This is a genomic window from Vibrio gazogenes (assembly GCF_002196515.1).
Lineage (GTDB): Bacteria > Pseudomonadota > Gammaproteobacteria > Enterobacterales > Vibrionaceae > Vibrio > Vibrio gazogenes_A.
Genome location: NZ_CP018836.1, coordinates 1,095,759 through 1,153,429, shown reverse-complemented (window position 1 = coordinate 1,153,429; position 57,671 = coordinate 1,095,759). Strand labels below are relative to the sequence as shown.

Sequence of the window (57,671 nt, the reverse complement as noted above, 5' to 3'; positions counted from 1 at the left end):
CGCCCAATGGCGCACTCTTGCAGCTCACCACAAGACTCAAATCCTTGCAAAGGCTGGTCATAGATAAGCGTGTCTGTCCCCGTAAGAGAGAGAACGTGTTCAATCTGGGCAGGACTAAAAAATTTAGGCAGTGGCACACAAGGAATTTGTGCATACATTGCAGCTAAATCGGCAATCAGCCAGGACAAGCTGTTCTCTGCATAGATAGCGACACAACGTGACTGTAAGTCGCTGAATACACCAGCATAATGGCACACTTGTTCAGACAGTTGTTGAAACGTCAGTGTCTCTGGTTCACCAAGCGTATTCTGACCGATAAATGCAATGGCATCCGGACGCTGGGTCGCATGGGAAAATAATGCAGATAATATGGTTCCACTCATTGATAATGCCTCACTCTATACCGATACCTTTAGTCAACCAATAACGCTTCAGATGGGCCAGACTTTGTTGCAGATCGCCAGCGACAATCCGGGGACGAAGCTGGTAATAGCGCCCCCACTGCGCTGCATTATTGACTCGTTGAGCATCCGCTTGAGCAATCACGACAGGGTTAAGTCCTAAGCGCTTCATCAGTGCATACAGCGGATCCGTGACCGTACAGATACACCACTGGTATCCCATCTCAACCAAGCGTTGTGCGATCAGATAAAAATGAAATGGTGATATCCCTTTGGAAAATGAAGCCAGTTGTCCGAATTCAATCAGCGTCGTACGCTCAATCGGCTGGGCAAAAGCCTCAGAAACTGCCTTTTCAGCGGCCAAGTCCAGATATTGCTCCAGAAATAACGGGGCTTCAGAGGCGGCTCGATAACCACAAATGGACTGAATATCCTCTCCCAGTAACAATGCTAAAAACAGTGGCATGAATTGCTCAATATTGGCATCAAATGCATATGAATATCTTTCGGCTATATACCGTTCAACCTGATGACGCATTGGATGCGTCTCGCTAATCATCTCTAATTTCATTGAAGAATTGCGTAGTGCTGCCTGCATCATTCAACCCTCTTGAAGACCTGAAATCAGCATAAAATAGAAAACTTAAGAAAGGCTTAAGGAGAGAAAAGTGAAGTAAAAGGAGGCATAAAAAAACAGCGCATCAATGGCGCTGTTTTCTAAAACGAATCTTGAAATGACAATTGAAACGTGTCGAGTTGTCACAATCAATTATTTAACCGCAACTCCCATCATAACAGACATGACGCCGCGTGCAGTTTTAACCTTAAAGACCTGAGTAACGTTCACCTGAGCAAAACCCGCCTGAATTAACTCATCCTGCATTTCAACCATACCTAAGCCTGATGTACGGTCCTCATCATCAATGATCCAGTCCCAGTGAATAAATGTACTCCCCTGATTAAGCAGCGAATAAATAATCTCTAAAGATTCCGCCAAATGAGGTAAAAATTCACACACAGAGACGGCAACCACCAAATCAAACTGTTTACGAAAAGCTGGATGCTGAGCAACGAGCCCTCTCGTCAAAGCGTCAACAACAGGCTCAACATTTGTCAGTTCTTTTTTATCGAGCTCTTCGATCATGGCCTCTGATGAATCCAATGCAACAACCGAACGAGCTTGTGGCGACATCAACTCACTTAACAAGCCAGTTCCACATCCGAAATCCAGAATGTGTTTGCCTTCCAAATGAATATTCTTTGTTAATTCAGCAAATACTTTTTCTGTCAGCTCTCTATTGACCTGATCAGATTCCCAAGCCGTAGCGAGTTCATCCCAATCCTTCGCCATCGTGACCTCCATCCAACTCCGATTCAGGGCTTAGGATAACCAAAACGACCTGCGCTTCATAGCGTTACCTATTCATCACCATACAGATTTGTCACCTACGTCCCAACTCGCTATCGTCAAAATAGAAAATTGGTTATTAGGCCAGCAGTTCGCTGCGGTGCCTGTCCTCTGAATTGGTCCTCTCAATTGATCGATTCATCCGTCTGACTCATAGTCATCGAGATCTTGCCCATACAATACGTAGCCCGTTTCTCCCAGATCCAGATTCATTGTTTCTGTTTTGAGCTGACCGACAACATAAACAATATCCCATAACTGCCGGATCGGCGCCCCATGCTCAAATTTGACATAAATAATCTGATTCGGAGGCGGTGGCGGCACATGAATACATGCACCGAGAAATGGGACCAACAGAAACTCGGTCACTGTTTTATCGTCTCCCTCCAGTGGAATGACAAATCCCGGGATTCTCACTCTTTTTCCATCCAAGTCGTGCCGGACACCCCCTATTTTCAACTGGGGTGGCGTATCATTGTCATGGTCAATGGGTGTCGCACGGACCGGTGGATCAGGATGCTGTTCTCCCTCGGGAATCAAGTCTTCCCATGATAATGTCATGACTGATTGTTGCCGAGTCTGCGCACTGACACTATCAGACAATAAACCTAACCCAACCAAGAAAAACAAAAACCAAATCGTATTTCTTTCAATCATAGATTCATCCAAAACTGTATTTTAAGGGCTGATTTCTCTTGCTCCTCAATATACTGAATCAGTCGATAAAGAATATAGCCACACAAAAGTTTCATGATTTATTCACAAATGATTCATGTTTTTCCGTATTAATAGAGGACGAATCTCAATGTGGTATCAGTGGATATTATAAAAAAGAAAACACGGAGAATTTTTGTGAAAAATAACCATCTTTTATTAGCCAGTGGACTGATGGCGTCACTGGTCGGTTGTACTTCAACCGATCAAACGTCTCAAATGAATACACCGCAAAAGAACGATGCTTGGTTTGTTCAAGCTCAGCAACAAATTGCTAAAGCAAAAGCAAATAAGCCCATCGCTAAACCAGCTAAGAATGTCATTCTATTCGTTGGCGACGGCATGAGTGTCGGCACGATCACCGCCGCTCGAATCTATGAGGGACAACGGCGCGGTATGCAGGGCGAAGAGTATCAGCTCGCAATGGAGCAGTTACCTTACGTCGCACTCTCTAAAACTTACAATACTGATGCCCAAACACCTGATTCAGCAGGTACTGCAAGTGCAATGGTCACTGGGGTTAAAACCAAACAAGGCATTATCAGTGTTGATGACAACGTTCAAAGAGGCTTTTGTAATACCCAAATCGGCCACGAAGCCAAAACGGCTTGGGAAATGGCAGCAGAGAAAGGATTGTCCGTGGGTGTAGTTTCAACGGCACGCATTACCCATGCAACACCAGCAACCACTTACGCTCATTCAGCCGATCGTAACTGGGAAAATGACTCAAAACTCCCAAACATTGCTAAAAACCAAGGTTGTATTGATATCGCACAGCAACTGATCAATTTCAACGGTGGTAAAGGCATGGATGTGGTTTTTGGTGGTGGGCGTCGCGAGTTCTTACCAGCCACAATGGTTGACCCAGAAGGTAAGAAAGGTAAGCGCAAAGATGGCCGTAACCTGATTTCAGAATGGCAGGCAAAACACCCAGATGCCAAATACGTTTATGACAAAACAGGGTTTGATGCGCTGAATGATCATACCAAACAAGCCTTTGGCCTGTTTGAAAGCAGCCATATGAAGTATGAAGCTGACCGTAGAGACGGTGAACCATCCGTTGCAGAAATGACCGCGAAAGCGATTGATATTCTGTCCAAAAATAAAGAAGGCTATCTGCTGATGGTTGAAGCCGGACGTATCGATCACGCCCATCACGCTGGCAATGCAGCCCGGGCCCTGATTGATACCGTTGCTTATGATGATGCAATCAAAGCAGCATTAGACAAAACCAACCCTGAAGACACACTTATCATTGTGACCGCAGACCATGCACACACTTTAATTTCAAATGGTTATGCTGATCGCGGCAACCCGATTCTTGGTCTGTCAAAAAGAAACGGTCAGTACAACGTTGATGATTACGGTAAACGTTATACCACGCTGTCATACGGCAATGGGCCGGGAGCTGTCAAAGGTGCTCGTTCTAACCCCACAGAAAAAGAAGTATTAGATCTAGACTACCGGCAGCAATCGCTGGTGAGACTGTCCTCTGAAACCCACTCTGGGGAAGATGTAGCGATTTTCGCTCGCGGTCCTGAAGCTTATCTTTTTCAGGGTGCTGTAGAACAAAACTATATCTTCCATGTGATGAATGAAGCGTTGAGTTTAACCAAGTAATCGGATTGTGATTGTCATATCGTATCCGTATGGATGATGTGAGAATGAAATAAAGGCGAAAGCGACAATCAATTACAACGAAAAACCATGCTGAGGGAATCCATATCTTTCAGCGTGGTTTTTTATTGAGGTGACTTGTTCCAAATAGAAATAAAGGACAGAAACTCTGATATGACGTGGATTGTTCTTTTTACCAAATATAATTGACGTTTTACCGGATATAATTGCGCTTTTCCCAATCCAGAGACCATGCGCTCGTTCCAGTCGAGCGCATCAATTGAGGCTCTCTTTTTTCTGTCCAAGAGATAATCGCATCACAATTTCAGACTGATGAGGCCCCATATGACCGATTTCCTCCTCTCGTATCTGTCGCTCAATCCAACGCCTGTCGGCAAGGTAAGCGCTATACGATTCAAGCCTATTTATCGAATACCGACCACACTTAGCATTTAGTAAAAATATCCCTAGTTAAATAGGGGATTCTCTTTACATTATATCAAAAAAAATATAACAATTAGTCGAATAGCTGCTTTCAAGTTTCCATCAAGCAACAAGATAATACCCTATTTGAATAAAAGCTAAACACAATAGGCATCGTATTAAGCTATCAATTTGACAGGAGTAATCAAATGCAAACGCAAGACGTCGAACTTTTTAATTTTAATTTCGGAGAGTCTGTCCATAATGATGAGCCAGAAGATGACACCTATAAAATGTCAGAATATATCGGCTTTATGAAGTCGGTAGAAGCAGACAATTCATCTTTAGAAAATGACACAAACCTGATGTTAACCAAATTTAGAAAAATTTATTATAATTCATTTGGTTGGAATAAGATTCTCATCCCCGAAACAGCAGACATCACGCCTTTCCCTGCCAGTGATTACACTCAAAAAATGCGACATAGTCATGAGACTGTGCTGTCAAATAACGATCTATACGATGTCGCACATATCTTTGCCATTTTAGACGCTAACAACCATAACGGCCCACTCACACCAGTACCAGAAAGCATTATTGAAAACCCCAAAATCTGGGATAAGATAAAAGATATTGTCCCTGTTGTTGAAGATCGATTGATGGCATCAGGATGGCTTGGTGACTTATCAGAAATCACCGGGGAATTTTTACTACAACATCAAATAACGGATCATCTTCTCCCAAAAACCAAACAACATGAGAAAAAACAGAACATCATTGATCAATTTGGTGCTTATTATAAAAATTTAGCCAATGTCGATGGGATGATTATGGCAGGTAATGCCAGCAGTAATAAATATAATGGAAAAGACGTCTCTGAAATATTTGAAGATTTTTACGGTAATGGCACTCAATCTGGAGAGCGGGAACAATTAAAATCATCCATTTATTTACGTTTTGGTGAATCAATTGGACTCGATGGGTGGGATGGCAGCACATTCAAAAACAGTGCAGCTTGGCTAGAAAAACAAACAAAGAACCTACAAACCTGTACCGCTTTCTATTTTATAAAAATGAAAGGATTGAGTTTAGACATTCCTGCCATCACTCAAGAAAAATTGAAATCCGACCTGACAACGTTTGTGGAAAATTTAAAAGAAGACGATATCAGACAGGATTTCGCTCTCTATGGTTTAAATATACTAAAAGACGAAAGCAAGACTTTAGAACAAGATTTAAAAACGTTAATCACTTGCTTTTTAATCTGGAATGGCTGGTACAAAAATATTTTATCAATCGATTTGGTACTCACCTCTTATCTAAACGGACTATCTCAAGCGATTATTGAAACACAAACAAAGTAACCTGATTGTTTCTATACCCAAGTAACCTCAAGATGCAGGATTCAGAGTGTCTTAAGAACCAAAAAACCATGCCGGATATAAAATCTACAGCATGGTTTTTTATTTTATGTGGGCACGCAGTTTATTTCATGCAAATACATACTCTATTTCATACGAATACACACTTCAAATCAGCAAACGAAAGTGCCTGTCCCCGTAATTAAGCCGTCGATGGCTCTGTTACTTCACTCGTTACCCGTTCACGACGTTTAACATTCACCAATTGAACGCTAATCGCCGCAAAAACGACCAGCCCCATCCCACATAAACTCAGCCAGTCCGCTTGTGCTGGCTCTATCACGTCTGTCCACCATCCCATGGCAACACATAACTCTGTCAGTAAGAAAGCCATGACGGGAGTCACTGCAATCACAGAACTCACTTGTACCGTCTTCCAATATGTCAGCGATTTGGCAAACGCCCCATAAGCCACGACCGTATTCAGGCAACAAAACAGGGCAATCAACCACTCTTCCAACGACATTTTCAGCAAATCTGCTGGGGATGTCAGAGGCAACATGACAACCATCGCCATGAGATAAATCCCCAACAATATATTGGATGAATCAAGGTGTTTAAAGAGAGATTTTTGAACCAGCGCATACAGGCTCCATGCCAGCGCAGACACAAAAATAATGCTCAGCCCCGTCAGTAAAACAGCGGTTTCAGTCTCACTGCCACTGCGTAGAACCGGATGGAAAAAGATCAACAGCCCCGCAAACAACAAAGCAAAACATCCCCATTGCTGCCACGAAATGTATTCTTTAAAGAAAACCGCGCCCCCAACCGCCAAAAACAAAGGCGCCATTTGCATACTTAATTGAGAAGAGCCCGGTGTGAGATAAACCAAACTCCATGCATAACAGGTGTAATTAATCATTAATAACACCCCGGCTAGCCCTAATCGCAGCCATTGTGAACGTTTTAATTGCCGATACTGAACTAAACGATTGTTCCGTTTTTGCCATAACCAAACGATGACACCCGCGACCGTAAAACGCAGCCATGTGAGTGTTACCGGATCCGCAAAATCATTCGATAATTTCAATGCTATCGCAATCATTCCCCACGCAATCATGGTTGTACCGCTCAATAACAGCCCATATATAAAGTTACGTGACATGTTCACCACTCATCCCCTTGCAAAAAAAATCGTCCTGCCTACATCATGCGGTTCTCTTGCCAAACAATCCAATGCATAATGTTTCTAACAATTATGCGAAAAGTGGGATAAACAGATGTTATCGTCAGAATTACAGCATGTAGATATGAAATCATTAATGGGATTACTCTATCTACTGGAAGAACGAAACGTCAGTAAAGCAGCCAATCGCCTGTTTTTAAGTCAGTCTGCCATGAGCCGCCTGTTACAACGTTTGCGTGACGCATTTGACGATCCGTTGTTCATCAGGACTTCAAAAGGCATGGTTCCGACAGCAAAAGCCGCAGCGCTAGAATACCCAATTCGCCATATGATCGAGCAAATGGCAGGCCTCAACTCCATCCGAACTTTTTCTCCGGACCAAAGTGAGCGCTCATTTCGCTTACAGACAACCCATTATCAGGCCCAAGCTTATGTGCCTTATATCGCGTCTCAGTTCTACCAAAGTGCTCCACATGCCTCGCTCGAAACCAGTACAATTACCGAAACCAGTTTGATCCACTCAACAGAACATCATGTTGATGTCGTGCTAGTTAGTAATTACATTCAGGTTCCTAACTCATTTGAACGATGCTTACTTGGACGAGAGAAATTCGGCTGTATTATGTCAAGAAATCATCCGTTAGCGAGTAAAACTCACATTACGTTGGATGACTATATAGCGCATAACCATATTCTGGTCAGTATGGGCGGAACATCTAGAAACTTCATCAATGACGCACTTAAAGAGCAGGTCAAAGAGCGACGATTCTCTTTCCGAACCCCTTATTTTCTTGCCGCATTGGCAACCGTAGGACAGACCGATCTGCTACTCAGTTCTAGTCGTCTGCTGGCCGAACGATTCCAAGATCAATTTGGTCTGACGATTCGAGATCTCCCTTTTTCCTTTCCTGACCCCAAATATTATCTTTGCTGGCCCAAAGCACTGACAGATGACCCGGGTAGCCAGTGGTTTCGTTCACTTTGTCGCGGGGTGATACAGAATATGATTCCCTATCCAGAGAAAGATGTTAGCTCTGAATAAACTGATGATCATTCACCGTTCATCTTTCGGTGAATCCATCACCACCATGGTAGTAATCGTATTCACTTGAGCACATTCACCCAATACTTCGGAATGAAACCGCTTATAAGCCAGCAAGTCTTTTGTCTCAACACGAAGTAAGTACTCATTATCACCGGTGATGTTATGACACTCCGTCACCTCAGGTGCAAACTGTACATGCGCTTCAAATGCCAATTGAGCATTTTTACTGTGATCCGACAACCCAATAGAAACATAAGCAACGAAACCAATCTCTAGCTTATGTTTATCAATAACCGCTCGATAGCCTTTAATTGTGCCGTTACGCTCCAGCTCCTGAACTCTTCTTAACGTTGCCGAAGGCGATAACCCAACCCGCTCAGCAAGTTCAACATTCGAGATTCGTCCGAAGCGAACCAACTCTTGTAATATTTTTTCGTCAAATCGATCCATCTTTAACTCATTGTGTTTAAGAGCCGCGTCCAAGCTATAGTAACGGTGGCGGTCGTAATGTAAACCCGTTTCTTTATCGCTATTCCCTGAAAAGGACAGTCCCCTAACAAACCCATCATGAATTTTTCTCATAATCCTAGTGAATCAAAATGAATTTTAATCAACTCAGAAACCAAGTATAAAAATAGACAGGGCTTCACATTAGATAAACGACCGTCGGATTGAATCAGGCGACTCTGGAAAATAGCAAAAAACCGTGAAGAAACGATTGGGAAACTAAAAACATAACGCTCCCATCGAAAAGTAGGGAATAAGTTCAGCTTTTCAAGGAAATAGGATACCACTCACCATGAACGACAATTTCACATTTGCGATCAAGAGCATTTGTTTTGATGACAATTATCAACCATCAGACAATACACGTATCACCACCAACTTCGCCAATTTGGCCCGGGGTGACAATCGGCAAGAGAATCTGCGCAATACACTAAGGATGATCAACAATCGTTTCAACGCGTTAGCACATTGGGATAACCCAAAAGGTGACCGCTATTCAGTCGAGCTTGAAATCATCTCCATTGATATGGATATCCAAGGCAATGGTGAATCCTTTCCATCCATTGAAGTTCTGAAAACCAATATTGTTGATCACAAAACCAACCAACGTATTGACGGTATCGTCGGGAATAACTTTTCTTCTTATGTGCGAGATTACGATTTTAGCGTTCTCCTGTTAGATCATAACAAGAATAAACCTCAGTTTAGTATTCCGGAGGGCTTTGGCGATCTGCATGGCAAGCTGTTTCAGTCTGTCGTGAATTCAGACGTATATCAGCAATATTTCAAAAAACGACCCGTGATATGTTTGAGTGTCTCAGATAGTAAAATCTATCATCGCACAGGCAATCATCATCCCCTTTTAGGTTTTGAATATCAGCCGAATGAGTCATCTTTGACGGAGCAATACTTCAAAAAGATGGGCTTGCAGGTTCGCTATTTCATGCCGCCGAATAGCGTTGCTCCATTGGCATTCTACTTCTTTGGCGACCTGTTAAATGATTACTCTAATCTTGAGCTCATCAGTACGATTAGCACTATGGAAACATTCCAAAAAATTTACCGGCCTGAAATCTATAATGCCAACGCCGTTGCAGGCGAGTCTTACCAACCGAACCTGAAGAACCGCGATCATTCATTGACTCGAATCGTTTATGACCGCGAAGAACGTAGTCAACTCGCGATTGAACAGGGGAAATTTGCTGAAGAGCACTTCATCAAACCCTATCAGGCGATACTTGAACAATGGACAGCAGCTTACGCTTAATCAATCACGAGAACGAATGGCAGAATTAACGATGAAAAAATTATTACCGACTTCAACAGCAGGCAGCCTGCCGAAACCGTCTTGGCTGGCGCAACCGGAAACACTTTGGTCACCTTGGAAACTACAGGGTGACGAACTCACTGACGGTAAACAGGATGCATTACGTCTGTCCTTACACGAACAGCAACTGGCAGGGGTTGATATTGTCAGCGATGGAGAACAAACCCGCCAACACTTTGTCACCACCTTCATTGAGCACCTTGATGGTGTTGATTTCAACACTCGTAAGACGGTGACAATTCGCAATCGCTATGAGGCAAGCGTCCCAACGGTTATCGGCCCAGTGAGCCGCTCAAAACCAGTCTTTGTTGAAGATGCGAAATTTTTACGCCAGCAAACGAATCAACCGATCAAATGGGCGCTACCCGGCCCGATGACCATGATCGATACACTGTATGATGACCATTATAAAAGCCGAGAAAAACTCGCTTGGGAATTCGCCAAAATTCTCAATCAAGAAGCGAAGGAATTAGAAGCCGCAGGTGTCGATATTATCCAATTTGATGAGCCGGCCTTTAATGTCTTCTTTGATGACGTCAACGAATGGGGGATCGCTTGTTTAGAAAAAGCAATCGAAGGGCTCAAGTGTGAGACCGCCGTACATATTTGCTATGGTTATGGCATCAAAGCCAATACCGATTGGAAAAAAACGTTAGGCTCCGAGTGGCGCCAGTACGAAGAAATATTCCCTAAACTACAGCAATCGAATATCGATATCATCTCACTTGAGTGTCATAACTCTCACGTACCGATTGAGTTGCTTGAACTGATTCGGGGTAAGAAAGTGATGGTCGGCGCAATTGATGTCGCAACCAACACCATTGAAACGCCAGAAGAAGTCGCCAAAACACTGCGGGAAGCGCTGCGGTATGTTGATGCAGACAAACTCTACCCTTGCACCAACTGTGGTATGGCACCGCTACCTCGTGAAGTTTCTACAGCAAAAATGAACGCCCTCAGCGCAGGTGCAGCGATTATCCGGGCAGAACTCGCTGCGGAGGAGAGTCACTAACCCACCGATACCTCGAAAAGCATGAGGTTCATCTCATCCAAACCACCACATCCCAACGACCAAAAACAAGCGGTTGCACTCATGTAACCGCGACTACATCGCCATTTGAACGACATCATAGCGAATCTCTCGCATATCTTATCAACAGTTAAGCCATCCATTTGTATGCATTTCATGGACATACACTGTTGCCACCCACAGCGATGAGGCGATTATCCCCGTGATTCACTTTTTCGCCATACCTATAACACACCACACGACTCATCAGCCCAAACATCCCGTATTTCAGGCCACCCCCACACATTGATATCGACATCTTTGAGCACACCTTCAAATCGTAATGTCTGTAAATGGTGAAACATGGGGATGAGATAATGTGAGGTAATCATTGACGATATGATCGGCTCGAGTTCCTGCATGTATGAGGAAGCAGGTAAACGACTTCTGACATCGTACAACAGGTTATCCAGCCACTCCCGGTTTGGTTGACTCATACTTTGCTGTAAGACTGGATTTGATAGCATCCAGCAAAATGCTGATACAGGGCGGTTGTCGTCGAGACTGAGACTGGTAAGAATGATGTCTTCGTTGAGTGTCTGACTGTTTGCTTTCGCGTAAAACTCATCAAATGAGTAAATATTGATTCTACAATGTACGTCAACCTGACTTAATAACACTGTAATCGCTTCTGCACATTCCTTTAGGGCGTGATGTTCGAATATTGCAATCGTCAAAATATCAGGCAATGGTTGTGGCGGTATGGCTGTAGCGATCATCTTCAGCCATCCGGGAAACAAGTTATATGCCGGAACCGCCTTAACCCGACTCTTTTTCAAGCTACCAATCTGTTTTAGCACCTCATCAGTGCGAATCAGCTCACTCAGGTACGAACGTTGCGAGAGAGAGAACCGAGTTCTATGGTTGATGATCGCAAGCAGGCACCCCTCTTCAATTCTATTTTTTTGGTCTTTGTCGGAAGATTCATTCGTTGATTGGGGATTGAAACCATCAACAAACTGGGTGTCGATGTATAAAGAATTGAACTGATTCGTGGTTCCGACTTGCGGTAAAACCTCATCGTGCGCATTGCAACTTTGTGGCGGGAGCTGCCAAATGGTCACGGTATCAGTGAGCGCACGAAGACCATGATAATCTCGATAAGCTTGGAGAGTTAGACGTTGTTTGCTGTGCTCCACGACCTGAAATATGCCACTACCAATAATGATGGAATGGGTACCCAAGAGTTGGCTTGGCGGTTGAATCGAGTATTTTAGGCCCGATAGCAGCCCTGCAAAATCGGCATCCGGTTTTGAAAGCGTAAACGCAATGCAAAGTTCATTCTCCTCAGAAATACTTTCAACATGGGCCAGCTCTTTCGTATACAACGGGGAGTCCCGTAGTTGCCTGAATAGCGTAACCACCTCATTCGCGGTGATATCACTGCCATCATGAAATCTAAGCAGAGGACGGAGAAAAAACTTCCAATGTAACTTGCTCTCATCACTTGTCCAGTGATGGGCAAGATCAGGTCGTATCTCCCCGCTTTCAGTACAATGCGTAAGGCAGCTATATACTTGACGTAATAGAAAACGTTCACTGTTTCTCAATGCAGTATGAGGCAGGAGCGGTAAAAATATCCGGTCATAGGTCAGTTGAACATGTAGCCTGCCTTGGCGTATTTGCGTGCCAGAGGTACATCTAAGGAGTTGAGCAAATAGCATTTGGTCATGGTCAATCAAATCGAGTGCTTTTTCGTATTTGCCAATCGAAATTAGCTTCTGAGCGAGCATCGCTTTCAGTTCTTGAAGGCTGTAAATCAGGTAAAGGCGAGAACGTTGATTACGACCAACTTTGGGCTCCCATTCAATCCAGCCACTATCGCGCATCTGATTGAGCAATGTCCGACAATGCCGGGGGCTTGTGAACAAGCGCTCGGCAATCTCAGGAAGGGTTGTAAAAATAGCGGTGTTCACACCTAGCTTGGCTAAACGGGAAAAGTACAAGATTTGTCGATTCACATTCAAAATAGGACCCCTTCCCTTTCACTTGTTCATATTTTTCTGCCAAAACTTACATAAAGCCGATTTTTACTCGATATCACGCTCATATTAGGAACAAGATCATTATATTCCGTCTGTTTTTATCTTCCCCTTTTTGCATCACACTTTACTTCGTTAGAGAGAGAAACTGGCGAAGCACGAAGCAGGACCATGAACAAGACAAATAGATTTATAGCCTTGTCTGGTTGACGGCTCATTGACCTTAATGTCGCAGCAAAGCCTGTTAGTCGATCATCATCGGTAGGAGGTAACGTTATGATTTCATTTAAGAGCTTATCGCGGGAGCTAAAATCTGACTCACTCGCACAGTATTATCAACGGCGCCTTGAGCAAACCAGCCAAGCGCTTGAGCAAGCGGCTATTCAAAATATGTTGTCTCTGCTCTCCCTTAATCACTCGGATGGAGAAGAGAAAAATGACAAAGATGAGAAATAAAAGTGATGCTTGATCACATTGGCATTGGGTGTAAAAACCGCACTGACGTGACTGTCCCTTTAAAACCTAAAGTGACTGTCCCGCTAACGAAAGCTGGTTGAAAACTCTCTATCGGTCTTCAACCAGCTTGGTATTCACGGATAATGTACCAAGTATTATTCCTTCTCAGTGATCCACACCCGCATCTCACCTTCACCCCGGTTTGCCCAGGTAAAATAAGGAATGAGCGTCAATGGCTGTGAAACCCATTGTGGTTTAGATGATCGATAACGATAAAGTGATGCTTCACCGCTTTGAGGACAAAGTTTTTTCACCGCTTGTGTTTTAAGTAGTGTTTTTCCTTCAAACAATCCCTCTCCCTGTATGACCGTAAATTCTGCATCACTGTCGAGACGTAGGTTATACAGTTCACTCCCATTGTCGGCTTCTTCAATACAGTAAACCAGCGGGCCACGTTGGACCGAAATTTTACCGGCACTGTGGCGCAGTTTTTCATGTCCTCTGATAATCAATGTTTCCATTGGCAGGGTTAAGGTCATGGTATCGCCACTTTGCCAAACTCGGTTGATCAAGGCGTAACCGTTCTCCACGGCGTTCTCAAGTGAATATGGATTGCCATTGACCATCATACTTGGCTGGCGGCACCAGTCTGGAATCCGAAACCCTAACGAGATAGCCTGATCAGGCGCCTCATCAATACAGAGTGTGATGGTCTCCTTCCATGGATAGTCGCCCCGTTGGGTCATCGTTAAATTGCCATATTCAGTCGCAAGCGTGGATGTAGAACCTATATATAAATTAGTTAACACCGTGTCTTGTTTAACGGTATACAAGTAATTCCCCAATGAACCGATAATTCGTGCAATATTGGGTGGGCAACACGCGCAACCGAACCAACGTTGACGGACCGGTTTCACATGATCATAAATATGATTATGTGGGATACTGCTTGGATGAACTTCCAGCGGATTGACATAGAAGAAGTGTTTTCCATCCATCGCCATCCCGGCCAACACTGTATTGTAGAGCGCTCGCTCCATAACATCAGAATAATGACTATTGGTATCGAGTTGTAGCATCCGGTTCGCAAACATCATGAGTCCGATCGACGCGCAGGTTTCTGTATAAGCGGTATCATTGGGCAAGTCATATTCGCAACTGAATGATTCGCCTTCACTCTGCGAACCAATTCCTCCTGTGATATACATCTGTTTATTGACCATGTCTTGCCACAGCGTCTTGCATATGGCGACTTTTTCTTGATCGCCACTTAAGCGCGCAAGGTGAGCGACTCCCGTCAGTAGATAAACGAACCGGACAGCATGACCAACCGCAACTTTTTGCTCAGTGAGAGGTAAGTGCGCCTGACTATAGGCCTTGTCTTTCACCATCCATGCGGGCCCGTGGACATGCCAATACGAGGTTTGTCCGCGACGTTGATATTCCTCATCATAGTAATGTGGGCTTTGCCCACGCTGCTCAATAAAGAAATTACAGAGGTCTAAATAACGGGGGTGTTCCGTCACTTCATATAAACGCATCAGTGCAAGCTCAACTTCAGGATGTCCCGGATAGCCAAGCAGTTGATCTGGTTTATGACCGAAAACCTGATCAATATGGTCTGCAAACCGGCACGCAATATTGAGTAAGGCATCTTTACCGGTAGTTTGGTAATAGGCAACTGCCGCTTCAATGAGATGTCCGGCACAGTATAGCTCGTGGCATTCACACAAGTTATGCCACTTGGCATCCGGCTCTTTGACTGAGAAATAAGTATTGATGTAGCCATTGTCACATTGCACTTTGCCAATGAGTTGAATGACATCATCAGCGAGATTTTCTAGAGACGGGTCAGGCTTGTTTGCCAAAGAGTAAGCAACCGCTTCCAGCCATTTAGTGACATCACTGTCCTGAAATACCATGCCATAAAACTCGCCATCAAGTTCACCTGCTGCAATCTTAAAGTTTTCTATGGCGTGGCTTGGTTCTGTATCTGGCAGATTATCGTTCAGTGCATCCCATTGATAAGGGATCACCACATCATTAATTAATGTCTGATAATTCTTCCAGAATTTGTCGGTAATGTTAACGCGTGTGTATTGTGATTCATTATTGTAAGTCATGAGGAGTCTCTCTTACGCCATTTGTTTCTTTAGATCTGCGCTAATACGTGCCATTAGTTGGTTATCTAGCTTGGTTTTGGCAATCATGAACGCTAACGCGAAGTGAATAATTGCAGGAATAATACTTTCTAGCGATGTAATACCCGATACAGAGGCTTCAGTTTGGTTTTCTATTCCCGGCTGATAGGCAACCCAAACAAGAATCGCGCTGATAATGATGGCACTCGATGCCCACGCCAGTTTTATACAGAATAAGTTGAAGGCGAAATTCAACCCAGAAGAACGAACCCCGGTTTTCCACTGCCCATAATCGTCAGCAAATGCCATTAATGAGAAGTGTAAAGGCAGCGTAAAACCAAGCAGGACGCTGTAGCACAAAATGATGCCCAACCATAGGTTCTGGGTTGTATCATTCGCAGGGATGTAAAACATGACCAAAGAGTAAAGACCAAGAAATACATTGGTGTATAAATACAGTTTTTTAGGATCAATGTGCTTCGTTAGGTAGTTCACCAATATCGGTCCAATCACTAAACCCGCAGTAACCATGGCAAAAAATAGCGATGTATAGCTGGAAGTGCCACCCATGACGTAGTTGATAAAGTACATGTACGCACCACCCCGAGTGTTAAAAATAGTGATGAGCAAAAATGACATGATGAGCATCAACATGAGTTGATCGTTTTGCTTGATACTTTTTAAGTGCTCTTTGAGGGAAACCTTTCCCAGAGATTCAATTGGTGTTCGCTCTCTAACGGTCGCAAAACACCACAAGAACATCACGATAGCAATTACGCACAAAATGCTAACGCCATATTGATAACCCAAAGCTTGTTGGTTTGAATCAAACTGGCCGACAAACCATGGCAGACCCACCGAGACGAGTACACCGGCACCGCCAGTGAGAACAAATCTCCAGCTCTGACATGAAATGACTTCTTTGTGATCGGTGGTCATCGTATTGATAAGTGCGCAATAGGGGACGTTAATTGCGGTATAACAAATTGATAACAGCATATAGGTAACGAAAGCGTACATCACCTTAAGGTTGTAGCTAATTTCCGGCACGGTAAAGGTAAGAATTCCGACGATCCCGATGGGGAGAGCGATCCATAGCTGCCAAGGTCTAAAGCGCCCGTATTTACTATGTGTTTTATCGGCCACAATCCCCATCAAAGGATCGGTGACGGCATCAAAAATACGGAGTGTCATAAAAAGGATACCCACAATCGCGGGCGTTAATCCAAAAATATCGGTGTAGAAAAAAGTTAAAAAATTTCCGATTAAGCCTGTAATAATCGTGCCTCCGGCATCACCCAGACCATATCCGAATTTTTCACTGGTGGTTATTTTTTCTGCTTGAGGTGTGTTGATTATATTGTTGTTCAACACTTGGGTACTTGTCTCATTCATGGTTGTTTCATCCATATTGAATTCATTATTGTCGTTATTTTTATGTATCCATCGTAGCGAGAGCGGAGTACCAACAATAGGTGATAATTTTGTATAAAAAGAGGACACATCCGACTTTATGAGAGGAAGTGTGATAATGATCTTTTGGCTATGTTTCAACCTCAAATAAGATATATCCAAACCACGAAGGGCTCAGAAATGGCAAATATATATCACGATGTTCCTGTAGAGATAGAGAATGGCGGATTGTTCATTTCAAATGGGAGTGGCAGGCATCCAAGAAGAATTATTGACTCTTTTGAACTTATTTTTGTGCAACGTGGGACACTATCGATTCAAGAAAATGATCAGCAGTACCAGCTTGGTGCGGGTCAATGTTTACTGCTTTATCCGCACTGTGAACATATGGGGATTGAGGATTACCCAGATGATTTAAAGTTTTACTGGGTTCACTTTCGTCTGTCCCGCCATAGTAAAGATTCGGCCTCTCAGCATTTCATTCACTTACCAAAATTGGGGCGAGTTGACGATGAATCAAAAGTGACCTCATTGTTTAATTTGTTATTAAACGAACAAGAACTGGTAGACGACAGACTGTCATTAAACCTGCTGCTGATGATGATTATTGGTAAAATAAGCAATAAGAATGCAAATGAATCTGAGCCCAAGCCCGTCAATCTGGCGTACAACGCACGTTCGATTATCAAACAGTTCTATCGAGAACCGATTACCCCATCATGGGTGGCTCAGCGCTTGCGATGTAATGTGGATTATTTAGGCCGGGTCTATAAACAGACTTTTGGAACCACGTTGACAGAAGCCATCCAGACACAAAAGATTCATGCTGCAAAACAAGCGTTAACGGATGCAACCCACCCTATCCAGTTTATCGCTCGCGGCGTCGGCTACCAAGATGTTGGCTACTTTAGACGCGTTTTTCTTAAGTATGTTGGCATGACCCCTTCAAATTTCCGCAAACTACACACGATTCGATCGGTGAATTCTGAGTAGTTTGAGCAACATTGTTTAAAAATGAATGCGGTAAAAATTAAACTCGTTGTATATTTAGCGCCCAAAAGCCCGCGCATACGCGCTAATAAAATGTAATGTTCTAGGGAGAAATCAAGTGGTTGAACGGGTTACTTACGAAAACTTGCCTCAAATTGCCGGGCCTTATGTTCATGCAACGAAGCACAACAAAACGCTTTATATATCAGGGCTTACAGCTTATGGCACAGACGCCCAAACCTTAGGTCTGACAGCGCAGACTAAAGAGATTCTGGAACAAATCTCAGAAATCCTTAGGCTAGAGAAACGCTTAAAAAGTGATCTGGTGAAGCTAACAATTTTTGTTCGTGACATGTCTGCGTTAAGCAGCATCCGAGAGCTATTATTTAATTTCTATGAAGGCAATTTACCAGCATGCTCGTTGGTTGAAGTTTCCAAGCTCATTCATGCAGATTTGCAGATAGAAATTGAAGCTGTCGTAGCGCTGTAAGTTCGAACATAACGCGATGTGATAGCGCACTCAAAAATTCGGAGTGTGGTGTGATGGGGCATCATACACCGATGTAAACCCGCCCTTAGTTGATAACACTTATCATTTCAATAGGTTTAAACGATTAGATTTTAAACAGCCATTTAACCGAATATAAGATCATTAACCAAGGTTAACTTATATGAGGTAAGTTAAATGTTGCAGGCAATTTCGAATAATTCTGTCCAGTATCAGGCGACAAACATACTGCGAGGAAAAGCGAAAGGTTTTAGCTGGATGGTTATGTTCGGTCCTGCTTTGATCGCTGCCGTTGCATATGTTGACCCTGGTAATTTTGCGACAAATATTGAGGCCGGAGCGAAATATGGTTATGCACTGCTATGGGTTGTGCTGGCCGCGAATCTGATGGCAATGTTGATTCAGGGTATGTCTGCCAGATTAGGCGTGGCAACCGGCAAGAATTTAGCCGAAATAATACGAGATCGTTACCCGAAACCTGTCGTCTGGTTTTACTGGATACAGGCGGAGGTTGTTGCTATTGCCACCGATTTAGCCGAGTTTCTGGGTGCCGCTCTGGCATTTAAACTGCTGTTTGATATTCCGATGATCTATGGTGCACTTTTGACCGGTGTTATCACATATTTAGCGCTGCTGACCCAACGGCTTGGATTCCGTTTAATGGAAATTGTTATCGGTGCAATGATTCTGGCGATTGCGAGTGGGTTTGCGACGGAGCTTCTGTTAAGCCGCCCTGATATGGTCAGTTTAACCAAAGGGATGTTTATTCCTGATTTCCCGGATAGTTACGCGGTTTATCTGGCATCGGGTATTCTGGGCGCAACCATCATGCCTCATGTGATTTATCTGCACTCCGCGTTAGCAACAGACCGGATCAAAGCATCAAATAATCAGGAGAAAAAAACCATTGCCAGATTTTATCGTATGGATGTGATTGTCGGGATGGCACTCGCCGGGATTGTCAACATGGCATTACTCGCATTAGCAGCCTCGGCATTCTACGCTAACGGTTACCACGATGTGGCGACAATATCGGAAAGCTATCAGCTACTTGCGCCATTAATGGGCAGTAAAATATCCAGTATCGTATTTGGTGTCGGGCTGTTACTGGCGGGATTATCTTCATCGATTGTGGGGACGATGTCCGGGCAAGTATTAATGCAGGGGTTTGTCCGCTTTACCATTCCGATTGGTGTCCGTCGTCTGATTACGATGATTCCGGCTCTGGCTGTCATTATGCTGGGCGTTGATGAGCAAAAAGCATTGGTCGCGAGTCAAGTCGTACTGAGTTTCGGTATCCCGTTTGCTCTGATTCCGTTAGTTATTTTCACTGCACGTCGTACCATCATGGGTGATATGGCAAACAGTAAACCGGTAACCTGGATAGGTAGCCTCATTTGTAGCTTGATCATAGGATTAAATATCTATGTCATTTATTACACGATCGTATCTTAACGTTATGCCTCAAGTGAAACAGAGCAGTGCCTTCAGTAAAGTTAAAGAAGACCATCAGGCTGAATTGGTTGAAGATTATGTAGAAGAAATTGCGGATTTGTTCGAATCCCGGGGAGAAGTCCGCAGTGCTGATTTGGCGAAACGGTTTGGTGTCAGTCCGGCGGCGGTGTCTAAGTTTATTTCTCGTTTGAGAAGTGCCGGGCTGGTTGAATCTGAACCATACCGTGGCGTGTTTTTAACACCGGAAGGAAAACAGTTAGCAGAAAAGGTGGCCAGAAGACATCACATTGTTTATGAAACGCTGATCAAAATGGGCGTTCCGGAGTCCAGCGCAAAAGCAGATGCGGAAGGCATTGAGCATCATTGCAGCGAAGATACCGTGAAAGCAATGCAGCGCTATCTGATGCTTTCGGAGGAATAAACCAGAGGTGAAACAACATCCCATAACATGATGAAAATTTGATGTTTTCTCATTCATACAGGAATAAGTATCTTTCTATCACATCTAAATCATGAGTTTGGCAATAGCCTGACGATCGAGAGATCATTCAAGTCATCGCTTCCAAGAGACAACTGTTAACCCACCCCCAAAATCTCATACTTTTTTCATACTTTTATTTTCCCAAAAACAGATAACCTACGCTCTGCACTGGCAAAATCCGGTGCCGGGCGTAGGAACTCGTAACAACTCACAACATATATGATTGCTAACTTCATGTTGGTTTTTTATTATGTACGGCTTCAGCACATCTGAATTATGGTGGGCTGGACAAGGCAGCTTCTGCTGGCCGTATCGTGAGTGCGGTATTCCTACACCTTGTTTCAGTTCACCACTCAGAGCGTAGGAACTTTGTGTGGTGGTAAAAAATGACTCACGGAGTATCACCTATGTACGAAACCATCCCTTACGATCACCAATTCGCCCAAAAAGCCCGCGAATACCTGCGTCAGCTAGAAGAAATATTTGAAGCCGAACAGCGGCACAATAGTCAAGAGCTGCGCAATGTGCTGCTGTATCTGAATAATCTGATTACCACCCATTACGTGCGCTATCATGAAGAGCCGGATGAATCAGATTTGGTGTGATGATTGATTGGTTGATTTAGTTTTCGAGCCGCAGTTGCGGCTCGTTTTACAAGTAAACAAAGTAAATGAATAAAATATAAATTCCCGTCAATTTTCTTAAAAAATTATTCATATACAACATCTACAGGTAATTTTTAAATTTATTCATCTTATGTTTTATTCTGAATATGTAATTATTACAACCTTATAACTCTTTCGATGATGAGTAAAAATTAAACACTCATGCGGTCACCCTGAGTGTGGAGCCTGCTTTAAATTGCTCGCCGGTTTTAAACTGACTAACGCCTAACCAAAACATTGCTCTGGCATTGCCTTGCTTTGCTTTGCCAACGGCTCAAATACAGCCTGAGCTTGCTTATATTCCTTCTGGTTAAACAGAGCGACGCCTTCATCAACCGATGTTGCAAAGGCATTCACAGAAATAATCAAACACAGACTAGTTATTATTATTCGGATCATCTTTCGTATATCTTATTAAGGATTAAGCAAAGCATTCATGTTAGAGGATTCATCGAGAAATAAGTTAGGTTTGACTTTTTTCAAAAAATCCTTTGCTCTTTCCTCTATTTTATTTTCCTCATCAGAAGAAATTAATTTGACAACTTTATTCTCATTATTTTTAGTCCTTATTAGAACCTGCAAATTAAAATCATCTTTATACCCAAGACCTTGAGAAACAAGAGAATAAAAGTATAGTTCTTTTAATTTGTTATAGTCCTCAGCAGTTAAATTTTGGATATCAACATATGTATTAATCTTGTGATATATAGGATATAGGTAATGAAATAGGCCCGCTGCTCCACTGTCATAACCTAGCTTCATCGCATCATGCAAAAAATGAGCACTATTTTTCATTTTATACTTACCTTTTTCATCAAGGTAATACAAAGCAACCATTGCGGGAGCATAATGATGCTGTGCAGCATATTGAAGTAGCTCAACTCGCTTCTTAATATCCATCGGGATGCCACAACTCGCCATCCGATACCAGCCATCCTTCACGCCTTTTTCTGCCAGTTCTCCGCCCCTTTTCTTATTGAGAATGGGCACATAAGTCCACCATGGTTTCCCTTTTCTATACAAAAGCGTACAGATAGCGTTACCATTACCTTGATCGGCTAGCACTTGTAAAGTCGAAAAGGCTTTATCTCTCCAACTTGGGTCGCACGGCCAACCCAGATAATCACAATAACCATTATCTTTTGGCGACATCATCAACATTGCCCAAGGGTTTCCTGCCTCTGCCGACTTCAGCAATGTATGCCCTGCTTTAAATTGCTCTCCCGTTCGAAATTGAGTGACACCTAGCCAAAACATCGCCCGGGCATTCCCTTGCTTTACCAACGGCTCAAATACAGCCTGAGCCTGCTTATACTGCATCTGGTTAAACTGAGTAATACCGTCATCAACTGTTGCAGCGAAGCTTTCATATGAAAATACTGTCACATATATTAGTAGTGATTTTATTATTTGATTCATTTTATAATCTTTTTGTAATTTATCTATTAGATTTTCACTATAATAAATAACAATTACCAAATAATTCGTGTGAGAGAATCAATGCTCTACCAATAATCATCGAGCAATAAGTTCACTGACTGTTGAATCATCTAAAAACATATTTATAGAAATATTCCTGGTAAATTCTTGCACTTTCGATTCCACTTCTTTCATCTCATTTTCCGATAATACATTCATCAGAACTTTTTCCCCTTTATTATTTATAACCATTTTTCTGATAAGAGATACTCTATCTTCTCCACTAAAATTCTTTTCAATCAATGAATAATAATAAGCATTCTTATAATTTTCCTTCATGTCATTGGATAAATGTTGAATATCAGACTCAGTTTCTATACTTGGTAGTTTATCTCTAAAATGAAAATAAAGAACGAATGCACCAGTGCTATAACCAAGGGATAATGCTCGCTTTGCTAACTGAAAACTATTATTAATAGTGATTTTTTTTGAATCGTTAAGATAGTACAAATAAATCATTGCAGGTGCATAACCTTGACTAACCTCATACTTCAGTAACTCAATATTTTTTTTCATATCTATTGGTATATACATATTGTAACTAACGGCATTATACCCACCGGCTTTGACTGCTTTCTCAACCAACTCGCCATATCTTTTCTGTTTTAAAACTGGTACATAAGCCCACCATGGTTTCTCACCCCAACGCAGCAAAGCATACATCGCCTTCCCGTCACCTTGATCGGCTCGTTTTTTCCACTCCACTATAGCTTTATCCATCCAATCTTCATCACACGGCCAACCCAGATAACCACAATGACCATTATAGCTTGGCACCATCAGATGCATCGCCCAAGGATTTCCTGCCTCTGCGGCTTGAAGTAGTGTGGAGCCTGCTTTAAATTGCTCGCCGGTTTTAAACTGACTAACGCCTAACCAAAACATTGCTCTGGCATTGCCTTGCTTTGCCAAAGGCTCAAATACAGCCTGAGCTTGCTTATATTCCTTCTGGTTAAACAGAGTGATCCCATCATCAACCGAGGTTGCGAAGGCATTCACAGAAATAATCAAACACAAGCTAGTTATAGCTAGTCGAAGCATCTCTCGTATATCTCATTAAGGATTTAGTAAAGTATTGATATCAGAAGATTCATCTAAAAATAAATTTGGCTTAAATTTTCTCAAAAATAGTTTTGCTTTCTTTTTTATTTCTTTTTCTTCATAAGAAGAAATCAGTGTAATAGTAACCCTTTCATCTTTCTCATCTTTAACCCATTGCCATGTAAGATAGTCTTTCTTACTCCCATAACCGCTAGCAATCAAAGAATAATAATACACTTTTTTAAATAAATCTTTTTCATCACTAGTCAACTGATTAAAATCTGACACCGATTCTAAGTCTGGTATTTTCTCTTGGTAATAATAATAAAAAGCTAATGCTCCTCCTCTGTAACCTAATTTTACAGCCTGATGAAGTAGATTCTCACTACCTTTTGCTTTATCAGTATTCTTCTCGTTAAGAGAATATAATTCAATCATAGCTGGTGCATAATTTTGATTTGCTGCATATCGAAGTAATTCAACTTGCTTCTCAATATTCATTGGGATGCCGCAGTTTGCCATCCGATACCAGCCATTCTTCACACCCTTTTCTGCCAGTTCGCCGCCTCTTTGCTTGTTAAGAATGGGCACATAAGTCCACCACGGTTTCCCTTTTCTATACAGAAGTGTACAGATAGCGTTACCATTGCCTTGATCGGCTAGCTTTTCTAATACAGAGAAGGCTTTATCTCTCCAGCTTTGGTCGCACGGCCAGCCCAGATAGCCACAATAACCGTTATCTTCTGGCGACATCATCAACATTGCCCAAGGGTTTCCTGCCTCTGCCGACTTCAGCAATGTATGCCCTGCTTTAAATTGCTCTCCCGTTCTAAACTGGCTGACGCCTAACCAAAACATCGCTCTGGCATCACCTTGCTTTGCCAAAGGCTCAAATACAGCCTGAGCCTGCTTATAATGCATCTGGTTAAACAGAGTAACGCCTTCATCAACCGATGTTGCAAAGGCATTCACAGAAATAATCAAACACAGGATAGTTATTATTCTTCGGATCATCTCTTGTATATCTTATTAAGGATTAAGCAAAGCGTTCATATTTGAAGACTCAGAAAGAAACAAATTTGGCTTTACTTGACCTAGGAATTTTTTCGCTTTTTCCTCAATACTTAACTGTTCTTCCGATGATAGTAAACTAACAAGCACAAATACTCCTTCTGAATTTTTAACAGGCTTATTCATATTTAATATAATATTATTTAAACCAAACTCTTTTCCAATCAAAGAGTAATAATAAACATCCTCCAATCCTAACTTTTCCTTTTCAGTCATATTACGAAAATCTGAAAGCTCATTGATTTTGAAATATTTTCTTCTTGCATTATAAAGTAAATTTTCTACACTACTAGGGTAGCCCAAACGTAATGATTCTTTTAAAAAATCACTGCTATTTTTTATATTATATTCATCCCGATAATCAATATAATATAGTTCAACCATGGCAGGCGCATATCCCTGAGCTGCTACATATTGGAGTAGTTCAACTTTTTTTTCTATACTCATCGGAATACCACAGCTAGCCATACTATACCAACCATTCTTCACCCCTTTTTCTGCCAGTTCTCCGCCTCTTTGCTTGTTAAGAATGGGCACATAAGTCCACCATGGTTTCCCTTTTCTATACAAAAGCGTACAGATAGCGTTACCATTACCTTGATCGGCTAGCACTTGTAAAGTCGAAAAGGCTTTATCTCTCCAACTTGGGTCGCACGGCCAGCCCAGATAGCCACAATAACCGTTATCTTCTGGCGACATCATCAACATTGCCCAAGGGTTCCCTGCCTCTGCCGACTTCAGCAATGTATGCCCTGCTTTAAATTGCTCTCCCGTTCGAAATTGAGTGACACCTAGCCAAAACATCGCCCGGGCATTCCCTTGCTTTACCAACGGCTCAAATACAGCCTGAGCCTGCTTATACTGCATCTGGTTAAACTGAGTAATACCGTCATCAACTGTTGCAGCGAAGCTTTCATATGAAAATACTGTCACATATATTAGTAGTGATTTTATTATTTGATTCATTTTATAATCTTTTTGTAATGTATCTATTAGATTTTCACTATAATAAATAACAATTACCAAATAATTCACGTGAGAGAATTAATGCTCTGCCAATAATCATCGAGCAATAAGTTCACTGACTGTTGAATCATCTAAAAACATATTTATAGAAATATTTCTGGTAAACTCTTGCACTTTCGATTCCACTTCTTTCATCTCATTTTCCGATAATACATTCATCAGAACTTTTTCCCCTTTATTATTTATAACCATTTTTCTGATAAGATATATATTATCTTCCCCTCCCCAATATTTTCCAATCAGGGAATAATAATAAGCATCCTTATACATTTCTTTCATTTCACGAGATAGGTTTTGTATATCAGATTCAGTTTCTACATTAGGCAATCCATCTTCAAAATGATAATAAAGAGCAGCTGCACCACCACTGTAACCAAGAGATAATGCTCGCTTTGCTAATTGAAAGCTATCATCAATAATAACTTTTTTTGTATAACTCATATAATATAAATCCACCATTGCAGGTGCATAACCTTGACTAACCTCATACTTCAGTAACTCAATATTTTTTTTCATATCTATTGGTATATACATATTGTAACTAACGGCATTATACCCACCGGCTTTGACTGCTTTCTCAACCAACTCGCCATATCTTTTCTGTTTTAAAACTGGTACATAAGCCCACCATGGTTTCTCACCCCAACGCAGCAAAGCATACATCGCCTTCCCGTCACCTTGATCGGCTCGTTTTTTCCACTCCACTATAGCTTTATCCATCCAATCTTCATCACACGGCCAACCCAGATAACCACAATGACCATTATAGCTTGGCACCATCAGATGCATCGCCCAAGGATTTCCTGCCTCTGCGGCTTGAAGCAGTGTGGAGCCTGCTTTAAATTGCTCGCCGGTTTTAAACTGACTAACGCCTAACCAAAACATTGCTCTGGCATTGCCTTGCTTTGCCAAAGGCTCAAATACAGCCTGAGCTTGCTTATATTCCTTCTGGTTAAACAGAGTAACGCCGTCATCAACTGTTGCAGCTAAGCTGCTATATGAAAAGACCATCAGGCAGCTTAGCAGTAATTTTATTATGTGATTCATTCGATAATCTTCCAGTTAATTTCTTTATATCCCTGTTGTTTCATCAGCCCCACATCACGGGCAGCCTGATAATATGGGAAATTCAATAAATCATAGTCGGCAATAGTTATACGATTATCTTTTTGATATAAACGAGTCCGATGAGTTAATTTTTCTATATAGCTAACAAAATTATTATAATTAATAATCATGAAACGATTATATATTTCATTTCCGAGCTCATCTTGCAATCTGTAATCATATTTATTCATTACACATCGAGCAAAGAATCTCTTGATTATAAGCAAGTTTTCCGCATACTTCTCCCACTGCTCGCCTTTATCCAGTGTGGTCGGGTCTTTCAGGCCCATCCGTTGCACGGCATTTTCAAAGCGATCCAGTTGTGAGGCTTTCGGGATAGTATATTCCGCACCCAGCCACTTAAAGATCTGTAATAGTGCCTTACTCTGAGCAGCATTCTGCTCTGCCAGTGAATTCGCTTCAGCATCAGATTCCCAGTTATACCAATGGTTAGGAATATCATGATAGTGGGTCAACACCGTTAACAGCTTGGCTAACGTCTCTGGCGGCATATTCTTAATCCATGCTGCATTCTTGTCGGTATAGGCAGGATTGTTGATAAAGTTTGCCACAAATGCCGCATTCTTTTCTTCCCGTGCCCGAGACTCCATTTTACTAATCAGCGTAAACGGCAACATCGCTACTTCACCCAGCGTCAAACCAAATGAAATCGCAACCGTCGTCATGGTATTCAATGCTTTAAATGTCTCATCGTCTCGCCCTTCTTCATCAAAAAAAGCAAACCGCTTAAAGCTACTGCTGTTTGTCATCGACAATAACAGACTGAAAAATGCATCAATATTCTGCGGGTTCAACTCGGCTGAAATTTTTCCGCCACAACCAATCCCCTCGGTCACACTCGCATTAAATATCACCACAAAACGACCACGATTGAAGGTCAGAGTAAACGAACATTGCGCGCCTATTCCCAAGGAGCCTCGGACACCGCCGCCCACTTTGAATAAGTTCAGAAAATCATGCTTCAGGCTCAGACTTTTGGCATCGGCTGCGGTCGGTTTCCAGTTAAAGGCACAATTGACCGAACCACCAACTTCCAGCCCCGCAAACGCTTTGCCCTCGACTTTGACTGGCGTATCCCCGTTCGCAAAGCCCGAGCTCGTCGGTGTCGTCCCCCGTACCCCAAACAGACCACTTGCTGTGTTGCCAAGATCCACTTCGGTTGCCAGATGCAGGCTTGCCGCTATCGTCCCGTAAACGGTGCCTGTCACCGCAATCTGAAAACTACCAATACGACGCTCCGCTTTAGTCTCAGGGAGTACATTGCCATTGGCATCTTTACCGCTATGAATATAAGGCAGCGCAAGCGGCATTTCCTGCTTGGGTAATATCAGCGTGATACTGCTCTGCCCGGCCGCGACATTCAGCCCCATCTTGAGTTCATATTTGCCTGCTGTGACGGTATTCCCAGAGTCAATATCCTTCTCTGTTGAAGCTGAGCCTTCTCCTGACCAGACAAACCGCATAAACTGCGCTGATGCACTTAAATCCGCACTCCCTTCCACACCAAACAAGTTGACGTCTTTCTTCACCCATGGGAAACATGCCATATCATCAACATCAGCGAGCTTTTTATCGCCCGACCAAGACAAAAATACACCGTATTTGGCTTCCAGTTTCTTGGCAATTGTCGGCATATCTCGCCATGCGGTGTTATTGGTCATGTTACCATCTCCGGTCGCACCGCCGGTTGTTGGCACCTGATAACCCACCACACAATTCTTGTGCTGCGCTAATTTATCACCTAATACCGGATGGTTTGATCGGATATACAGCCGTTTATCGGGTGCACTGGCTAACGCGCACTCGACAATATGACACTGAGCTTCACTATTAGTCGCATAAAGCTGATTGGTGAGGTTTTCTGGCTGATAGTCATGTTCATCCCAAATGAGCTGCATTGGTTGTTGCACCAAAACTTGGTCAGCAAATTTAGCCCCTTCAACTGTATAGTACAGTAATGGCTGGCTCTTCTGAGCTTCAGCCAACTCTCTCAGAGCGTCAATTCGAGTCTGACATTGATGCGCATATGACAAAATATCGCTCACCTGCGCCACATACGCCTGATTCTCACCAACCAGATCTTTAAAGTCCTGAATTCGTGTTGTCACCTCGCGTACGATCAACAATTGCAATACATACGCCGGATAATAACCGAGCGTCTCAACGTTGACTTGTGACAAGGCAGACTTCAGATGAGTTAAGGTCGAAGTTTGATCTTCAAACTTCTCTCGAATACGGTTTACCTCGGCTTTGCCACTCAGTAGTTGCGTTTCAGTCAGGCACTGCTCTTTTACCGCTACGGAAAGCAGATTCAAACCAACAATATGCGCCATCAACGTATAATAGCCGACGTTATAATGAGGAAAATCCCGTATCAGTTTATCAGCCGAATATCCATTGCGGCGTAAATACCAACTGGTTGTACTCCGTTCGGATAAACACTGGCGTATTGCGCTGTCATTACGGTTTTTCCATATATGGTAGAACTCTTCAACCCGATCTAAATCCACAATTTCAGTATCAGATTTTAGGTCTTTGATATCCGCAAGCACATTGATACTGCCGCGCTTTCGGTATTCCTGTACGCGATTCAGTAACTGAAATACAGCAGAGCCTTTGGCTGAAGAGTAATAACCAAAATCGGAAAACTCATAATTGAGTTCCCCCTGCGGAAGTTTGACGGACTGAGCAATTTTTTTGGCTTTTTCTTCATAATCAGCCACTTTGTCTTCAACATCTTCAAAAACATCATGCAGCAAACCAAGCATCGCTCTGCGATAGCGGTTTTTTTGATAAGTGCGTGCCACCTCATAGTTTTCGACCGCATTGGGCAGTTGCCGAAAATTATCTCCGTAGAGACTACAATACATCCTGTCCAGCGCTTCCTTTTGTGTCTTGTAGTACCGCTCTCTAGACTCTATTTTGCGCTGTATGCCCTTGACACCGATATCCGGGTTATCTTCTGGAAAGGTTAAGTCTTCCGGCTCATTTTCAACTTGTCGCCTTAACAATGCCTGTACAAACAAAGTCTCTCGGTAATTTTCTGCATCTTGGGTGCCTTCTTTGCGATCATTCATCTGCAAAAAAACTTGGTGCGACAAACTATTGAACGCATCAAGAATACCCAATTTCCCCATCTCAGCGACCCGCGACGCATTGTCCGGCATCGTGACGGCTTTTGCACAGACATCATGCTCGGTTTGCACAGCATCGACGGCTTCTTGGGTCAGAAAAAGGAATTTCTGCTCAGATTTCCCCTGCTCACCGATAAAGGAAGGCACATATAACACATCAACCACAGTGACATTTTTGCTACATTCAGATTGAGTAATCAGGGTATTCGGCAGCTTATTTTCTGGCTCTTTGTCTTGCGGTTGCCATTGCGCAGTGGCAGATTCTTCCGGCAAATTTAATGTATTCCCGGTGTAAATTAAGTTGATGTTTTTAATCTGCTCGGCATTGAGCTTTTGCAGTGTCTCAACAGTCGTATTGTACTGCTTTGCTAGTGCGGAGAGGGTTTCTCCCCGTTGAATCATATGGATCTGGGTCACGATAATAATTCCTCTGCCAGTGCCTTACTAATCATGAGTGGTGTCAGGGTCGGAGAATCAGACGGATTGGTCAGAGGCAATAATGCCTCGGCTCCCGAACTCAAAGAAGAAACTCGCAGTTCACGAGCCAGCCCACACAGCGCTGCAATTTGTGTTGAATCTAAATGCGGTAAAACGGTCATCAGAGATTTTGGTGAATAGAAACGGAATAGTAATAACCGTCCATCTTCCGAGGTAATCGTTATATGCTGCTGTAGTGATGCAATGATATCGGATTGCGGCAACATGCTGTCAAACTCAAAACAGAGACTACTGTCTGCCCAGCGTTTATCCGTTTGCCATTGCTGCCAGACGGCATCATTTTCACGAAAACCAATCCATAACGGGCTATTGTCTATCTGTGCTTGCCACGGCGTTCCCAGATAGAGTTTACCGTATTCAATATTCTCTCGGGCGCAAAAAGGTGCAGCTTCAGGCACACGAATTGCGTCAACCACAAGGTAAAGTTGCGTATCATCCATTTTATGCCCCCTGAACACATGTACAGTTTGTTTTTGTACAAGACCCATCGACCTGTCTCTGACAAACTTCCATCATCGGTAAATCCAGTTCTGCAAGCGCAGGAAGCGCTGCGGTCACACTCGGACTTTGTGGGGCAAGCAGTAATTCATCTGGCGCAACAGGGGCGGAGACTCCCCCCGGCAACAACGCGGCTTTACCGCCATAAGCGACCGCACTGCCGGCACTACCGCCGGCGTTGAGATTAATCGCAGCACCGGACAGGTTGACACTGCCGCTGTCGATGCTGATAAAGCTGCCACCGGCCGATAAGGTCAGCCCCGAGCCGGCTTCGGCCACAATCTTCGCCCCGCTTTTGAGGGTGATGGCGCTGCCGGTTTCGACCGCGGTCAGGCTGCCGATTTGCTGCTGTAAATCACCGCCGATGTCATGGCTCTGATCTTGGGTGATTTTGATCCGTTGCTCGCCGTCTACGGTCAGATGGTCGTTCATCTTGATGTGTTCATACCGGTCGTTCTCGACCGTTAAATGGCTGTCGTGGCGGATCAGCGTGGTCGCATCATGTTCAATCAGGGCTTCGGTGTCTTTCTGCGCATGGAGATAGACTTGCTCGCTTTCGGCCTGATCTTCAAAACTCAGCTCGTTAAAACCCTCCCCTTGGTGGGTTTCGGTCCGCAGCACGGTTTTGGTTTTGTTCGCCGGTAAAGGATAAGGCGGTACATGGCTGGCATTGAATGCCCGTCCGGTGATGAGCGGTTGATCCGGATCGCCTTCCAGAAAATCAACAATCACTTCGTGACCGATGCGCGGCACGGCCACCATGCCGTACTGACTGCCCGCCCACTGCTGTGACACCCGCACCCAGCATGAGCTCAGCTCATCGCCGTTGCTTTCGCGATCCCACGGGAAATGCAGCTTGACGCGGCCATGCTCGTCACAGTAGATTTCTTCTCCGGCTGGGCCGACCACCGTGGCGATCATCGTGCCGTCGACCCGCGGTTTATGCGTGATGGGTGATAGCCATAAGTTGTCACCGGGAATGGCGGTAAACTGGTTGGCATACGTGGTGGCACCACTGCCACCGGATTCTTCCAGCGCTTGGGGCTGACTGCCTTGATGCGCGACCTGTACCAGCAACCAGTTCTGATTCATCGCCGTGTCGAGGTGGTCGCTGAGGTCAAACCGCACCCCGGCCTGAAGCATCGCCTGATTACTTTTGCCGCTAGCAGTATGTGCATTGCGTCGCAGCGCATCGAGGCGGATTTGGCTGAACGCTTTGCCGCTGGCATCGTCTTTGTAACGCCCCGGTGCATCATAATATTCATAATTCGGCAACTGATAGTCTAAATCATTGGCTTCAACCGACTGTTTAAAACTGTAGGTCGGCTTTTTAAAGCTGTAATCCTGCATCCACACCGAGCTGACTTCAGACTGCTTGCGCGCAGTCATCGCCGACACATACGGGGTCTCAGACACGCCGCCGGACAACACGTTATACGGCACAGTGCCACCGAGTCGGGTAAAGCCTTCCGAATTGTCGGTCACCACCAGCGTATGTTTGTCTGCTTCGTGAGCAAAGTAGTACATCAGCCCTTCTTCAGCGGCGAGGCGGTGGAAGAAATCTAAATCGGTTTCGCGGTATTGCACGCAGAATTCACGCGGGAGGCACTCGCGCTTGGTGGAAAAGGCATAGTCGGTGATGTTCATTTCCTGTAACAGCACCGAGAGAATTTGCGGGACACTTTTCTGTTGGAAAATCCGGCTGTTGTGGCGCAGTGAAAGTCGTTCGAACGACGGCACCAGCGTCAGGGAATAAAAGGTGTGGTGATGGCCGGTATCGCCACGGCTAAAATTGCGGATGATGCCATGCACTTTCTGCACCACCTGCCCGTTGCGCAGCACTTCAAGCAGCGCGGTGGTATCGACCAGTTGCTCAAAGCTCAAATCACTGTTGCGACTGGCGAGTTCGAGATGATAACGATAGCCATAAACCGGATGCCCGCTGGCGTCCACCGATGCTGAAACAGATTCAAATCCCTGATAGTCACGAACCACCAATGACGCATCATTGACCCCATTGATCGTGAGCCTGAAACCTAACGTTGCCATGAAGAAAACCTTTGATGTTTGATTTGAGAGTGTCGATGTTTTGTTCTAATTTGCGTCGCCACGGCTGATTGATCTCCAAATAAACCCGCCAAGCGCGCGATGATGATTTATTCAACAACTTGCTATTGTATTCAATTTAATTTACCGAGTTCAGCCTTTATCAGTTCACTTTCATTACCAGATGCATTTTATTGAATGCATCTCTCAGTTTTTTCACATTTCCTCATCAATGCTCACCCGATAGCAAAATATTGCAACATCACAGGGCGATCTCTTATAGTGTCTGCCGTAATAAAAAATGAGTCAGTCGAAGTGTCAGAAAAAGCGATCAAGTCTCCGTGTGTGGGAAACTGTAAAAATGAAGATGGTCTTTGTTCGGGATGCTACCGAACCATGGAAGAGATCCGGCAGTGGCGTCATTACACGGATCAACAAAGAGAGCAGATTATGCAACGGCTGAACGGAACAGACACCTCTCATGCTTGCCCACAATGCGGAGAAGCGACCCATTGTGGTATCAGTGCCGGTGAGTCAGACTGTTGGTGTTTTCATGTTTCAACTCGGGAGAAAACAGGGGCCGCCCACTGCTTGTGTCGTCGCTGTCTTGCCCGACAGCCGCTGCGATAACAAAATCTTGTCGCCGTACCGCGCCCCTCAGTGCAACGTTATGCTTTTGCCGCTAATGCATGTCCCTCAAACTGAACCCCTGCCCAGCCGGTGCGCATAAAGTTACGGATATTCTGATGATCCTGATTTTCAGGGTGTTGTAGAACGTCCTGACGATAAAAGTCTCCAAAGCAAGCGAGCGTTTCTTCAGGACGCAACTGATGTAATTTCGCAAAGGAAAATATTTTACATGAACCTTGGTTTTCATGGACGTCATTGACCAACTCGCCATTGCTAAATCGGGTCGGCTTAAAATCATAGTTCTCATCAATCACACGCATCACACCAGCAAAATCAACTTGCTCTGGCGCATGACGGATCACATCAAGTAATTCATTACATGTCATATAAATTTTCTCTGTTAGTCGTTAGGGGCTGCTGGCCTTTCGTGGTTGAATTTTGTTCAATCCTGATGGGGTTATCGACACCGAGTCCACCACATCATTTCGGCAGGCAAAGCGAGAATGAGTCTAACAAAAATCATGTTGATTGATCATGAAAATGACGACATCGGTTTCTTTCCGCACAGCAAATGCCGTTTCTCCTCAGGCTTCTGTGAGTCTTGCCGACAGAATGAGGATTTTTTTAGCAACTATTGAGCAGAAAAACTTAATGTCATCAATAATTAATTTAGACGTGCTCGCGCAGATAGAAGTGCGTCTCTTGCAAATGACGATGATATGGACTGAAACCAGGGCATTGAAAATATGGCATCACCGACTGAAAAGCCGATACAAGAATCAGCTCAAGAGATGGAAGAGATGAAATCGATTCACCCACTGCGCAGCCGCCTGGGACGAAGAATCATTTTTATCTTGGTATTACTCAGTGGGACAATTACTTTTTTGGCGACCCTCACGCAGCTTTATTTCGACTACAGTAAACAATTTAGTAGCGTCGATCGGCGCCATCAAGAAATTCGGAATATCCACACCCACCTGCTGGCTTCATCACTGTGGAATTTTGATCTCACCATTTTGCAGCAAAGGGTCAATGGGCTGATTAATCTGCCGCATATCGATTATTTGGAAATACAGTCTGACAACTATAAAATCAGTGCCGGAACACCGGTGACGGGCCAAACTGTCAGTCATCTTTATCCGCTGACCTTTCAAGATCCGATCACCGGAAAATCAGAACAAATCGGTACGATTCGCGTTGAGTCGGATCTTCAGCAAATCTATAGCTCGCTGATGCATGACTTTTTGGTCATTCTGTCAATCAATACCATTAAAACGGCACTGGTCTGCTACCTGATTCTGATTATTTTCCACCACAGCATCAATCAACGTATTTACGCAATTGTCCGCTACCTGAGGCAATATAATCCCAGACACCGCACCCATCCCCTACGGGTCTACAACTATCCGATTATTACGCAAAAAAATGATGAACTATCTCTTTTATGCAATGAAACCAATAAGTTAACTAAAAATCTCACGATTTTATATCAGAATATTCGTTTCGAACAGGCACGTTTAGCGGATTTCGCTCACGTCTCATCTGACTGGCTGTGGGAAACGGATGCCATGCTGAAACTGGTATATTGCTCAGAAACCATGTTGGAAGTCCTTCATTTACAAGAAAACCATCGGTTGCCATTCCACGAAATTGAACAATTTCAAACGGCAATTCAGTTACAACAATCCTTAAACGGCAAGCAAAATTTCCACCACTGTGAAGTCGAACTCGATTTAAACGGACATAAAATGTGGCTGATGTTTCAGGCCCAAGCACGTTATGACAGCGAGCAAGATACATTCTTAGGTTTCCGTGGCACGGCGCTGAATATTACTGAACTCAAATCTGTACAAGCCGAGCTAGAAAAACTCAATCAAAGCTTAGAGCACACGGTTCAGGAACGAACGCATGATTTGGCACAGAGTCTCAAACAACTCAAACAGGCACAGGCACAACTGATCCAGTCGGAGAAATTGGCGGCACTCGGCGGATTGGTGGCAGGCGTTGCGCATGAGGTCAATACTCCGTTGGGGATTGCGGTAACCGCAACATCGCTCATTGAGGAAGTGACCGAGGAATTTGAACGAGCATTTCGAGATCAAACTTTAACATCCACCCAGTTTGTTGAACTGACGGAAAAACTGAAATCTGGCTCAGAATTACTACAAAACAATCTAAACCGGGCATCAAAGTTAATTCGGGACTTCAAACAGACCGCAGTTGATCAGGTGTCTGAAAATCATAGTAAGTTCAATATTTATCAGGTGCTGATGGCATTAATTACCAGTATGCATCCAGAAACCCGCAAGATTCCAGTGTCACCACAACTTGAAGGAGATGAGGCACTGATGATGACCAGTCTGCCGGGAACATTAACTCAAATTGTCTCGAATTTGATTATGAACAGCGTCGTTCATGCTTTTGAAGGTGAACATCCGTCACCGGAAATTCATATTAGATTCTATGAGGAAGGCCCGCATATTATTTTTGAATATCAAGACAATGGGATCGGCGTCCCACCCTCGTTACACGAAAAGATTTTTGAGCCCTTCTATACCAGTAAAAGAGGCCATGGTGGCTCGGGTCTGGGGCTCAACCTGGTGTTTAATCTGGTCACTCAAAAGCTGAAAGGTCATTTGAAATTTACCTCAGAACCGGGTCAAGGCGTTCAATATCGCATTCAGCTCCCGAAGACATTGAATTAATTTAAAAAGCACGTCTCGGGGTGAGCCATTGGCGGCTAAGGTCTCAAGAATATGACAACAGGTAAATACAGCACAGAATTGATTTCCCCGTTGCGAAGTCGTCTTGGGCGGCGCACGGTTTTCATTCTGGTGCTGCTCAGCAGTGTGTTTACATTGATTTCCACGATGACTCAGCTCTATTTCAATTACACACAACATATGGATCATATTGAAATACGCCATATCGAAATTCGAGACGTACACGCACATGTACTGGCTTCATTTATTTGGGATTTTAATCTGACACAATTGCAGCAGAGAGTTGATCACTTGGTGCTTTTATCCGATATTGATTATTTGAAGGTTCAGTCCGGTAATTATAGCCTTGCTGTTGGTAACCCACTCACTTCAGAGGTGATCCGACACGTTTACCCACTAACGATTCGCGAGCCGGTGAGTCATGAAACAGAATTGATCGGCACCGTTACCGTTGAATCGAGCCTTGAGAATATCCACAACATTCTGATTCATACGTTTTTGACGACATTAGCAATCAATACCCTCAAAACCATATTGGTATGTTATCTGATCCTTGTTATTTTTCACCACAGCATCAATCAACGGATATACTCGATTGTTCGTTTCCTGCAACGTTACACCCCGACGAACCCGGGGACACAACTTGAAGTCCGTCAGACACCATTTATTACACAGCATGATGATGAGTTATCGTTGCTGGTCAAAGAGACCAATAAATTAACCCAAAACCTCAGGGCTTTTTATCAGAGCAATCATTTGGAACGGACCCGCTCAAGACATTTTGCTCTTATATCATCTGACTGGCTCTGGGAAACAGATGACTCACTCCAACTAACTTACGCCTCAGAAGGTATGTTAAAAGCCTTACATCTATCAGGCAGCAATCCGGTCCCGTTCACGCAAGTTGAAGCATTGCAACCGGCACAGGATCTACACCGTTTTCTCGCTCAAAAACAGAGTTTCCAGCAGTGTGAAGTGACTATCATTTTGGATGGCATTCGACAATGGTTTGTCTTTCAGGCACTGGCCCGCTATAACGACATGCATGAATTTCTTGGATTTCGCGGAACGGCTCTGAATATCTCGGCGTTAAAATTCGGACAGTTGGCCTTAAAACAACTTAACCAAGAACTGGAATATAAGGTCCGGCAACGTACTGATGAGCTGGCACAAAATCTGGCACAACTCAAGCAAACTCAAACCCAGCTGATTCAATCAGAAAAATTTACCGCACTCGGTGGCTTGGTTGCCGGTGTTGCGCATGAAGTCAACACACCGCTTGGAATTGCAGTCACAGCGACATCGGTTACAGAAGACGTCAGGAAAACGCTGGAAGAAAGCTTCCATCATCAAACGCTCACCACCCACCAATTTACGGAACTCATCCAACGGTTAACTTTAAGTGTTGAACTGTTGAAAAGTAATCTCACCCGGGCATCTAAATTAATGCAGAACTTTAAACAGACAGCGGTTGATCAAATCTCCGAATGTCAGTGTCAATTTAACATCTATCAGATCTTGCAAGCCTTAATTGTCAGTATGCATCCGGAGACCAGAAAGGTACCGGTTGAGCCAGCGCTGGAAGGCGATCAAACCCTCACGATGAATAGTTTTCCGGGCTGTTTGACGCAGGTCATAGCCAACCTCATCATGAATAGCACACGCCATGCATTCGGCGATGAAAACACGCCCGTTGTCCCACAGATTATGATTCGTTTCTATGCAGAGGGGGAGTCGGTTGTATTCGAGTATATTGACAACGGTATTGGCATCCCTGAGTACTTACATCAGAAAATATTTGAACCGTTCTATACCACCCAAAGAGGGCATGGTGGCTCGGGGCTGGGCCTGAATTTAGTGTTTAATCTGGTGACCCAACAACTTCAGGGAACATTACAATTCTCATCAACGCCTGGGCAGGGTCTACACTACTGGCTCAAGCTTCCCAAGCAATTAAAAATTCAAACCCACGAAACCATCTCATCATGATTCAGGTTTAATCGGGCAAACCATTACGAATATTGATAAATTCATCCCAGTGCGCCATAAATAAGTCCACAAGCTGTGGATCAAATTGTTTGCCTCGCTGGGCTAAAATTTCCTCTTTGATCTGGTCATCTGCCCAACTTTCTTTATAACAACGTTTTGCACCCAAGGCATCGAAAACATCCGCCAGTGCAGTAATTCGCCCACAGATCGGGATATCCTCACCGGCTAAACCACAGGGATAACCCGTACCGTCCCATCGCTCATGATGGTATTCAGCAATGTTTTTCGCCATCACCATCAACGGACGAGCTGACTTACTTAAAATTTCGACGCCATACTCCACATGCTTTTGCATGATGGTCCATTCTTCATGATCCAGCTTCCCGCTCTTATGTAAAATGCGGTCAGGTACCGCGACCTTTCCGACATCATGTAACGGTGCTGCATGCTTGATCATTTTGACTTCCGTCTCATTTAAGCCATACAACTGAGCCAAGCGTTCACTATACAATGACACCCGCTGTACATGAGCACCGGTTTCCTTGCTACGGGCTTCAACAGCATTCGAGAGGTTATAGACAAGCTCCACGGAGGTTTCCTGCAAATCGACAAACAAGTTGATGTTATCGAATGTCATACAGATGTTCTGCATGTATATTTCCAGCAACTGTTTATCAAGATCTGATAACTCACCGTTCAAATTGACATAGAGAAGATTCGTGACTTCCCGCTCATCGCGGGTATGAAAAACATAGGCGTCCCCGTAATTTTGGGAAGCACATTTTTCCAAGACTTCCTGACAGCGCTGAGCAACCAAATCCGGTAGTACATTGAAACTACACTCTTTGTAAAAGGAGACATATTTCCCTGTTGCGGCCAGTGTCAGGGCCCGCTCTCCCTCTTGACGATCATGGGGGTAGACGATGCAGTAAAAAGCAGAGGCTTCGAGCCCGATCAGAGAGGTCAGTTGTTTCAATACCGTTGTCGCATACGTTTTCAATGTTCTGGTATTCTGAACCTTGGCTGAGGCTTCAATGACTCTGCTTAATCCCTCCTTTTGTTCTTCAATGAGACATAAGTCCCGATATGCTCTCAGCATCGAATAGAGTAAAGTTCGCAGCTTCTGGGTGGTAAGCTCCGTTTTTTCTTTGTAGTCATCAATTTCATAATCTTGAATCACCTTTTCTTCCGGTGCCTGACCCGCTTGCCCTGTTCGTAAAACCAATCGGATAATATGATTACGACAGGTCTCCCGGATGAACCGGACTAAATCCAGTCCTGCATGTTCCGTTTCCATCACAACATCGATCAGTGCCAGTGCAATATCATCTTCTTGTTTAAAGATTTCTTGAGCTTCACGACCAGAGTAAGCGGAGATCAATTTCAACGGGCGTTTCTGAAAAACAAAATTACTGAGCGCTAGTTTAGTAATCTGGTGCATTTGTGCATCATCATCCACCAGCAACACTTTCCAAGGTTCTAAATGTTGAGCATCTGCCGATGAAGGACTGTTTTTATTGTCTTCATGGTCTGAAGAACCTGAACGCATATCCGCAAATAATTCCATAAAAACCTCTTTTTCATCGACCTAATATAGTTTTAGCACACCCCCATCACTATTGACGGTTTTATTCTGACTAATCGGAACGACATCAAAAAAATATCGAGAACTATGTGATTTATTGTTTAAAATCAAACGATTGATCTTATAAAGACATCCACTACTCAGGTCACAAAGTTACAATTGGGCTTGCACGAATTTGAAACAGATACGTTCAGTTTAAAGAACCGACAAAAATTATGTTGCGTCGTACGATACGAAGGCGATCAGAGGAAGGCACTCTGAGGCGTCCCTCAGATAAGTACCAACCCAGTCATGTGAGATGTGAGGTATTAGTGATAGAGTGATAGTGAATGGATCAATTGAGCGACAGACGGTGTCGTTAATGGATCGATTGTCTTGCCTTGCTGAAGTCCTTGGCGGATATCCGTGCTGCGAACGGGTACTTTTTCCGGACAGGCCATGACATTAAATTGCTTGAGAATATCTTTCGCGCGAAAAAAGCGGGCAAATTGCAACAAATTGTCCGGCCCCATCACAAAGGTCAGTTCATCCTGCGGATAAATTTCCTGTAATGCGGTCAATACCGCGTAAGTGGTAATGTGCTTGCCGGGAAGATAGAGCTGCTCTTCAATTGCGGAGCGTTGAATCTTATCGCTACCTAGATCGGATATCAGTGCATCAACCAAGCGACATCGCTGTTCGTAAGGGAGCATCTTCTTCCCCCATGCATGGGCAAGACTTGGGACGAGTAAAATTTGATCAAAATGACTCAGTGAATCAATGACACTTTTATGACCCAAGCTTGGTGGGTTAAAAGCACTGCCAAATACAGCGATTTTCAACATATCCTTCCTTTGTGGCAATTATCCGGTTTTCTAATTCAACGAAATAGGTATGATACTAAAAAGTTGTTATATACCCAAGTGACCTCAAGATACGGGATTCCGCGTATCTCCCGATCACAGTGACTTGAGCGTCATACTATCAGTTTATTCTTGTTATCAGTTTATTTTTTGTACGAAAAGGAATCTCAAAATGGAACAGCTTATTCGCGAGGAAATGCGTGTCCAACCCACTATCAACCCAGAGTATGAAATTCAGCGTCGTATTGACTTTATCAAACGCAAACTGACTGAATCCGGCTGTCAATCTCTGGTGCTCGGTATCAGCGGCGGAATTGACTCGGCCACGTGTGGTCGTCTGGCGCAGTTGGCGGTTAATCAGCTCAATGAGGCACATTCAGACAACCCGTACCAATTCATCGCGGTCAGACTGCCCTATGGTGAACAGAAAGATGAAGATGAAGCGCAACTCTCAATCACCTTTATTGAGCCGAGCCAGGCTGTTTCTGTGAATATTAAAGCCGGTGTTGACGGGCTTCACGCTGCATCTCACCAAGCACTGGCAGGAACGGGGTTACTCCCCGAAGATCATGCACAACTGGACTTCGTGAAAGGTAATGTCAAAGCACGTGCCCGTATGATTGCCCAATACGAAATAGCGGGTTATGTCCGTGGTCTTGTACTCGGTACCGACCACTCCGCAGAGAATATTACCGGTTTTTATACCAAGTTTGGTGATGGTGCATGTGACCTCGCCCCCCTGTTCGGATTAAATAAACGTCAGGTTCGTCAGGTTGCGGCAACACTGGGTGCACCGGATGTACTGGTCAATAAAGTGCCGACAGCTGATTTGGAAGAGCTGGCACCGCAAAAAGCGGACGAAGCGGCACTGAATCTGACCTACGATCAAATTGATGATTTTCTGGAAGGGAAACCAGTCCCGCAGAGTGTGGTTGAGCGATTAGTCGCAATTTATCAAGCCACTCAGCATAAACGTCAGCCGATTCCGACCATTTACGACTAATTTCCCCACCTGAATATTGTGGGAGATCAATCACCGCGTGATTTCCCACAACTCATTAACACTTCTATCAAGTAAACAACACATCACATTTCCATCGTAGTCACGTTTTTATTCCATAATGTGAGTTCTCTCCGATCACGTAACACTTTTGAAAAAACGACGAGTGAACATGATTATCGTCAATATTTTTTTTACCGTATCGATGATGATGAAGTAACGAATTGTTATAGGAGTTTACAATATGTTGTATATGGAGTTTCTGTTCCTATTATTGATGCTTTACATCGGCTCTCGATACGGCGGTATCGGCTTGGGCGTGGTGTCTGGCATCGGTTTGGTTATCGAAGTATTTATCTTCAAAATGCCGCCGACCTCACCACCCATTACGGTAATGCTCATCATTTTGGCGGTGGTCACCTGTGCATCCATTCTTGAAGCCGCTGGCGGATTGAAGTACATGCTACAGATAGCCGAACGACTGTTACGGAAAAATCCCAAACGCGTTACCCTCATCGCACCATTTGTCACGTATACCATGACCTTTATGCTGGGTACCGGCCATGCTGTTTACTCCATTATGCCAATCATTGGTGATGTCGCACTGAAAAATGGTATTCGCCCAGAACGTCCGATGGCTGCTGCTTCTGTGGCTTCACAGGTAGCGATTACAGCGTCTCCGATTTCAGCGGCAGTGGTTTATTATCTGGCGCAGTTAGTTAATGTTCAGACCAATATCACACTCCTTTCTATTCTGATGGTTACCGTACCAGCCACACTGTGCGGTACACTCGCGATGTCGTTGTATAGCCTGAGACGGGGAAAAGAACTGCAAGATGACCCTGAGTATCAGGCGCGCTTGCAAGATCCGGTTTGGCAAGAAGAGATTAAAAATACAACCGCCACTACGCTGAATGAAACCCTACCGGCAAAAGCACGAAACTCCGTTTTACTCTTTATTGGCTCAATTCTCTGTATTGTCTTAATTGCGATGGTGCCGGAAATCAGAACCATCAGTGAAGGGGCAAAACCCATCAGTATGGCCGTTGTGATCCAGATGATGATGCTCTGCTTCGGCGGGATTATTCTGCTGGTCACCCGGACAAATCCGAAAAATGTGCCTGACGGTGTGGTCTTTAAATCCGGGATGGTTGCAGCCATTGCAATCTTTGGGATTGCATGGATGTCAGATACTTATTTCAAATACGCAATGCCTCAGTTCAAGTCCGGGATTGTTGAAATGGTTCAGCTGTATCCTTGGACCTTCGCGCTGGCGCTCTTCGTGGTTTCTGTCGTGGTCAATTCTCAAGCCGCAACCGCTCGGATGATGTTGCCTGTCGGACTGGCTCTGGGCCTGAGTCCTGCATTGTTGATCGGCCTGATGCCAGCTGTTTATGGTTATTTCTTTATTCCAAACTATCCATCGGATATCGCCACCGTCAACTTTGATGTTTCCGGCACGACAAAAATAGGAAAATGGTACTTTAACCACTCGTTTATGGCGGTCGGTCTTATTGCCGTTGTGACGGGCTGTATTGTCGGTTATCTGCTGGCTCAGGTCGTGATAGGTTAAAGACGACAGGGCAAGGTGATTGGTTCAATTCAACGTTCCCGCACACATCTCATACAACAAGCCCCTGAATGTCAGGGGCTTGCCTTTTCAAACGCGGGTCTGTTCAGCCGTGAATGACCTTGGATGACAAGTAAAATCACCGGAACCGATGCTGTTTCATCTCAGCGATTTTTCGTCTATCTATTTCTCATCTAATACAACGCGCGCATTGCGTGCCTGAACAGGGCGATTATTGTGTCCCATCACAGAAATCAGTGCATTCTCCTGCTTGGTTGAGAGCGTGTTCGTCTGTTTCATGACAAACCAACGCACCCCTTCACTACACGGTGGCGTGGTGAGCGAGCCATTGAAGCGATAATATTTCTGCGTTGTCGGCAGTAAATCTTTCACAGGAAAAGAGACTGGCACAGCGTCGCCTTTTTTCGGTAATTTCTGGGCCAACAGCGTCAAGGCCTGATTATCAGTCCCGATATCAAACATCACAGCAATAACAGCCAGATTGCCGTCACTGTCTTGATTAACAAAGTGAGCTTCCAAAGGATATTGGTGATTCTGAATCAAATTTTCAGAAGGGGTATGAAAATGAAACTGCTTCAGTTCAAAGTGCTTGCCATCAACCGTCAGCGTGTTGTTGCCAGTCACGGTTGCCTGTAACGTATGACCATTGTTATTCAGGGCGGTCACTTGCCCTTGGTAATCAACTGCCAAGGGTTTCAGCTCGGATCTGACTGTCTCCGTCAGATTAATCGGGCTTTGGTTTTTCCCGGTCTCACAGACCTTGGAAATATGGCCCCAATTTTTCGGACCATTTTTACCGGTATATCCCCACTCTGAAGCCTGAGTCATGGTGGAAAACAAAGCGCCTACTGATATTGCCAATATGATTTTTTTCATTATCTCTCCATGTCGTGATAGCAAATACGACTGCGATACCACGGGTCGGTTATTTTTATTGTTGTGCATAATCAAAGACTAGGCTGAAGATACCTCGTCGGCGTTCGAGTCTATCTCACCAAACTCCGGTACTCAATAACGACTTGATTGCCATCCACATAAACCGAATCAATATCACCATCGATAATCACTCGGTTAACAAGTTTGACTTGTTGTTGGCCTTCTCGTTGCTGTTTGATCAGGCTGGGCATGAATAGATAGGGATCGACATGGAGATATCGACAGAAAGATTGTACGAACTGCGGTGTCAGTGGCTCACGCCCCCGCAAAATATTAGAAAATTGGATCTGGGTCAGTCCCAACTGCTTAGCCACTTCCATTTGTGTCAGATGCATTCTCGCTTTTTGCGACATCCAAACCTGATAAAGTGCCTCAAGATCATCCGGTGTATATGTCATGAAGGGATCTCCTCTAAAAACGTTGTTGAGCGCCATCCGCTGGTTAACAGCAACGGGTGGCGCTCAACAACAATTGATACCGATAAATCCCGACAACATGACAGATGTGTACAAGTCATGTGTCAACCAATCGTCATGATTGATTCACGACACTACTCCTGAGAAGGCGCCGTCAACAAACTATCAAAGGTTTTATTACCGTGCAGCGCTTCAAAGTCTGATTCTTCGGCAATGAATTCACCGAGTGAAGGACTGAGATCAACAGCAAGTTGTAGATCGATAATTGCTTGTTCTTCAGCACCCAGACGTGCGTAAGCACAAGCGCGTTGGTACAGTGCCGGACCATTGGTTTCATCGAGCTCAAGCACTCGGTTACATAAACTCATTGCCCAGTGGTATTCTTTCATTTCCATGACTGCATCAGCTTTATAGGTCAATGCTTCTAAATCTCCCGGACGGATTTTCAGAATTTCATCATAAACCTGCACCCGTTGCTCTGGGGTTTGGACACTCTGCGCTCTGAGCCACAAGTTGTGAATCTCATTGATAATCTCAATCTCGCGGTTATTGTCCGTGATGATCCGCGTTTTGCGCTTCAAGTCACGCTCCAAGGCAAGAAATTTTTTCTCATAATCTTGCGCAATTTTATTTAAGCGTTTATCCGCCAGCTCACGCGTGTTGGTTTTCACCTCTTTCAACGAATGCCAGCCAAATAAAGCGATCAATGACGCAGCAGCAGCGATGATATAAAAGAAATAAGTAACCGTGACATTGGCATAATTCATTGATTTATCAGCAACGCTCAATTCCCGATCCGTCATCTGGATGGTTAGACGGCGTTCCAGATCTTGTTGATCTTGTCGAAGTGATTTTAGCTCATCAAGAATATAGCGCTCGATAAGCGGACGATCCAAGATATCAGTTTGTGAGTATTTCTGTTCCGGTTCTGCAACGGCAGTTCTCAGAAAAAGAGACAGTATGATTCCAACCATCAGTATAATTTTTAACACGGCAGACCCCTTATTTTTAACACCACTTATCTCTATCACACGGCAAGCGTTGTCACATTGTCTAATGAAATACAGTACGAAACAATCCACCGTAGATAAAAAAACAATTATTTTGTGCACAAAGAATTATGCAAAGATATGAAAAAAAAGGAAAAACCAATAGTTATTAAAAATCAATAACTTATAAACATAAAAAAACATAAAAAAACAGAAGCGCTTGATTTTTATCCAAATAATGCTTAGAGTTCATTACATACAGTTGTTAATTTTAAACAATATGGGTCAGATAACATGGAAGCTATCTTAGAAGTAAAAGAGCTTTACAAAGTATTCGGGGAGTCTGTTGATACTGCCTTTCCCTTAATGGAAAAGGGGCTGGATAAAGACCAGATTTTTGAAAAAACAGGCCTCACGGTCGGTGTCAAAAATGTCTCTCTCTCGATTCAGGAAGGCGAAATTTTTGTGATCATGGGGCTCTCCGGCTCCGGAAAATCAACATTAGTCCGTTTATTAAATCGCTTAATCGAACCAACACAAGGCAGTGTCCTGCTCAAAGGAAGGGATATTGCACACATTCCAGCTTCCGATCTCCGTGAAGTTCGGCGTAAACAAATTTCAATGGTTTTTCAGAATTTTGCACTAATGCCGCATATGTCAGTCATCGACAATACTGCATTTGGCTTAGAGTTGGCGGGAATTGATAAAGCAACCCGCTATGAGCGGGCCAAAAAAGCACTGTCACGAGTCGGGCTGGATGCTTACGGGGATTCTTTCCCAGATGAACTTTCCGGAGGCATGAAACAACGGGTCGGATTGGCTCGGGCATTAACCAATGACCCGGATATCCTGTTAATGGATGAAGCATTTTCAGCACTCGACCCACTCATTCGTACTGAGATGCAAGATGAGCTGATTCGTTTACAGAACGATGATAAACGAACCATTGTTTTCATTTCTCATGATCTGGATGAAGCCATGCGTATCGGTGATCGAATTGCCATTATGCAAGATGGCGAAGTCGTTCAAGTCGGCACCCCGGATGATATTCTGCACAATCCCGCCAATGATTATGTGAGTTCCTTCTTCCGCGGCGTGAATGTCGCCAACATTTTCACGGCAAAAGATATTGCCCGGAGAAAAATCGCCACAGTCCTGAAAAAGCATGACAATGACGGGCCAGCCGCCGCATTACAACTGTTACTGGATAACGATCGGGAGTTTGGCATTGTGGTTGATCGAGGCTATAGCTATGAAGGTGTCGTCTCCATCGATTCACTCAAAGAAGCTCAGAAACAAAAACGCTCACTCTACAGTGCACTCTTGCAAGACACGATAAATGTTCATGCCGATACCCCCATCAGCGAATTGATCGGTCAAGTTGCAACCGTCCCTTACGCACTGCCTGTCATCGATGACAATAACCGTTATCTGGGTGTTATCAGCAAATCCCGATTACTTCAGACTTTGGATAGAGAATAATTATGGCAATGGAATCCACACAAAACGTTGATCCTTGGGCGACAAGCACCACGGCGAACAGTGACTGGTTAAATGCCAGCACACCACCACCAGAGACATTTCACTGGTTACACCCATTTAAAGATGCAGTCATCCCCTTTGATCAATGGGTAGAAACAGCACTCAACTGGTTAGTCACGCATGGACGTCCGCTATTTCAGGCGATCCGCATTCCGATCGATTTAATCCTCACTTCATTCCAGACCGCATTAGTCACCACACCGGCTCCCATCATGTTATTGGTGTTGTTTTTGCTGGCTTGGCAAATGGCCGGGCTACGCATGGGGATCGTTTCACTGATTTCATTAATTGTGATCGGTCTGGTCGGTGCGTGGACGGGTGCAATGGTGACATTGGCCTTGGTCATGACCTCGGTATTTTTCTGCTTACTGATAGGGCTGCCGCTCGGCATCTGGCTGGCCCGGAATCAGACGGCCGCGAAAATAATTCGGCCAATACTTGATGCGATGCAGACAACCCCTGCGTTTGTCTATCTCGTTCCGATTGTGATGTTGTTCGGGATTGGTAATGTCCCCGGGGTCGTCGTGACCATTATTTTTGCACTGCCGCCCATCGTTCGATTAACCATCCTCGGCATCCAACAAGTTCCAGAAGAACTGGTTGAAGCCGGTCACGCTTTCGGTGCAAGCCCGAAACAGATGCTGTATCGCATTCAGCTTCCTTTGGCGATGCCATCGATCATGGCTGGCGTAAACCAGACACTGATGCTATCACTTTCTATGGTGGTTATTGCTTCAATGATTGCCGTGGGCGGACTGGGACAAACCGTCTTACGTGGTATTGGTCGGCTCGATATGGGGATGGCAGCCGTTGGCGGCCTTGGGATTGTGATTCTCGCCATTCTATTGGATCGCATTACACAGACCATTGGCATTGCAACCCGGGATAACAAAAGTCGTTGGTATCACTCTGGCCCCGCTAGCTTTATTTGGCGAATGGTTGCAAAAAAAAATTAACCATGGTGATGAAATAACAAAGTCACGCAGCACGAGGGAATATCGCCAATCAGTCACGAACGCCAATAAAGCGCGTTTCTGATTGGCTGACCATAGAACCGAACCTTCACATCAATGAAGTGTATTCCAGCGGTTCTTTTCCTTGAGACCCGAAGAGACCCAAATGCGAAGCATTGAGGTAATTCGGGCATTGATAAGCTCATCCATATAAGGAAATCAAATATGAAATATACACGGAGAATGTTGATAACCACCGGTCTGGTATTATCAGCGTGTCAAGCCTCACTGGCTTTTGCTGAAGATTTACCCGGAAAAGGGATTACGGTTCAGCCCGTTCAATCCACAGTTGCAGAGGAAACCTTTCAGACGCTAATCGTCAACAAAGCGATGGAAGCTTTAGGCTATACGGTTTTACCCACCAAAGAAGTCGATTACAACGTCGCCTATACCTCGATTGCCAACGACGACGCAACTTACCTTGCTGTTGGCTGGTTCCCCCTTCACGACGGCAAATATAAAAAATCAGGTGGTGACGACGCATTCTATGTTGCAGGTAACTATATTTCAGGGGCGGTACAGGGCTATCTCGTTGACAAAAAAACCGCCCAGAAATACGGAATTACCAATATTGAACAATTGAAAGACCCAAAACTGGCTAAGCTCTTCGATACCAACGATGACGGTAAAGCGGATCTCACCGGATGTAACCCCGGATGGGGATGTGAAAGTGTTATCGAGCATCAGTTAGATGCCTACGGTTTACGTCAAACGGTGACACACAATCAGGGTAAATACTCAGCGCTGATTGCTGATACAATTGCTCGCTATCACAAAGGTCAGCCGATTTTATATTACACATGGACACCGTATTGGGTCAGTGGCGTCTTGGTTCCGGGAAAAGATGTAGTCTGGCTTCAAGTACCTTTCTCAGCACTGCCCGGTGATCGGAAAAACATTGATACCAGTCTCCCGAATGGTAAAAATTATGGTTTCGAGATGAACACAATGAGAATTGTTGCGAATAAGAAGTTTGCACAAAATAACCCGGCTGCCGCGAAGCTATTCTCACTTATGAAGCTCAACATCAACGATGTGAGTGCAGAAAACATGATGATGAGTCAGGGGAAAAATAGTTCCGCTGATATTGAAGCGCATGCCAATGGTTGGATCAAAGCCCACCAGAAATTATTTAACTCTTGGATAAAACAAGCGAAAGCTGCAGCACAGTAATCTCCTGCTAACCGATGCTGAAACCATCGTCAGACCCTCTTAGGGGTCTGTCTGATGGTTTCAGACAGATTCACCCAGAATCTCGCCACTTCCCTTTGATTTTTGTTCCTGCCGTTTTTATTCTTGAGTATCATAACCATCCAAGTAACCGTAGGATTCAGTGTATCTTTAAGACCACATATTCAGGAAGCGTTCTGTCTCAATGGATGTTCCATAGCAAGATGCTCCGATGCAGATCTTTTTTGATGCAATATGGTGTTCTGAATGCATTTTCGGAGTGAAAAAATTGAGCGATCCAAAAGACTTATCCTTATTTATTGAATCACTGACACAAGCCGATGATATTGAACAGTCAAAACAACTGACCTCATATCTGAATCACGGCATGGACATGGATACTGTCGCGCGTTTACTTGAAGCATTAAAAGTAGAGCAACGGGTCAAGCTCTGGCGTGCTTTACCCCTTGAATTTCATATTCCCGTTCTGACGGAGATGCGCTCAGAAGCCCGGATTTCAGTGATTCAAAGCCTGACACCGACCGAGCTGAAATTAATCCTCACAAAGCTAGATAACCTATCGCTGCTGGAGTGGGAAGACTCCCTGCCTGACGACATCATCAGTGAAGCACTGCGATTAATCAGCCGGGATGAATTAGAGCTGTATGACCAAGCCAACCAGTATGATGATAACCAGCTTGGTCACTGGGCAAACCGTAAAGTGTTTACTTTGCCGTTCAATATTCGGGTCAGTCGTGCCCGAATACTGTTGGATAAATATCAAGATGGTCCGACACCTTATATTTATTTGATCAATAAGGATAAAAAATTCCGGGGCCTAATCAGTTCCGCTGATTTACTGACCGCAGACCTGTCAGCACCGCTCAGTTCACTGAATAAAACCAATCTCACTCAACTTAAAGCAACCGCTCCGCTTTCAGAAGCGGTCAGTGCACTTGAGCATTCCGAATACCCAACGCTCCCTGTACTGGGGGATTTCGGCATCTTGATTGGTGCGGTGGACTGGCAGTTTACACTCAGTGTCCAACGAGAAATTTACGAAACCCGCCTGATGGCGGGGACCGGTATTCACGAAGGAGATGACTTATTTGCCCCCGTTTTCAAAGGCGCACAAAAACGGGGAGTATGGCTCGGTATTAATCTGATGACAGCAATTCTGGCTTCTATCACGATTGGACTCTTTGAAAATGTGATCGCTCAAGTCGTTGCTCTGGCTGTGTTGATGCCCATTGTCGCTTCAATGGGGGGGATTGCCGGTAGTCAAACCCTCACGTTAATGGTGCGGGCGATGGCTTTAAACCAGATCACGTCAGGCAACCGATGGACTTTCCTGAAGAATGAACTGGGGATTGGCGCATTGAACGGCCTGTTCTGGGCCTTGATTATCGGTGCGATCACTGGCCTGTGGTATCAATCGCCGGGATTGGGAATGACAATCGCTTTCGCCATTGTCGTCAATATTGCAACGGCTGGATTGTTTGGGGTTTTAATCCCGATATTGTTGGATAAATTCAAGCTCGACCCTGCACTGGCAGGTTCGGTCATCCTGACAACCGTCACCGATGTTGTCGGTTTTTTTGCTTTTCTGGGGACAGCCGGGGCGATCTTACTTTAAGCAGAATGACTCCCCCGGTGGAGCTCACTCGGTCGGTTGGTGCAACGCATGTTTGACCATCAACTGTCGCCCAATGCCTTCGAGTTGAATGTCATCTAGAAGCGAGTTAACCATATTGAGTAACCGCTGCTGCCCAAGAGGCAGCAGATAACTGAATTGATGTGACACTGACGGCGTCAGGTCTCGAACGACAACCAATGATGATTCGGCCATCTGACAAAACTGCGCGAATGGCGTTTCGGTGAGCATCACATCGATCTGCCCGGCCTCAACGGCCAGTGGCATATTTAAATAGTTCTCAAATGGCACAATGGTTGCCGCCGGAAAATACTGTTCAGCCAACGTTTGATAGACTTGGCCAAGATGCACACCAATTTTTACCCCAAGGCGGTTGATCTGCTCAAGACAGTGAAAGTGTGATTGGTTGTCCGCTGTTGTCATCAATACATGATGAAAGGTCAGATAACCTTGTGTCTGCTCTACCTCATACTGACCAGAAACTGAACGAGGAATCCCACCCATCGCGATATCAAACTGGCCGGCATGCAACCCCGGGACCAGTGCCTGCCTTTCCGTCAATACATACTCAACAGCAACGCCCAACTTCTTGGCTAAATAAGCTGCAATATCAATGTCATAGCCAGAAAATCCTTCACCATCAAAATATGATAGTAAATGGTAGTCTCCCGGTGTACCGACCCGCAAGCGACCTCGTTTGCGAATATACGCTAATTGATCAGTCTGCGTGATAAAACGCAGACAACCGGCAATTAATATCATCAATTCAACCACATATTTTTTGATGTCCCTACACACCTAATCACATCATCAGGACTTTTACAGCGCCGTATTTCTGATCATATGCTGTTGTGGGGTCAGGTAAACTTGCTGTAAATATCTCCGAATAGCCAGCATCGCTTGGGTAAAAGTCTTACCGCGCTTCCAGGCTAAACCGACACTCATCGGATCGATCACATCATCCAGAGCACGTGTTTCAATCCGCCGTCCTTCTAAAGACCACGGCCTGTAAACAAGATCAGAAAGAATGGCGACGCCCAATCCGTTCGCGACCATACTGCGAACTGATTCAACGGAACTGGTGCGGAGTATAACATTGGGTTGCAACGATTTACGACGCCAGTAACGCATGGCGCTCACATCCGCTTCATCCACCGTCAACATGATAAACGGTTCTTGTTGAATATCTTCCAAAACCAATGTTTTCTGCTGACTCAACGTATGATGACTGGGTAGCCAGAGTCGGCGTTCAGAACTGAATAATTTTTCAGCAACAATCTCCGACTCTATTAAGTTATCCGTCAATACAATCGCTATGTCAATTGAACCATCTAATAATTTATCTTCAATCTCCATACGCTCAAATTCGTGCAAATCAATTGAGATATTGGGGTACCACTGTCGCAATCGCTGTAAGTGATAAGGCAACAGATATCCCAGCGCCGTATAGGTGGCCGCTAAACGAACGGAGCCACTGGCTTCTTCATCTGTATGTGGAATATTCAACGCTTCATCAACACTTCTCAGTACCTGATAAGCATTATTCAAAAAGTGACGCCCCTGCTCCGTCAACGTGACTCCCTGAGTGCTCCGCACAAACAGAGTGACCCCAAGTAATGATTCCAATTCCCGGATTGCCGTGGTCACCGCTGACTGTGAGATATTCAACTGAATAGCGGCTTGAGAAACCTGCCCGAGTTCAGCGGCTGCAACAAAATATTTCAATTGCCGAATGGTCATTGACATGTGTTTATCTCTCAAGATATCTGATTTTCAGATACCACAGTATCTAAAAATAAATCTTTTTTACAGGACAGAACAAGATATATTGGATGTGTTGCATAAAAATATAACAATCCGTAATGGTGGTAGAAAACGATGTTATCCGTTGATGTAAACTCTGATATCGGGGAAGGATTTGGCCATTGGTATGTCGGTGATAACGCAGACGCACAGATTATACCGCTTATCAGCTCTGCCAATATTGCAACCGGGTTTCATGCAGGCGATCCGTCCACAATGTATAAAACCGTAGCGCTTGCCAGAAAACATGGGGTTTCGGTCGGGGCGCATCCTGGGTATCAAGATCTGCTCGGTTTTGGTCGTCGTCATATTCATACTTCGGTGCACGAACTTATCCACGATATCATTTATCAGGTAGGGGCGTTGAGAGAGATTGCATCCGTTCACGACATGACCTTACAACATATCAAACCCCACGGTGCGTTATACATGCATCTGGCAAATGACGATGAAGCGGCTAACTTATTTATTCATCAGCTCCACCGTTTTGCACCAGAACTTATCTTATATGTGATGTATGGCTCACGGCTCCATCAACTTGCATTAGACAAAGGCCATCCTGTCATTTGTGAGTTTTATGCAGATCGAGAATACGATCAGAGTGGAGCAATCGTCTTTACCCGGAAAACCGGAATGTTGGACCCGGATCAGGTTGCAAAGAGAGTCCTTAAAGCGTGTCGCGAAAATAAAGTAACGACCATTGATAATCAGGAGATTTCTGTACAATTCGACTCAATCTGTATTCATAGTGACGCCCCGGGCGCATTGGCACTTGTTCAAGTCGTCAGACAAACGCTGGAACAAGCTGGTATTTCGATTCAGGCACCTAACCGTGTCAATCGTTAAAATCTATATCACCAAGATTGAGGTAAAGAATGACCAGTACACATCAAATCATCTCTCCGTTACCCGGTATTTTTTATCGGCGTCCGGCGCCTGATGTCGCGGAATTTGTCGCTGAAGGCTGTGAAGTACACAATGGTGAGGTGATTGGATTAATTGAAGTGATGAAACAATTTTCTGAAGTCACTGCCGATGTCGATGGCATCCTGACAGCGTTTTATATTGAAAACGAAGATTTTATTGAGCCCGGCCAAGTGATAGCCAGTATTGAAACGCCAAAGTAACCCCATACGGCCAAGTCAAAATAGTAGATGCAACGGCCTGTCTGGCATCAACACTGGCCAGTAAGAGGAAGGAGAATGAGGACATGTCTGAACAATCAATCCGATACTCTTTCGGGGGCGATGAACACCTGTTTGCAGAGATCGCCGAGTCGATGTCGCTGCCTGCATTTTTCCGTGGGTTAGACATAACCAATCGCTTGAAAGCGATGAATTTATCGGGAGTTTTAGATGTCTGTCTTGCCAACGCATCGTTTCAAGTTCGGTTTAATCCCGATCAGATATCGCCACAAACATTGCTGGACAAAGTAAAATCACTTGAAAGTACGCGTATCACCAACCATCGTCTCAATACCCGGATTATTGAAATTCCGGTTTATTACAATGATCCTTGGACACACGAAACGCTGATGCGTTTTCGGGATCGACATCAATCGCCTGAACAAACTGATTTAGAATATGCTGCGAGCTTAAACGGGTACGGCAACATTGAAGACTTCATTCGAGCACATAGCCACTCCCCCTGGTTTGTCTCGATGGTTGGATTTGTTGCCGGCCTCCCCTTTATGTTTCAAATGGTTGAGCAAGCACAGCAACTTGAAGTCCCGAAATATCTGACCCCCAGAACAGATTCTCCCAAACAGACTGTCGGTCACGGTGGATGTTTTGGCTGTATCTATTCCGTCAAAGGCGCTGGTGGCTATCAAATGTTTGGGATAACCCCCGTCCCGATTTACGACCCTCAGCAATCCATCCCCCACATGCAGGACTCGATTGTGTTTTTTCGTCCTGGCGACATTGTGAAATTCCGTCCGATTGATCCGTTGGAATACCAACAAATCACCCAAGCCGTCGAGTCTGGAACTTACCAACTTCATACCCAGCCATTCCAATTCGATTTACAAGAATACCGAGCCGATCCAGAAGAGTACAAACGTCGTATCATGGAGGCGCTTTATGTCAGTTAAAGTCATCAAACCCGGCCTCAGTACGACCATACAAGATGGTGGACGCGAGGGCTGCTATCATCTGGGCATTCCTCCATCGGGCGCACTGGATCAGTTCTCGATGAAAGCGGCCAATTTATTGGTTGGCAATCAGGCAACTGAAGCTGTTCTCGAATGTACACTTTTGGGACCCGAACTGGCGTTTCTCAGCCCAACATTAATTGCCGTGTGTGGCGCAGAGATGCCCCCGATGCTCGATGGTGAAGTCATGCCAATGAATATGACCCTCAAAGTGCAGGCAGGGCAAAAACTTAATTTTGGCTATCCTTTGAAGGGCGCTCGCATTTATCTCGCCGTTGCCGGAGGATTCAATCTAGAGCCAACCTTAGGCAGCCGTTCAACCTATGTGTTGGGCCGTTTGGGGGGAATGAAAGGGCGAACCATACAAAAAGATGACCTGCTGACGATCGGTACCCCCACCGAGAAAGTCAGCAAAGGTCGCACGATTCCTAAACGCTTCTTGCGTCCGATTCATAAGGAAACAACGATTCGGGTCGTTGAGGGGCTATATGCACATCGCGTGACACCCGCAAGCCTGCGCCGCTTTTATCAAGACGAATGGCTGGTCAGCAGTGAGGCGGATCGGACGGGTTATCGCTTTAAAGGCAGTCATTCACTTGAATTCAAACCAAGAGTTCCACCGTTTGGTGCCGGCTCTGATCCGTCAAATATTGTCGATGCCTGCTATCCGATTGGTTCCATCCAAGTGCCGTCAGGTAAGGAACCCATTGTGCTCCTTCGCGATGCCGTCTCAGGCGGTGGTTATGCGACCATCGGGACAGTCATCAGTTCAGACCTTGACCTGATCGGCCAAATGCAACCCAATTACAAAGCTCAGTTTGAGCCAATTACGATCGAAGCAGCACTACAAGCCAGAAAAGAAACAAATCTGCGCTTACAGCAACTCTATGAACACTTAATGCTGTAATATCGGTGGGATACAGGGAACTTACCCAATATTGAACCGAATCAATATCGAGCCAAATAAAAAGGCCATGCCCGTCGTATGGATGACAAGTCATGGTCTTTTTTATACCGACTGATGTTTTTATCACCGGACATAATCGACAGTCTAGCCTGACACTGTGTTTCAGCGTTGTATCAAACGCGTCAGGCTTCACTTAGCGATTGATACGGAAGTAAAGCGTGAACAAGACGCCTGTGCATAACATCACCAACCCAACTTCGATAACCATTCTGCTTTCTCCATTCGATCAAATCATGACTGCATCATTTGCGACAATGAACTTAGATGAATATCAATTTTATTATAATTTGAATGATATTAATCACTATAAAATGATTACTTATTTTTATAGATGTCGGTATCTCTGTTGTCAAAATGAATGGATGAGCTTTACAGTGAAAATCACAATTGTCTCATTTATGAGAATTTCTATGGCGACGATGGTCGTTGAAAACCCGCCCGAACCTGTGCCACTTTTTCCCGAATCACACAACCTTTTTCATGATCATTGATCAGCCCCATTGCCTGTAAAAATGCATATATTGTCGTTGGCCCGACAAACTTCCACCCCATTTTTTTCAGTTGCTTCGATAAAGCCACTGACTCTGGTGAAGTCGAGACTGACTGAGGTTCCGGTAATGTGGCCGGATCCGGCTCATAGCGCCAGAAAAAAGCCGCCAGAGATCCTTCCTGAGCAACCAGTTCCTGCGCTCGTTTAGCATTGTTAATCACTGCTTCAATTTTTCCACGATGCCGGATGATACTTGCATCCTGTAACAAACGCTCGACATCCTGCTCGGTAAACTGAGCCATTTGGTTAAAATCAAAATTCAGAAAAGCGCGCCGAAAATTCTCTCGTTTGGCCAAAATCGTTCGCCAGCTCAAACCAGACTGAAAACTCTCGAGACATATTTTTTCAAACAGGGTTCGGTCATCATCAACCGGAAACCCCCATTCATGATCATGGTAATCAAGAAAATCAGTGGTCGTGCTACACCACTGGCACCGCTTCTGACCATCAGGTCCAATATATTCATTACTCATATTTTTCTCTCAAACACATCAATAAAAACAATAATAAATGAAAAAACTGCTTATCAGAGACATAACCTTTCATCTTCGGAGCAATTAGATATATTATGTGAAATTCAAGCAAATCTATTCAAAATCTAAATAGACTTCTTAGAAACAAATAAGTTACAATTTATTAACAACTTGGATGGTGAGCACCGTCGCAGACTCAATATGATGTTGTCTTTTTTTAATATAAGATATCGTAGAAAATACCAAGAAGTATCTCAAATAACCTGCTTCTTTACTTTATTTCTGATTTTTTTCCCTCACGAAGGATATGCAAATCCTGATGACCGTCTTTCCCTTTCTGGGTTTGGTCGGATAACAGCGGGTTATTTGACGACCTCTCAGGCAACATATATGGGATATTCAGATAGCATCTCTCTGAAACCGGAAACATTACTCGGTTTGCAAACCTCCTACCGCTTCAACTCCGCCTTTAGTGCAACCGTGCAAGGTATCGTACGAACACAACGTTCCGCAGACCAAGATCTCATTAATTGGGCGTACGTTTCCTATCAACCGGGCGATAATCTCCTGCTGAAA

Annotated in this window: 52 protein-coding genes (2 of these 52 cut by a window edge); 25 read left to right on the top strand and 27 right to left on the bottom strand. The window is 44.3% G+C overall.

From position 1 onward, the window contains the following. The 4 genes from BSQ33_RS20720 to BSQ33_RS20705 all read right to left on the bottom strand — a co-directional run. Positions 1-383, bottom strand: partial view of an AMP-binding protein gene (locus BSQ33_RS20720; protein WP_088135208.1) — the 5' end (the start) only. Its footprint begins 1,141 nt before the window's first position; the window shows 383 of its 1,524 coding nt (coding positions 1-383); it begins with the start codon at positions 381-383; the stop codon falls past the left edge of the window. A 10-nt stretch (positions 384-393) separates the two neighbouring features. After that, positions 394-999: a thermostable hemolysin gene (locus BSQ33_RS20715; RefSeq protein ID WP_027694334.1), complete on the bottom strand. Its 606-nt coding sequence runs from the start codon at positions 997-999 to the stop codon at positions 394-396. A 171-nt stretch (positions 1,000-1,170) separates the two neighbouring features. After that, entirely contained in the window at positions 1,171-1,752 is a 582-nt protein-coding gene (locus tag BSQ33_RS20710; RefSeq protein ID WP_021021317.1) for a class I SAM-dependent DNA methyltransferase, read from the bottom strand. A gap of 195 nt (positions 1,753-1,947) precedes the next feature. Next, positions 1,948-2,466: a DUF3299 domain-containing protein gene (locus tag BSQ33_RS20705; protein WP_088135207.1), complete on the bottom strand. Its 519-nt coding sequence runs from the start codon at positions 2,464-2,466 to the stop codon at positions 1,948-1,950. 195 nt (positions 2,467-2,661) lie between these two features. On the opposite strand from BSQ33_RS20705, the gene BSQ33_RS20700 reads away from it, so the two are divergent. Beyond that, on the top strand, positions 2,662-4,143 hold the full coding sequence (locus tag BSQ33_RS20700; RefSeq protein ID WP_232472006.1) for an alkaline phosphatase: 1,482 nt from the start codon (positions 2,662-2,664) through the stop codon (positions 4,141-4,143). Positions 4,144-4,772: 629 nt separating this feature from the next. Next, entirely contained in the window at positions 4,773-5,927 is a 1,155-nt protein-coding gene (locus BSQ33_RS20695) for a hypothetical protein (RefSeq protein WP_021021313.1), read from the top strand. 199 nt (positions 5,928-6,126) lie between these two features. Here the strand turns inward: BSQ33_RS20695 and BSQ33_RS20690 are convergent, their stop codons facing one another. Then, complete coding sequence (locus tag BSQ33_RS20690; protein ID WP_198298208.1) at positions 6,127-7,089, bottom strand: DMT family transporter; 963 nt, start codon at positions 7,087-7,089, stop codon at positions 6,127-6,129. Positions 7,090-7,204: 115 nt separating this feature from the next. On the opposite strand from BSQ33_RS20690, the gene BSQ33_RS20685 reads away from it, so the two are divergent. Continuing rightward, positions 7,205-8,152: a LysR family transcriptional regulator gene (locus BSQ33_RS20685; protein ID WP_088135205.1), complete on the top strand. Its 948-nt coding sequence runs from the start codon at positions 7,205-7,207 to the stop codon at positions 8,150-8,152. Between the two features lie 12 nt (positions 8,153-8,164). Here the strand turns inward: BSQ33_RS20685 and BSQ33_RS20680 are convergent, their stop codons facing one another. Continuing rightward, complete coding sequence (locus tag BSQ33_RS20680) at positions 8,165-8,605, bottom strand: Lrp/AsnC family transcriptional regulator (protein WP_021021310.1); 441 nt, start codon at positions 8,603-8,605, stop codon at positions 8,165-8,167. Between the two features lie 349 nt (positions 8,606-8,954). Here BSQ33_RS20680 and BSQ33_RS20675 point away from each other — a divergent pair, with 349 nt between their 5' ends. Both BSQ33_RS20675 and BSQ33_RS20670 read left to right on the top strand, forming a co-directional pair. After that, positions 8,955-9,929 (top strand): DUF1852 domain-containing protein, encoded by a 975-nt coding sequence (locus BSQ33_RS20675; RefSeq protein WP_021021309.1) that lies wholly within the window; start codon positions 8,955-8,957, stop codon positions 9,927-9,929. Between the two features lie 31 nt (positions 9,930-9,960). Further along, complete coding sequence (locus BSQ33_RS20670) at positions 9,961-11,001, top strand: methionine synthase (RefSeq protein ID WP_088135326.1); 1,041 nt, start codon at positions 9,961-9,963, stop codon at positions 10,999-11,001. Between the two features lie 242 nt (positions 11,002-11,243). Here the strand turns inward: BSQ33_RS20670 and BSQ33_RS20665 are convergent, their stop codons facing one another. Next, entirely contained in the window at positions 11,244-13,019 is a 1,776-nt protein-coding gene (locus BSQ33_RS20665) for an SgrR family transcriptional regulator (protein ID WP_232472035.1), read from the bottom strand. Between the two features lie 297 nt (positions 13,020-13,316). Between BSQ33_RS20665 and BSQ33_RS20660 the strand changes: the two genes are divergently transcribed. Continuing rightward, the gene (locus BSQ33_RS20660) at positions 13,317-13,496 is read left to right on the top strand and encodes a hypothetical protein (RefSeq protein WP_021021306.1); all 180 of its coding nucleotides are present in this window, start codon (positions 13,317-13,319) and stop codon (positions 13,494-13,496) included. A gap of 155 nt (positions 13,497-13,651) precedes the next feature. Here the strand turns inward: BSQ33_RS20660 and BSQ33_RS20655 are convergent, their stop codons facing one another. Together BSQ33_RS20655 and BSQ33_RS20650 are read right to left on the bottom strand one after the other, a co-directional pair. Further along, positions 13,652-15,619: a glycoside hydrolase family 127 protein gene (locus BSQ33_RS20655; RefSeq protein ID WP_088135203.1), complete on the bottom strand. Its 1,968-nt coding sequence runs from the start codon at positions 15,617-15,619 to the stop codon at positions 13,652-13,654. 12 nt (positions 15,620-15,631) lie between these two features. Continuing rightward, positions 15,632-17,047, bottom strand: coding sequence for an MFS transporter (locus tag BSQ33_RS20650; RefSeq protein ID WP_232472005.1), 1,416 nt, complete (start codon positions 17,045-17,047; stop codon positions 15,632-15,634). A gap of 183 nt (positions 17,048-17,230) precedes the next feature. Between BSQ33_RS20650 and BSQ33_RS20645 the strand changes: the two genes are divergently transcribed. The 5 genes from BSQ33_RS20645 to BSQ33_RS20625 all read left to right on the top strand — a co-directional run bounded on the left by BSQ33_RS20645 (position 17,231) and on the right by BSQ33_RS20625 (position 21,089). Continuing rightward, the gene (locus BSQ33_RS20645) at positions 17,231-18,043 is read left to right on the top strand and encodes a helix-turn-helix transcriptional regulator (protein WP_198298207.1); all 813 of its coding nucleotides are present in this window, start codon (positions 17,231-17,233) and stop codon (positions 18,041-18,043) included. A gap of 115 nt (positions 18,044-18,158) precedes the next feature. Continuing rightward, positions 18,159-18,530 carry a RidA family protein gene (locus tag BSQ33_RS20640; RefSeq protein WP_021021302.1) on the top strand — a complete coding sequence of 124 codons (372 nt, stop codon included), beginning with the start codon at positions 18,159-18,161 and terminating at the stop codon, positions 18,528-18,530. Positions 18,531-18,725: 195 nt separating this feature from the next. Then, on the top strand, positions 18,726-20,003 hold the full coding sequence (locus BSQ33_RS20635) for an Nramp family divalent metal transporter (RefSeq protein WP_021021301.1): 1,278 nt from the start codon (positions 18,726-18,728) through the stop codon (positions 20,001-20,003). Continuing rightward, positions 19,975-20,424 (top strand): manganese-binding transcriptional regulator MntR, encoded by a 450-nt coding sequence (mntR, locus tag BSQ33_RS20630; RefSeq protein WP_198298206.1) that lies wholly within the window; start codon positions 19,975-19,977, stop codon positions 20,422-20,424. The genes BSQ33_RS20635 and mntR overlap by 29 nt, the downstream gene beginning before the upstream one ends. Before the next feature lie 467 nt (positions 20,425-20,891). Beyond that, the gene (locus BSQ33_RS20625) at positions 20,892-21,089 is read left to right on the top strand and encodes a hypothetical protein (RefSeq protein ID WP_021021299.1); all 198 of its coding nucleotides are present in this window, start codon (positions 20,892-20,894) and stop codon (positions 21,087-21,089) included. 285 nt (positions 21,090-21,374) lie between these two features. Here the strand turns inward: BSQ33_RS20625 and BSQ33_RS21725 are convergent, their stop codons facing one another. The 9 genes from BSQ33_RS21725 to BSQ33_RS20585 form a co-directional block, all read right to left on the bottom strand. After that, a complete protein-coding gene (locus BSQ33_RS21725; RefSeq protein ID WP_157721470.1) occupies positions 21,375-21,548 on the bottom strand; it encodes a hypothetical protein in 174 nt (57 codons plus the stop codon). A gap of 15 nt (positions 21,549-21,563) precedes the next feature. Next, entirely contained in the window at positions 21,564-22,568 is a 1,005-nt protein-coding gene (locus BSQ33_RS20620; protein ID WP_088135201.1) for a hypothetical protein, read from the bottom strand. Positions 22,569-22,664: 96 nt separating this feature from the next. Next, positions 22,665-23,669, bottom strand: coding sequence for a tetratricopeptide repeat protein (locus BSQ33_RS20615; RefSeq protein WP_088135200.1), 1,005 nt, complete (start codon positions 23,667-23,669; stop codon positions 22,665-22,667). Between the two features lie 15 nt (positions 23,670-23,684). Then, complete coding sequence (locus tag BSQ33_RS20610; RefSeq protein WP_088135199.1) at positions 23,685-24,683, bottom strand: tetratricopeptide repeat protein; 999 nt, start codon at positions 24,681-24,683, stop codon at positions 23,685-23,687. A 15-nt stretch (positions 24,684-24,698) separates the two neighbouring features. Next, positions 24,699-25,766, bottom strand: a complete 1,068-nt coding sequence (locus BSQ33_RS20605) for a hypothetical protein (protein WP_157721469.1) — start codon at positions 25,764-25,766, stop codon at positions 24,699-24,701. A 36-nt stretch (positions 25,767-25,802) separates the two neighbouring features. Further along, positions 25,803-26,813 carry a hypothetical protein gene (locus BSQ33_RS20600; protein WP_157721468.1) on the bottom strand — a complete coding sequence of 337 codons (1,011 nt, stop codon included), beginning with the start codon at positions 26,811-26,813 and terminating at the stop codon, positions 25,803-25,805. Continuing rightward, positions 26,810-30,445 carry a LysM peptidoglycan-binding domain-containing protein gene (locus BSQ33_RS20595; protein ID WP_088135196.1) on the bottom strand — a complete coding sequence of 1,212 codons (3,636 nt, stop codon included), beginning with the start codon at positions 30,443-30,445 and terminating at the stop codon, positions 26,810-26,812. Before BSQ33_RS20595 ends, BSQ33_RS20600 begins: the two co-directional genes overlap by 4 nt. Beyond that, entirely contained in the window at positions 30,442-30,966 is a 525-nt protein-coding gene (locus BSQ33_RS20590) for a DUF4123 domain-containing protein (protein ID WP_157721467.1), read from the bottom strand. The genes BSQ33_RS20595 and BSQ33_RS20590 overlap by 4 nt, the downstream gene beginning before the upstream one ends. Position 30,967: 1 nt before the next feature. Then, positions 30,968-33,073: a type VI secretion system Vgr family protein gene (locus BSQ33_RS20585; protein WP_088135194.1), complete on the bottom strand. Its 2,106-nt coding sequence runs from the start codon at positions 33,071-33,073 to the stop codon at positions 30,968-30,970. A gap of 279 nt (positions 33,074-33,352) precedes the next feature. On the opposite strand from BSQ33_RS20585, the gene BSQ33_RS20580 reads away from it, so the two are divergent. Beyond that, the gene (locus BSQ33_RS20580; RefSeq protein ID WP_420070641.1) at positions 33,353-33,700 is read left to right on the top strand and encodes a cysteine-rich CWC family protein; all 348 of its coding nucleotides are present in this window, start codon (positions 33,353-33,355) and stop codon (positions 33,698-33,700) included. Between the two features lie 38 nt (positions 33,701-33,738). On the opposite strand, the gene BSQ33_RS20575 is transcribed toward BSQ33_RS20580, so the two are convergent. Next, complete coding sequence (locus BSQ33_RS20575; protein WP_088135193.1) at positions 33,739-34,086, bottom strand: HopJ type III effector protein; 348 nt, start codon at positions 34,084-34,086, stop codon at positions 33,739-33,741. 405 nt (positions 34,087-34,491) lie between these two features. Between BSQ33_RS20575 and BSQ33_RS20570 the strand changes: the two genes are divergently transcribed. Beyond that, positions 34,492-36,405 carry an ATP-binding protein gene (locus tag BSQ33_RS20570; RefSeq protein ID WP_232472034.1) on the top strand — a complete coding sequence of 638 codons (1,914 nt, stop codon included), beginning with the start codon at positions 34,492-34,494 and terminating at the stop codon, positions 36,403-36,405. A gap of 51 nt (positions 36,406-36,456) precedes the next feature. Further along, positions 36,457-38,412 (top strand): ATP-binding protein, encoded by a 1,956-nt coding sequence (locus BSQ33_RS20565; RefSeq protein WP_088135191.1) that lies wholly within the window; start codon positions 36,457-36,459, stop codon positions 38,410-38,412. Between the two features lie 7 nt (positions 38,413-38,419). On the opposite strand, the gene BSQ33_RS20560 is transcribed toward BSQ33_RS20565, so the two are convergent. Together BSQ33_RS20560 and BSQ33_RS20555 are read right to left on the bottom strand one after the other, a co-directional pair. Beyond that, entirely contained in the window at positions 38,420-39,979 is a 1,560-nt protein-coding gene (locus tag BSQ33_RS20560) for a DUF3369 domain-containing protein (protein ID WP_088135190.1), read from the bottom strand. Between the two features lie 326 nt (positions 39,980-40,305). Next, a complete protein-coding gene (locus BSQ33_RS20555) occupies positions 40,306-40,821 on the bottom strand; it encodes a nicotinate-nicotinamide nucleotide adenylyltransferase (protein ID WP_088135189.1) in 516 nt (171 codons plus the stop codon). Positions 40,822-41,011: 190 nt separating this feature from the next. Between BSQ33_RS20555 and nadE the strand changes: the two genes are divergently transcribed. Both nadE and BSQ33_RS20545 read left to right on the top strand, forming a co-directional pair. Next, on the top strand, positions 41,012-41,842 hold the full coding sequence (gene nadE, locus BSQ33_RS20550; protein WP_088135188.1) for an ammonia-dependent NAD(+) synthetase: 831 nt from the start codon (positions 41,012-41,014) through the stop codon (positions 41,840-41,842). Positions 41,843-42,083: 241 nt separating this feature from the next. Continuing rightward, complete coding sequence (locus BSQ33_RS20545; RefSeq protein WP_088135187.1) at positions 42,084-43,412, top strand: anaerobic C4-dicarboxylate transporter; 1,329 nt, start codon at positions 42,084-42,086, stop codon at positions 43,410-43,412. 180 nt (positions 43,413-43,592) lie between these two features. On the opposite strand, the gene BSQ33_RS20540 is transcribed toward BSQ33_RS20545, so the two are convergent. From BSQ33_RS20540 to BSQ33_RS20530, 3 genes are all read right to left on the bottom strand, one after another. Next, a complete protein-coding gene (locus tag BSQ33_RS20540) occupies positions 43,593-44,306 on the bottom strand; it encodes a carbonic anhydrase (protein ID WP_088135186.1) in 714 nt (237 codons plus the stop codon). Between the two features lie 110 nt (positions 44,307-44,416). Beyond that, a complete protein-coding gene (locus tag BSQ33_RS20535; protein WP_088135185.1) occupies positions 44,417-44,764 on the bottom strand; it encodes a helix-turn-helix domain-containing protein in 348 nt (115 codons plus the stop codon). 152 nt (positions 44,765-44,916) lie between these two features. Further along, on the bottom strand, positions 44,917-45,756 hold the full coding sequence (locus BSQ33_RS20530; RefSeq protein WP_157721477.1) for a tetratricopeptide repeat protein: 840 nt from the start codon (positions 45,754-45,756) through the stop codon (positions 44,917-44,919). 309 nt (positions 45,757-46,065) lie between these two features. On the opposite strand from BSQ33_RS20530, the gene proV reads away from it, so the two are divergent. The 4 genes from proV to BSQ33_RS20510 all read left to right on the top strand — a co-directional run bounded on the left by proV (position 46,066) and on the right by BSQ33_RS20510 (position 51,132). Then, complete coding sequence (gene proV, locus BSQ33_RS20525; RefSeq protein WP_088135183.1) at positions 46,066-47,253, top strand: glycine betaine/L-proline ABC transporter ATP-binding protein ProV; 1,188 nt, start codon at positions 46,066-46,068, stop codon at positions 47,251-47,253. Between the two features lie 2 nt (positions 47,254-47,255). After that, entirely contained in the window at positions 47,256-48,269 is a 1,014-nt protein-coding gene (proW, locus tag BSQ33_RS20520; protein WP_088135182.1) for a glycine betaine/L-proline ABC transporter permease ProW, read from the top strand. A 240-nt stretch (positions 48,270-48,509) separates the two neighbouring features. Continuing rightward, on the top strand, positions 48,510-49,499 hold the full coding sequence (gene proX / locus BSQ33_RS20515; protein ID WP_420070647.1) for a glycine betaine/L-proline ABC transporter substrate-binding protein ProX: 990 nt from the start codon (positions 48,510-48,512) through the stop codon (positions 49,497-49,499). 286 nt (positions 49,500-49,785) lie between these two features. Continuing rightward, positions 49,786-51,132, top strand: a complete 1,347-nt coding sequence (locus BSQ33_RS20510; RefSeq protein WP_088135322.1) for a magnesium transporter — start codon at positions 49,786-49,788, stop codon at positions 51,130-51,132. A gap of 24 nt (positions 51,133-51,156) precedes the next feature. On the opposite strand, the gene BSQ33_RS20505 is transcribed toward BSQ33_RS20510, so the two are convergent. Next, positions 51,157-51,912, bottom strand: coding sequence for a transporter substrate-binding domain-containing protein (locus tag BSQ33_RS20505; RefSeq protein WP_157721466.1), 756 nt, complete (start codon positions 51,910-51,912; stop codon positions 51,157-51,159). Positions 51,913-51,969: 57 nt separating this feature from the next. Further along, positions 51,970-52,896, bottom strand: coding sequence for a LysR family transcriptional regulator (locus tag BSQ33_RS20500; RefSeq protein WP_088135179.1), 927 nt, complete (start codon positions 52,894-52,896; stop codon positions 51,970-51,972). A gap of 132 nt (positions 52,897-53,028) precedes the next feature. Here BSQ33_RS20500 and BSQ33_RS20495 point away from each other — a divergent pair, with 132 nt between their 5' ends. From BSQ33_RS20495 to BSQ33_RS20480, 4 genes are all read left to right on the top strand, one after another. Then, complete coding sequence (locus BSQ33_RS20495; protein WP_088135178.1) at positions 53,029-53,799, top strand: 5-oxoprolinase subunit PxpA; 771 nt, start codon at positions 53,029-53,031, stop codon at positions 53,797-53,799. A 29-nt stretch (positions 53,800-53,828) separates the two neighbouring features. Further along, on the top strand, positions 53,829-54,080 hold the full coding sequence (locus BSQ33_RS20490; protein ID WP_088135177.1) for an acetyl-CoA carboxylase: 252 nt from the start codon (positions 53,829-53,831) through the stop codon (positions 54,078-54,080). A gap of 83 nt (positions 54,081-54,163) precedes the next feature. Next, positions 54,164-55,045: a 5-oxoprolinase subunit B family protein gene (locus tag BSQ33_RS20485; RefSeq protein WP_088135176.1), complete on the top strand. Its 882-nt coding sequence runs from the start codon at positions 54,164-54,166 to the stop codon at positions 55,043-55,045. Continuing rightward, a complete protein-coding gene (locus BSQ33_RS20480; protein ID WP_088135175.1) occupies positions 55,035-56,012 on the top strand; it encodes a biotin-dependent carboxyltransferase family protein in 978 nt (325 codons plus the stop codon). Before BSQ33_RS20485 ends, BSQ33_RS20480 begins: the two co-directional genes overlap by 11 nt. Positions 56,013-56,480: 468 nt before the next feature. Here the strand turns inward: BSQ33_RS20480 and BSQ33_RS20475 are convergent, their stop codons facing one another. After that, on the bottom strand, positions 56,481-57,095 hold the full coding sequence (locus BSQ33_RS20475) for a DNA-3-methyladenine glycosylase I (RefSeq protein WP_088135174.1): 615 nt from the start codon (positions 57,093-57,095) through the stop codon (positions 56,481-56,483). 390 nt (positions 57,096-57,485) lie between these two features. Here BSQ33_RS20475 and BSQ33_RS20470 point away from each other — a divergent pair, with 390 nt between their 5' ends. Next, positions 57,486-57,671 carry the beginning of a hypothetical protein gene (locus BSQ33_RS20470; RefSeq protein WP_088135173.1) on the top strand. It continues 852 nt past the right edge of the window, so only the first 186 of its 1,038 coding nucleotides appear in the window; the start codon lies at positions 57,486-57,488; the stop codon falls past the right edge of the window.

Bases quoted from the DNA above. Each gene is read 5' to 3' on its own strand.
- proW (WP_088135182.1), top strand. From the start codon at position 47,256: ATGGCAATGGAATCCACACAAAACGTTGATCCTTGGGCGACAAGCACC.
- BSQ33_RS20565 (WP_088135191.1), top strand. From the start codon at position 36,457: ATGACAACAGGTAAATACAGCACAGAATTGATTTCCCCGTTGCGAAGT.
- BSQ33_RS20585 (WP_088135194.1), bottom strand. From the start codon at position 33,073: ATGGCAACGTTAGGTTTCAGGCTCACGATCAATGGGGTCAATGATGCG.
- BSQ33_RS20645 (WP_198298207.1), top strand. From the start codon at position 17,231: ATGGCAAATATATATCACGATGTTCCTGTAGAGATAGAGAATGGCGGA.
- proX (WP_420070647.1), top strand. From the start codon at position 48,510: ATGTTGATAACCACCGGTCTGGTATTATCAGCGTGTCAAGCCTCACTG.
- BSQ33_RS20480 (WP_088135175.1), top strand. From the start codon at position 55,035: ATGTCAGTTAAAGTCATCAAACCCGGCCTCAGTACGACCATACAAGAT.
- BSQ33_RS20670 (WP_088135326.1), top strand. From the start codon at position 9,961: ATGAAAAAATTATTACCGACTTCAACAGCAGGCAGCCTGCCGAAACCG.
- BSQ33_RS20560 (WP_088135190.1), bottom strand. From the start codon at position 39,979: ATGGAATTATTTGCGGATATGCGTTCAGGTTCTTCAGACCATGAAGAC.
- BSQ33_RS20555 (WP_088135189.1), bottom strand. From the start codon at position 40,821: ATGTTGAAAATCGCTGTATTTGGCAGTGCTTTTAACCCACCAAGCTTG.
- BSQ33_RS20675 (WP_021021309.1), top strand. From the start codon at position 8,955: ATGAACGACAATTTCACATTTGCGATCAAGAGCATTTGTTTTGATGAC.
- BSQ33_RS20475 (WP_088135174.1), bottom strand. From the start codon at position 57,095: ATGAGTAATGAATATATTGGACCTGATGGTCAGAAGCGGTGCCAGTGG.
- BSQ33_RS20625 (WP_021021299.1), top strand. From the start codon at position 20,892: ATGTACGAAACCATCCCTTACGATCACCAATTCGCCCAAAAAGCCCGC.
- BSQ33_RS20505 (WP_157721466.1), bottom strand. From the start codon at position 51,912: ATGATATTAATTGCCGGTTGTCTGCGTTTTATCACGCAGACTGATCAA.
- BSQ33_RS20535 (WP_088135185.1), bottom strand. From the start codon at position 44,764: ATGACATATACACCGGATGATCTTGAGGCACTTTATCAGGTTTGGATG.
- BSQ33_RS20615 (WP_088135200.1), bottom strand. From the start codon at position 23,669: ATGCTTCGACTAGCTATAACTAGCTTGTGTTTGATTATTTCTGTGAAT.
- mntR (WP_198298206.1), top strand. From the start codon at position 19,975: ATGTCATTTATTACACGATCGTATCTTAACGTTATGCCTCAAGTGAAA.
- proV (WP_088135183.1), top strand. From the start codon at position 46,066: ATGGAAGCTATCTTAGAAGTAAAAGAGCTTTACAAAGTATTCGGGGAG.
- BSQ33_RS20590 (WP_157721467.1), bottom strand. From the start codon at position 30,966: ATGGATGATACGCAACTTTACCTTGTGGTTGACGCAATTCGTGTGCCT.
- BSQ33_RS20620 (WP_088135201.1), bottom strand. From the start codon at position 22,568: ATGAATCAAATAATAAAATCACTACTAATATATGTGACAGTATTTTCA.
- BSQ33_RS20610 (WP_088135199.1), bottom strand. From the start codon at position 24,683: ATGATCCGAAGAATAATAACTATCCTGTGTTTGATTATTTCTGTGAAT.
- BSQ33_RS20570 (WP_232472034.1), top strand. From the start codon at position 34,492: ATGGAAGAGATGAAATCGATTCACCCACTGCGCAGCCGCCTGGGACGA.
- BSQ33_RS20575 (WP_088135193.1), bottom strand. From the start codon at position 34,086: ATGACATGTAATGAATTACTTGATGTGATCCGTCATGCGCCAGAGCAA.
- BSQ33_RS20715 (WP_027694334.1), bottom strand. From the start codon at position 999: ATGCAGGCAGCACTACGCAATTCTTCAATGAAATTAGAGATGATTAGC.
- BSQ33_RS20695 (WP_021021313.1), top strand. From the start codon at position 4,773: ATGCAAACGCAAGACGTCGAACTTTTTAATTTTAATTTCGGAGAGTCT.
- BSQ33_RS20705 (WP_088135207.1), bottom strand. From the start codon at position 2,466: ATGATTGAAAGAAATACGATTTGGTTTTTGTTTTTCTTGGTTGGGTTA.
- BSQ33_RS20650 (WP_232472005.1), bottom strand. From the start codon at position 17,047: ATGGATGAAACAACCATGAATGAGACAAGTACCCAAGTGTTGAACAAC.
- BSQ33_RS20685 (WP_088135205.1), top strand. From the start codon at position 7,205: ATGTTATCGTCAGAATTACAGCATGTAGATATGAAATCATTAATGGGA.
- BSQ33_RS20530 (WP_157721477.1), bottom strand. From the start codon at position 45,756: ATGGTTGGAATCATACTGTCTCTTTTTCTGAGAACTGCCGTTGCAGAA.
- BSQ33_RS20655 (WP_088135203.1), bottom strand. From the start codon at position 15,619: ATGACTTACAATAATGAATCACAATACACACGCGTTAACATTACCGAC.
- BSQ33_RS20600 (WP_157721468.1), bottom strand. From the start codon at position 26,813: ATGAATCACATAATAAAATTACTGCTAAGCTGCCTGATGGTCTTTTCA.
- BSQ33_RS20545 (WP_088135187.1), top strand. From the start codon at position 42,084: ATGTTGTATATGGAGTTTCTGTTCCTATTATTGATGCTTTACATCGGC.
- BSQ33_RS20495 (WP_088135178.1), top strand. From the start codon at position 53,029: ATGTTATCCGTTGATGTAAACTCTGATATCGGGGAAGGATTTGGCCAT.
- BSQ33_RS20680 (WP_021021310.1), bottom strand. From the start codon at position 8,605: ATGGATCGATTTGACGAAAAAATATTACAAGAGTTGGTTCGCTTCGGA.
- BSQ33_RS21725 (WP_157721470.1), bottom strand. From the start codon at position 21,548: ATGATCCGAATAATAATAACTAGTCTGTGTTTGATTATTTCTGTGAAT.
- BSQ33_RS20710 (WP_021021317.1), bottom strand. From the start codon at position 1,752: ATGGCGAAGGATTGGGATGAACTCGCTACGGCTTGGGAATCTGATCAG.
- BSQ33_RS20485 (WP_088135176.1), top strand. From the start codon at position 54,164: ATGTCTGAACAATCAATCCGATACTCTTTCGGGGGCGATGAACACCTG.
- BSQ33_RS20660 (WP_021021306.1), top strand. From the start codon at position 13,317: ATGATTTCATTTAAGAGCTTATCGCGGGAGCTAAAATCTGACTCACTC.
- nadE (WP_088135188.1), top strand. From the start codon at position 41,012: ATGGAACAGCTTATTCGCGAGGAAATGCGTGTCCAACCCACTATCAAC.
- BSQ33_RS20690 (WP_198298208.1), bottom strand. From the start codon at position 7,089: ATGTCACGTAACTTTATATATGGGCTGTTATTGAGCGGTACAACCATG.
- BSQ33_RS20490 (WP_088135177.1), top strand. From the start codon at position 53,829: ATGACCAGTACACATCAAATCATCTCTCCGTTACCCGGTATTTTTTAT.
- BSQ33_RS20500 (WP_088135179.1), bottom strand. From the start codon at position 52,896: ATGTCAATGACCATTCGGCAATTGAAATATTTTGTTGCAGCCGCTGAA.
- BSQ33_RS20635 (WP_021021301.1), top strand. From the start codon at position 18,726: ATGTTGCAGGCAATTTCGAATAATTCTGTCCAGTATCAGGCGACAAAC.
- BSQ33_RS20540 (WP_088135186.1), bottom strand. From the start codon at position 44,306: ATGAAAAAAATCATATTGGCAATATCAGTAGGCGCTTTGTTTTCCACC.